The sequence below is a fragment of the Waltera intestinalis genome (genome assembly GCF_009695995.1).
Classification (GTDB): domain Bacteria; phylum Bacillota; class Clostridia; order Lachnospirales; family Lachnospiraceae; genus Acetatifactor; species Acetatifactor intestinalis.
This window is the reverse complement of record NZ_VUMU01000020.1, coordinates 1-54941: the sequence shown is the minus strand read 5'-3', so window position 1 is coordinate 54941 and position 54941 is coordinate 1. Positions and strand designations below refer to the sequence as shown.

Annotated in this window: 43 protein-coding genes; 40 read left to right on the top strand and 3 right to left on the bottom strand. The window is 48.6% G+C overall.

Features of this window, described 5'->3' with window-relative positions:
* The first annotated feature begins 927 nt into the window (after positions 1-927).
* The 6 genes from FYJ59_RS13090 to FYJ59_RS13065 all read left to right on the top strand — a co-directional run bounded on the left by FYJ59_RS13090 (position 928) and on the right by FYJ59_RS13065 (position 8109).
* Positions 928-1113: a hypothetical protein gene (locus tag FYJ59_RS13090; protein WP_154498579.1), complete on the top strand. Its 186-nt coding sequence runs from the start codon at positions 928-930 to the stop codon at positions 1111-1113.
* 59 nt (positions 1114-1172) lie between these two features.
* On the top strand, positions 1173-1616 hold the full coding sequence (locus FYJ59_RS13085; RefSeq protein ID WP_154498577.1) for a hypothetical protein: 444 nt from the start codon (positions 1173-1175) through the stop codon (positions 1614-1616).
* A gap of 264 nt (positions 1617-1880) precedes the next feature.
* Positions 1881-3323, top strand: coding sequence for an ATP-binding protein (locus tag FYJ59_RS13080; RefSeq protein ID WP_154498573.1), 1443 nt, complete (start codon positions 1881-1883; stop codon positions 3321-3323).
* Positions 3324-3560: 237 nt separating this feature from the next.
* Positions 3561-5165, top strand: a complete 1605-nt coding sequence (locus FYJ59_RS13075) for an ArnT family glycosyltransferase (RefSeq protein WP_205839550.1) — start codon at positions 3561-3563, stop codon at positions 5163-5165.
* Positions 5166-5209: 44 nt separating this feature from the next.
* Complete coding sequence (locus FYJ59_RS13070) at positions 5210-6541, top strand: sugar phosphate nucleotidyltransferase (protein WP_154498566.1); 1332 nt, start codon at positions 5210-5212, stop codon at positions 6539-6541.
* Positions 6538-8109 (top strand): ArnT family glycosyltransferase, encoded by a 1572-nt coding sequence (locus FYJ59_RS13065; protein WP_154498564.1) that lies wholly within the window; start codon positions 6538-6540, stop codon positions 8107-8109. The genes FYJ59_RS13070 and FYJ59_RS13065 overlap by 4 nt, the downstream gene beginning before the upstream one ends.
* Positions 8110-8121: 12 nt before the next feature.
* Here FYJ59_RS13065 and FYJ59_RS13060 read toward each other — a convergent pair whose 3' ends face one another.
* Entirely contained in the window at positions 8122-9510 is a 1389-nt protein-coding gene (locus tag FYJ59_RS13060) for an SGNH/GDSL hydrolase family protein (RefSeq protein ID WP_154498562.1), read from the bottom strand.
* A gap of 202 nt (positions 9511-9712) precedes the next feature.
* Between FYJ59_RS13060 and pseC the strand changes: the two genes are divergently transcribed.
* On the top strand, positions 9713-10912 hold the full coding sequence (pseC, locus tag FYJ59_RS13055) for a UDP-4-amino-4,6-dideoxy-N-acetyl-beta-L-altrosamine transaminase (RefSeq protein ID WP_154498560.1): 1200 nt from the start codon (positions 9713-9715) through the stop codon (positions 10910-10912).
* A 9-nt stretch (positions 10913-10921) separates the two neighbouring features.
* The gene (locus FYJ59_RS13050; RefSeq protein ID WP_154498548.1) at positions 10922-12277 is read left to right on the top strand and encodes a hypothetical protein; all 1356 of its coding nucleotides are present in this window, start codon (positions 10922-10924) and stop codon (positions 12275-12277) included.
* Between the two features lie 1004 nt (positions 12278-13281).
* Here FYJ59_RS13050 and FYJ59_RS13045 read toward each other — a convergent pair.
* A complete protein-coding gene (locus tag FYJ59_RS13045) occupies positions 13282-15096 on the bottom strand; it encodes a glycosyltransferase family protein (protein ID WP_154498544.1) in 1815 nt (604 codons plus the stop codon).
* 326 nt (positions 15097-15422) lie between these two features.
* Between FYJ59_RS13045 and FYJ59_RS13040 the strand changes: the two genes are divergently transcribed.
* The 14 genes from FYJ59_RS13040 to FYJ59_RS12975 all read left to right on the top strand — a co-directional run bounded on the left by FYJ59_RS13040 (position 15423) and on the right by FYJ59_RS12975 (position 33182).
* Positions 15423-16364 (top strand): glycosyltransferase family 2 protein, encoded by a 942-nt coding sequence (locus FYJ59_RS13040; RefSeq protein ID WP_022152877.1) that lies wholly within the window; start codon positions 15423-15425, stop codon positions 16362-16364.
* A gap of 1 nt (position 16365) precedes the next feature.
* Positions 16366-18141, top strand: a complete 1776-nt coding sequence (locus tag FYJ59_RS13035) for a DUF6020 family protein (protein WP_154498538.1) — start codon at positions 16366-16368, stop codon at positions 18139-18141.
* A gap of 26 nt (positions 18142-18167) precedes the next feature.
* Positions 18168-19298 (top strand): FAD-dependent oxidoreductase, encoded by a 1131-nt coding sequence (locus FYJ59_RS13030; RefSeq protein WP_154498536.1) that lies wholly within the window; start codon positions 18168-18170, stop codon positions 19296-19298.
* A 47-nt stretch (positions 19299-19345) separates the two neighbouring features.
* Positions 19346-20305, top strand: coding sequence for a glycosyltransferase (locus FYJ59_RS13025; RefSeq protein ID WP_154498532.1), 960 nt, complete (start codon positions 19346-19348; stop codon positions 20303-20305).
* Positions 20302-21027 (top strand): glycosyltransferase, encoded by a 726-nt coding sequence (locus FYJ59_RS13020; protein ID WP_154498529.1) that lies wholly within the window; start codon positions 20302-20304, stop codon positions 21025-21027. The genes FYJ59_RS13025 and FYJ59_RS13020 overlap by 4 nt, the downstream gene beginning before the upstream one ends.
* 19 nt (positions 21028-21046) lie before the next feature.
* On the top strand, positions 21047-22150 hold the full coding sequence (locus tag FYJ59_RS13015; protein WP_154498527.1) for a DegT/DnrJ/EryC1/StrS family aminotransferase: 1104 nt from the start codon (positions 21047-21049) through the stop codon (positions 22148-22150).
* Positions 22151-22160: 10 nt separating this feature from the next.
* Complete coding sequence (locus FYJ59_RS13010; protein ID WP_205839549.1) at positions 22161-22748, top strand: GNAT family N-acetyltransferase; 588 nt, start codon at positions 22161-22163, stop codon at positions 22746-22748.
* A 20-nt stretch (positions 22749-22768) separates the two neighbouring features.
* Entirely contained in the window at positions 22769-23710 is a 942-nt protein-coding gene (locus FYJ59_RS13005; protein WP_022152884.1) for a glycosyltransferase family 2 protein, read from the top strand.
* Between the two features lie 16 nt (positions 23711-23726).
* Positions 23727-25319, top strand: coding sequence for a hypothetical protein (locus FYJ59_RS13000; protein ID WP_154498523.1), 1593 nt, complete (start codon positions 23727-23729; stop codon positions 25317-25319).
* Positions 25246-26853 carry a glycosyltransferase family 39 protein gene (locus FYJ59_RS12995; protein ID WP_154498521.1) on the top strand — a complete coding sequence of 536 codons (1608 nt, stop codon included), beginning with the start codon at positions 25246-25248 and terminating at the stop codon, positions 26851-26853. The genes FYJ59_RS13000 and FYJ59_RS12995 overlap by 74 nt, the downstream gene beginning before the upstream one ends.
* Positions 26854-26892: 39 nt before the next feature.
* Positions 26893-28647, top strand: coding sequence for a glucosyltransferase domain-containing protein (locus FYJ59_RS12990; protein ID WP_154498519.1), 1755 nt, complete (start codon positions 26893-26895; stop codon positions 28645-28647).
* A 251-nt stretch (positions 28648-28898) separates the two neighbouring features.
* The gene (locus tag FYJ59_RS12985; protein ID WP_205839548.1) at positions 28899-29858 is read left to right on the top strand and encodes a glycosyltransferase 87 family protein; all 960 of its coding nucleotides are present in this window, start codon (positions 28899-28901) and stop codon (positions 29856-29858) included.
* 4 nt (positions 29859-29862) lie between these two features.
* Positions 29863-31638, top strand: a complete 1776-nt coding sequence (locus FYJ59_RS12980; RefSeq protein ID WP_154498512.1) for a DUF6044 family protein — start codon at positions 29863-29865, stop codon at positions 31636-31638.
* Positions 31635-33182: an ArnT family glycosyltransferase gene (locus tag FYJ59_RS12975; protein WP_154498508.1), complete on the top strand. Its 1548-nt coding sequence runs from the start codon at positions 31635-31637 to the stop codon at positions 33180-33182. Before FYJ59_RS12980 ends, FYJ59_RS12975 begins: the two co-directional genes overlap by 4 nt.
* Here the strand turns inward: FYJ59_RS12975 and FYJ59_RS12970 are convergent.
* Positions 33165-33815, bottom strand: a complete 651-nt coding sequence (locus FYJ59_RS12970) for a hypothetical protein (RefSeq protein ID WP_154498505.1) — start codon at positions 33813-33815, stop codon at positions 33165-33167. The genes FYJ59_RS12975 and FYJ59_RS12970 overlap by 18 nt on opposite strands.
* Positions 33816-33960: 145 nt before the next feature.
* Between FYJ59_RS12970 and FYJ59_RS12965 the strand changes: the two genes are divergently transcribed.
* The 18 genes from FYJ59_RS12965 (at position 33961) to FYJ59_RS12880 (ending at position 54813) form a co-directional block, all read left to right on the top strand.
* A complete protein-coding gene (locus FYJ59_RS12965; protein ID WP_154498502.1) occupies positions 33961-35046 on the top strand; it encodes a glycosyltransferase family 52 in 1086 nt (361 codons plus the stop codon).
* Positions 35047-35061: 15 nt separating this feature from the next.
* Positions 35062-36816, top strand: a complete 1755-nt coding sequence (locus FYJ59_RS12960) for an ABC transporter ATP-binding protein (protein ID WP_154498495.1) — start codon at positions 35062-35064, stop codon at positions 36814-36816.
* Positions 36813-37844, top strand: a complete 1032-nt coding sequence (locus FYJ59_RS12955; protein WP_118692427.1) for a glycosyltransferase family 2 protein — start codon at positions 36813-36815, stop codon at positions 37842-37844. Before FYJ59_RS12960 ends, FYJ59_RS12955 begins: the two co-directional genes overlap by 4 nt.
* A 39-nt stretch (positions 37845-37883) precedes the next feature.
* The gene (gene pseF / locus FYJ59_RS12950) at positions 37884-38576 is read left to right on the top strand and encodes a pseudaminic acid cytidylyltransferase (protein WP_154498490.1); all 693 of its coding nucleotides are present in this window, start codon (positions 37884-37886) and stop codon (positions 38574-38576) included.
* Between the two features lie 20 nt (positions 38577-38596).
* Positions 38597-40243, top strand: a complete 1647-nt coding sequence (locus FYJ59_RS12945) for an HAD-IIIC family phosphatase (RefSeq protein WP_154498483.1) — start codon at positions 38597-38599, stop codon at positions 40241-40243.
* Positions 40244-40303: 60 nt separating this feature from the next.
* Positions 40304-40522 (top strand): acyl carrier protein, encoded by a 219-nt coding sequence (locus FYJ59_RS12940; protein WP_154498478.1) that lies wholly within the window; start codon positions 40304-40306, stop codon positions 40520-40522.
* Positions 40519-41064 carry a GNAT family N-acetyltransferase gene (locus FYJ59_RS12935; protein ID WP_154498473.1) on the top strand — a complete coding sequence of 182 codons (546 nt, stop codon included), beginning with the start codon at positions 40519-40521 and terminating at the stop codon, positions 41062-41064. Before FYJ59_RS12940 ends, FYJ59_RS12935 begins: the two co-directional genes overlap by 4 nt.
* An 83-nt stretch (positions 41065-41147) precedes the next feature.
* Positions 41148-42209 (top strand): pseudaminic acid synthase, encoded by a 1062-nt coding sequence (gene pseI / locus FYJ59_RS12930; RefSeq protein WP_154498460.1) that lies wholly within the window; start codon positions 41148-41150, stop codon positions 42207-42209.
* Between the two features lie 4 nt (positions 42210-42213).
* On the top strand, positions 42214-43269 hold the full coding sequence (pseG, locus tag FYJ59_RS12925; protein WP_154498425.1) for a UDP-2,4-diacetamido-2,4,6-trideoxy-beta-L-altropyranose hydrolase: 1056 nt from the start codon (positions 42214-42216) through the stop codon (positions 43267-43269).
* Between the two features lie 15 nt (positions 43270-43284).
* Entirely contained in the window at positions 43285-44157 is an 873-nt protein-coding gene (locus FYJ59_RS12920; protein WP_148447299.1) for an SGNH/GDSL hydrolase family protein, read from the top strand.
* 7 nt (positions 44158-44164) lie between these two features.
* A complete protein-coding gene (locus tag FYJ59_RS12915) occupies positions 44165-45721 on the top strand; it encodes a glucosyltransferase domain-containing protein (RefSeq protein WP_154498398.1) in 1557 nt (518 codons plus the stop codon).
* A gap of 4 nt (positions 45722-45725) precedes the next feature.
* Entirely contained in the window at positions 45726-46694 is a 969-nt protein-coding gene (locus FYJ59_RS12910) for a glycosyltransferase family 2 protein (RefSeq protein ID WP_154498393.1), read from the top strand.
* A 36-nt stretch (positions 46695-46730) separates the two neighbouring features.
* A complete protein-coding gene (gene rffA / locus FYJ59_RS12905; protein WP_154498388.1) occupies positions 46731-47876 on the top strand; it encodes a dTDP-4-amino-4,6-dideoxygalactose transaminase in 1146 nt (381 codons plus the stop codon).
* Position 47877: 1 nt separating this feature from the next.
* The gene (locus FYJ59_RS12900; protein ID WP_154498385.1) at positions 47878-49257 is read left to right on the top strand and encodes a hypothetical protein; all 1380 of its coding nucleotides are present in this window, start codon (positions 47878-47880) and stop codon (positions 49255-49257) included.
* The gene (locus FYJ59_RS12895; protein ID WP_154498381.1) at positions 49257-51032 is read left to right on the top strand and encodes a DUF6044 family protein; all 1776 of its coding nucleotides are present in this window, start codon (positions 49257-49259) and stop codon (positions 51030-51032) included. Before FYJ59_RS12900 ends, FYJ59_RS12895 begins: the two co-directional genes overlap by 1 nt.
* Before the next feature lie 53 nt (positions 51033-51085).
* Positions 51086-52912 carry a hypothetical protein gene (locus FYJ59_RS12890; protein ID WP_154498378.1) on the top strand — a complete coding sequence of 609 codons (1827 nt, stop codon included), beginning with the start codon at positions 51086-51088 and terminating at the stop codon, positions 52910-52912.
* Positions 52913-52968: 56 nt separating this feature from the next.
* Complete coding sequence (locus FYJ59_RS12885) at positions 52969-54036, top strand: DUF6077 domain-containing protein (RefSeq protein WP_154498375.1); 1068 nt, start codon at positions 52969-52971, stop codon at positions 54034-54036.
* A 12-nt stretch (positions 54037-54048) separates the two neighbouring features.
* Positions 54049-54813 (top strand): hypothetical protein, encoded by a 765-nt coding sequence (locus FYJ59_RS12880; protein ID WP_154498372.1) that lies wholly within the window; start codon positions 54049-54051, stop codon positions 54811-54813.
* Positions 54814-54941: the final 128 nt, after the last annotated feature.

Sequence of the window (54941 nt, the reverse complement as noted above, 5' to 3'; positions counted from 1 at the left end):
CAAACGTGTATCCATATGGAATATCCTCCTCGGTTTAAAAAGTGTAAAAAGTTGTGAACTTTTTCAGCTTTTTCAATTATCTCAACCGAGAGGTGTTTACTCAAGATGCGAGTTATTTACCTGATACGATGATAGTATAGGTAGCCTGGTCATCTATACTATGCCATACAGAGTCGCAATCGGACTGCACCGCATACAGCAGTAATTCCGGAGAATATTGATCCAGATAGACCGGATTTTGCAGCTGATAATATTCAAGGTGCTTTTTAAAAGATTTTGAGGAAAGCGGATTTTTAGGGTATTTTTTATTGTACAGAGCATTCAAATGATCCGGATGCAAAGCATAAAAGACAGGAATGGGAATATTTTTTGGGATTGGTTCTGATAGGAGAGGTTTTATTCAGTCTGTTGTGGGAGGCAAAGAGCCGATACGTGTTCCCTTATATAGTGATTGCGCTGCCGGCTGCGGCCATGGGGTATTGGTATTTATGTAATTGTATAGGTAAATATCTCAAACCTCGCACTTGAATAAGTGCCTATGCTGTTTGGTATTTTCCTAATTCCACTTAAGAGCAGTGAAGCAGCAGAGGAAACGCAATAGCGTTTTATTCCGCATATCCGGAATGCAATCATTGTCATATAGATACCTGGATAGCTCGGGGAAGAGAGCCAGGCAGGCATTACGCAATGGTTTGACCGGATGTGGATTTTCATTGTGGAAATAGGTGTAGCCATCTATTTCTACGTAGGAAATAAAGTTAAACAGAAAAAGCAGAAGGAGACGATCGTTTCCTTCTTTTTTTCAATATAATTCTTGATGAGAGTATAGGTAGCCTGGTCATCTATACTCTGCCATACAGAGTCGCAATCGGACTTCACCGCATACTGCAGTAATTCCGGAGAATATTGATCCAGGTAGACCGGGTTTTGCAGCTGACAATAGAAATTACCCGGGAGCAATATGGCAGGATCATAGAAAAGGTAATACAGGGCTGCACGATCAGTGAAGTACCAGGAATAGAGGAATTGGTGAAGCTGGAGGATTCGAGAAAGAATGGGATGGCCATGCTGATGGACACGGATCAGTTTCTGAACCTGGTTGTCAGGTGGTAGAGGATTAGTAATAGGTGGCATGCTTCGAGGAAAGAAGTATGGGGATTATGGGAGACTATATGAATAATTTGATGTATGCAATGGAACATTCATATTCCGAGATGAAAATAGAAATAGATCAAATATTGAAGAAGAAAGATTATACAACTGAAGACGAGAACAGCATCTTTTATGCCGTAGGAAAGTGTCTTCATGCAATGTTAGATTATGCAGAACGTATCCGGAGTAATGATTTGGACAAGGATACACTGGATGCATTTAAATATGCTAATAATGGTTTAAAGCATGGGATAGAAGTAGAAACGATCACAAAGCCCACTGGCGGAATAACATTTCCCATTCATTTTCCGCTTGAAATACCGGTCAGAAGGATTATATGGAAAGTAAAGTGGGATGCGAGGAGCAAACGCCAGGAGGAAATGTATCTAAAGTATCTTGATGGTAAAGATGTTGTGAGCACATGTGGAGAGTTTATAGAGCGATTGAAGGAATATTCAATATAAAAAGCAAGAGACATTGCAACCGTCGGAATAACGTAATACTTAGTGCAAATAACGAACTCCATGATATAGTGGGAGTATGGATGGCGGATATTCTGCTGTATGGGATAAGCTTTTGCAAGAAAAGGTGTAAAGCGGTTGTAGAGGAACTCAAAAAGGAACTCAAATAATTTGAGTTCCTTTTTGAGTTCTTTGAATAAAATTTTAGATTCTTGCATAAACTTAAAAAAAGTAGTAGAATATTAAAAAAGAACAGGAGGAAGTAAAATGACAACAGAAGAATTATTGGAAAAATTAGAGTTAATTCAAAAAATGAAATGTGAAACCTCCACGTTAGAAATAAAAAGTGCAGAACAGGGATGCCCACAGCGGTTATACGATACGTTGTCCAGTTTTTCCAATCAGGATGATGGTGGAATCATTATCTTTGGTGTGGATGAAAAACAAGGATATAAAGAAGTAGGAGTATATGATCCACAGGATATACAAAAAAAAATAAATGAGCAGTGCTTGCAGATGGAGCCGACAGTAAGACCGTTGCTTACGGTTGTAGAAAAGGATGGTAATTTTTTTGTTTCTGCAGAAATCCCGAGTGCAGATATTACGGATCGTCCGGTTTTTTACCAGGGAAAAGGTCGGATGAAAGGGTCTTATACACGGGTTGGTGATAGCGATGAGCCTATGACGGAGTATGAAGTATACAGTTATGAGGCATACCGTAAGAAATATCAAGACGATATTAGAGTGATTGATAGAGTATCGTTTGCAGCATTGGATCAGGATTTACTTGCGACATATATAGAATTTCTTAAAAAAGGAAAACCACGTTTGGCAGCCATTCCAACTGACGAAATATATGAATTGATGAGCATAAAGCGAGACAATAGGATTACATTAAGTGCTGTAATGAATTTTTGCCCATATCCGCAGGCATATTTTCCACAATTATGCATTATTGCGACAGTGGTTCCCGGTACGGAGCTGGGAACGATTGGGGAACAGGAGGAAAGATTTCTGGACAATCAAAGAATAGAGGGAAATATATCTGATATGCTTGATGGAGCGATACAATTTGTGAGCAGGAATATGCGTACGAAGACCATCATAAATTCGCAGACAGGAAAACGTGAGGATCGGCCGGATTATCCGATTACTGCAGTCAGAGAAGCAATACTTAATGCACTGGTACATCGTGATTATAGTATTCACACGGAGGGAATGCCGATTCAGCTTATTATGTTTGAGGATAGAATGGAGATTCGGAATCCCGGTGGAATCTATGGACGAATTAAGATTGATCAGCTTGGAAAAGTACAGCCGGATACCAGAAATCCTGTAATTGCATCGGAACTGGAAGTATTGAAAATAACGGAGAATCGTTATTCCGGAATTCCCACGATTCGGAGAATGATGCAGGAATATGATCTGCAACAGCCGGAATTCATTGATGAAAGAGGAAGTTTTATTGTCAAATTATATAAGGATGTTATGGAACAAACTGCGGTTGAAATGGATAGAGTTGACAATAGAGAACTGTTGCTCTTCTGTAAGACACCCAGGACACGTAAAGAAATCAGTGATTATTTAGGACTGAACTCTGTGGCATATGCCATTCAGACCCGTGTGATGCCATTGGTTGATAAGGGGATTATTAAGATGAGCATTCCGGAAAAGCCCAAGAGCCCTAAACAGTTATTTTACTGTGATTAGAAAGTGATTTTCTGAAGAAACTCAAAAAAGTCTAAAAAATTTGAGTTCTTTAAAGGAACTCAAATAGGAACTCAAAAGGAACTCAAATTTTTGAGTTCTTTTTTAAGTTGTTATTTTCCTAAAACATTTGGATGCCTTGAAATCAGTTATCTGAAATGTTATATTGAATCATAACAAACGCTTAAAAAATAAAGAGAAAAGTTGTTATTATCCGGTAGGATGGGAGACATGCAGACCATGACAGAACAGAAAAAAAGGTATACGATCCTGGGCATATTTGTGGCAATGTTCCTTTTTGGAGCTTTTTTCCTGCGGGAGACAGGAGTTTATTTTGATGAAAATCAGGAAGAAAGAATTCTGTATATGAATATCTTGCAGTATGGTGAGACCTTACGGATCCCGAAGCTCACGAACTGGTTTCAATGGAAGGAAGAATATCATCCGATCTGCGTAGAAGCGGACAAGGATCATGGCAGTGCTCCGTATTATCTGTGCGCACCGTTATTAATGAAGCTGGATCAGCATCCGGATGCTGTCAGGCTGCAGAGTGAGGTATGGCATGCGTATACGTATGCGCTGTTTTTCCTGGGTGTGATTTATATGTACCGGTTGTTGTGGGAGCTGTTCCGGGACAGGAGGACGGCACTGCTGGGAACACTTATGCTGTTTCTGACACCGAGGATATTTGCGGATGGATTATACAACAATAAAGATTCCGTATTGATGTCCCTGATCATTGTGATGTTATTTTACGGAATCCGCTTTTTGGAGCGTAAGGATTTCAAAAATGCATGTCTGCTGGGAATCTGTGCCGGATTCTGCGGGAATCTGAAGATCAGCGGGATCTATGTTTTTGCAATGATTGGCGGCTTTTATCTGCTGATCCTGACGACAGAAAAAAAGTGGAGCGGGAAAACTTTTTTCGTGGGACTTACGGCAGCAGTTGTCGGTTTCCTGAGTTATTTGACATTAACTCCCGCTATCTGGGGACAGGGATTTCATTTGTGGGAATTTCTGATGTGGAACCTTTCAAACAGTACGGAATATTCCAGAATGGACGGTAAGGTATTGTTTGACGGAACATGGTATGTGCATTCCACGAATCCTCTGCCATGGTATTATCTGCCGAAACTGATCGCCCTGACGATTCCGGTCTATCTCAGTGTTCTGCTGTGGAGTAGTATCGGCATCTGGATCTATAAAGGCAGAAAGCATCAATGGAATTTCGCGGATCGTATCTATCCGCTGTTCGCACTGACCTCCGGGATTCCGGTGCTGGTAGCAATGCTGTGCGATCCGAATCTGTACAACGGGTGGCGGCATATGTATTTTATCTATGGACCGATGATCGTGATGATGGCTTATGCAGTGAGATACCTGTTGCAGCAACCGGAAATCCGTGCGAGAAGGATCGCAACTGCTATGCTGGTGGTGCTCATAGGATGTAACGGAGTGGGAATTGCACTGACGGGACAGAGCTCCAGCGCTTATACGAATATTTTGGCAGGTGGTGATGCCTGTGGACGGTACGAGATGGATTATTATGGTGTGACGGCGAAGAAGGTTCTCAAAAGCCTTGTGGACCGGTATGGTGAGATCTGCATCAGATCGGACGGATGTGGAGCCACGATTGTGAATTATTATGTGTTGCCGGCAGAATACCGGGAGAAGATTCGGCTGGTATCTTCACAGGAGGAGATACAGGCTGCCGTGGCCCAGGGGAAACTGGTACTCGGATGTGTGAATCCGAGTTATGATATCCTGCCGGAGGGAGAGGATGTCGTGTGGCTGGAAGATTGGAAGGCCTGGGGCAATACCTATATGAAGATTCGCAAATATTAAATAATGTGGTATGATGAGATAGTAAAAAGCAGAGAGGACAAGCTATGAATATTATACTTTTGTCAGGTGGCTCCGGGCAGCGTCTGTGGCCTTTGTCCAATGAGATAAGATCCAAACAGTTTATTAAGATATTTCATACAGCAGACGGCGGTCTGGAATCCATGGTACAGCGGGTATGCCGCCAGATACGGGAAGTAGACCCGGAGGCACAGGTGACGATCGCCACTTCCAAGTCCCAGGTGTCAGCTATTTACAGTCAGTTGGGGCAGGATGTAGGGGTCAGTGTGGAACCCTGCAGACGGGACACTTTTCCGGCGATCGTACTGTCCGTGGCATATCTGAAGGATGTGCTGGGGGTAGCGGAAGAGGAACCGATCGTGATCTGTCCGGTGGATCCTTATGTGGAGACGGCTTATTTTCAGGCGCTGCAGGCATTGTGCGATCGCGCGGGAGAGTCTGAGGCGAATCTTGTGCTCATGGGGATCGAACCCACGTATCCCAGCGAAAAATACGGTTATATCATACCGGAGACGGCGGACGATCTGAGCCGTGTAACGATGTTCCGGGAGAAACCGACGAAAGAAGCCGCAGAGGAATACATTGCAAAAGGTGCTCTGTGGAACGGCGGTGTGTTTGCTTTCCGGTTAGGCTATGTGCTGAAACGTGCCCATGAACTCATAGATTTTACGGATTATGAAGATTTGTTCCGGAAGTATGATACATTGCAGAAGATCAGCTTTGACTATGCCGTGGTGGAAAAAGAGCCTGCCATAGAAGTGATGCGTTTCGCAGGGACCTGGAAGGACCTGGGTACCTGGAATACGCTGACGGAGGCCATGGACAGTCAGTGTGTCGGACAGGGGGTTCTGAACGATACCTGTGAAAATGTGCATGTGGTGAATGAACTGAATGTACCGATTCTGTGCATGGGATTGAAAAATATGGTCGTGGCGGCCAGCCCGGAGGGAATCCTGGTATCGGATAAGGAGCAGTCGAGCTATATCAAACCTTACGTGAATCAATTTGTTCAGCGGGTAATGTTCGCCGAAAAATCCTGGGGGAGCTTCCGCGTTCTGGATGTGAAGGATCACAGCATGACGATCAAGGTAACATTGAATCCGGGACATGGGATGAATTATCACAGTCATGATTTCCGTGATGAAGTATGGACGGTCATTGCCGGAGAAGGCCGGGCGATTCTGGACGGTGTGGAACGGCCGGTGAAGCCGGGCGATGTCCTGACTATGCCAGCAGGCTGTAAGCATACGATCCTTGCGGATACGGAACTGCAGGTGATCGAAGTGCAGATCGGTGCAGAGATCAGTGTAGATGATAAGCACAAGTATGAATACCGGAAAGGAAACGTAATACAATGACAATGACTATGACTGCGAAGAAGAAAAAAATACTGTTCTGGTCCATTCTGGCGATGGCAATTATTCTGCGGTGTATCCGGTTTGGCTCAGTTCCGGACGGGGTTAATCAGGATGAAGCCATGGGAGCCGTGGATGCATGGGCACTATCAAAATACGGTACCGACCGCTATGGCACGTTTATGCCGGTCCATTTTGAAGCCTGGAAATACGGTCAGATGAGTGTTCTGCTATCCTATTGTATGGTCCCGTTTATCAAGGTGTTTGGTTTTAACACCATAACGGTGAGGCTGCCGATGCTGGTGGCTTCCTGTGGGGCGGTTGCACTGGTATATTTGATTACGGAAAATATGTTTGATGAGAAAACTGCCTTCATTGCGATGGCGCTGACGGCGGTGAATCCCTGGCAGTTCATGCAGAGCCGCTGGTCGTTGGACTGCAACCTGTTCCCACATGTATTCTTATTGGCATTTTATCTGCTGTTGCTGGGACTGGAGAAAAGACGGTATTTGTATTTATCCATGCTCTTTTTCGGCCTGACATTTTATTGTTATGGAATAGCGGCGTACTCCGTCACGGCATTTTTGTTTGTGCTTTTTATATGGTGTCTGTGGAAAAAGCAGCTGAAATTCCGGGAGGGGCTGCTGTGTGCGGTAATATTTACGCTGGTGGCTTTGCCGGAGGTGATCGTGCTGGCGATCAATGCGTTGCATTATGGTAAAAGCATTGAAATGCCCTTTTTCACCATGCAATTTTTCCCGGATAGTATCAGAAGTGCAGACATACTGTTTTTGAATTTTTCCTTTGCACAGCTGGGCAGGAATGCCTGGGCATTATTCAGCAGGGTGTTCCTGCAGCTGCCGGACATTTTCTTTAATTCGATTCCGGCGTTCGGACCCTTATATCATGTGTCGACACCGTTTGTATTGATCGGGATCATCGTATTTACGATCCGCCTTTTTAAGGAGAAACAGATCGAAAAACAGACGCAGATGCTGGCTCTGTGGGGATTCCTCATTACCGGGATCTGGGTGGGCCTGATCACCTTTGAAGTGAACATTAACCGTGTGAACATTATCTTCTACCCGGTGATCCTGCTGTGTGCTTACGGCATTTCACTGGTAGTGGATAAATTCGGAAAGCTTTTCCCGGTCATTGTAGCTGCGTATGCAGTCAGCAGTGTGCTGTTTTTCACAACGTATTTTACAGAGTATGCGGAAGAGAGCAGATACTATTACAACAGGGATTTCTTAGATGCCGTAGCCGAAGCTGACAGCATGGAAGAATATGACAGTTTGTATATTACGGGTAATCTTGGCTGGCAGTTTAACCAGTTAGCTACGGAGATCCTGACCCAGTATGCCTGCAGAATAGATGCCCGGTACTATCAGAGCGAGGACTACGCACAGCGTTATCACTACATTTATCCTGAGAAATCCGGAGCGGAACTGGCGGAGTTCGTTGGGGATGGCCTGATGGTACTCCACGAGGACGAACTGCAGTATCTGCAATTCCCCTATGAAGTGATCGACACGGTGGGAAGCTATTCACTGGTAACAGCAAAGTTCTGAGAAGGACAGGGATTATCTCCAGGCCCTAGTCACCTCCACACCGAACAGGAAGCGTCCTTCCTCGTTGGGATGAATGGAATCCACCAGGTATTCTGCGGCATTATTTTCATTCCACTGCAGAGCATCATTGATATTCAGAAAATCAACATTTTCAGCCGCGGCGGTTTCTTCAGCCGCGGCAATATAGTCTTCTAATACATTTTCTTCGTCACCGGTGCGTGCCATTCCCTTTTCAAAAGACAGAATATAGTTGGAGGATATGACTATGATCCGGGCATCCGGATAGGATTCCCGCAGAGCCCGGATGCCGGTGCGGAGGCCGTTTTGGTAATCATCGATGGGAAATCCCCCAAAATAATCATTTAAGCCGTAATTGATGAGGAAACAGAGTTTTTTATCACCGGAGAGTTCTTCCGTATTATGGTCTAAAAAGTCCTGTACGACATTCGGGAAGGACTTATCGTCATCGCTATTCCGGGTAGCGGAGGAACCGCCGATTGCCAGATTATGCACGGTGGCACCGGTCAGAGCGTGGACGACTCCGGGGATGGAAGCAAAATCATGATAATTTCCCATGACACTGTCGCCGAAAAATACAAGCTCGCAGTCGGTCAGATCAGGATGATCGGCCGGAGAATCTACGGCATCCTGCACCAGTGTGCAAAAATGATCCAGGCTGTTATAGCTTTCTGTGCTCCGGTATTGCAGAGAGCCGCTCAGCACCAGAAGCATTACGGAACGTGCAGCTTCGGCAGTTAATTCCGTGGGAGTGTCATAGGCATCCGGGTTCGAGATCAGCCATTCTTCCTGGTCGGGGAAGCAGAGGGTCACGTTCTCTCTGGCGGACAGAGGGGAGACCAGTACCCGGAACACATTGCAGTAAGTGTCCAGATCTCCATTGGCATGTGCCTGCCAGTATTCCAGGGAAGGTGCAGAGAAAATGACCGTGAATTCGGCACCGGCGTAGGTATCCACATAGGCCAGCAGGTCTTCGTCCAGGGAGGCAGAGAACCGGGCATCGCTGTGCAGGCTGCTGTTCCACAGGGAGAGCGGATTCAGCACGAGGAAGACATGAGTTACCTCATTTCCGGAGGAGAAGGCCGTTTCCAGATAATCGGACAGGTCGGAGAAGGATGCGATCCGGTGGGAACCGCATACCGCGTCGTATCCCATATAGGTGGGATAGATGTCTTCGGGGAAAGCTTCCGGCGCGGACATGGACAAAAATACGCCCTGATAGGATTCCTGTTGTAATCTGCCAAAGTCGGAGGAACGCTTCCCGGGCTCGTATATTTTCATATAAAGTATTCCCGCAGCGAGCGCAACGAGTATCAGCATCACCATAATGATGGCAGTAAAGAGCTTCCATGGATTTTTTTTCTTGGTTGTATTTGAACGCATAAGATAGGGGATCCTTTCTGTAAATCGCCGGGTGGCCGTAGAGGCAGGCGGATCCGGCTGGCTTCATTATACCCCAGCAGGCGGGGCAATGCCAACACCATTGTTGTTTTTCTCATGATGATATGATAAAATTAGTAAATTAGCTGACGAATTGAGAAGTTATGACCATAGATACAGTAAAAATCAGACGGGAGGATTTGGAATGGAAGAATTAGCTATTTTTGGAGGAAAACCTGTACGAGAGAATAAAATTTTCTACGGACGGCAATATATTGACCAGGCAGATGTGGATGCGGTGGCAGCAGTCATGACCAGCGACTACATTACCTGCGGACCTAAGGTGAAGGAGCTGGAGCAGCATCTGTGTGAACTGACCCATGCAAAATACGCAGTGGTGGTATGTAACGGTACCGCCGCACTGCATCTGGCGGCGCTGGCAGCAGGCTTCGGTGAGGGAGATGAGGTTATCGTAAGCTCGATCACTTTTGCTGCATCCTCCAACTGTGTATTATATGCGGGAGCGAAGCCTGTTTTCGCAGATATTGATCCGGAGACCTACAATATCGATCCGGCGTCCATCCGCAAGCTGATCACACCCAGGACGAAAGCAATCGTTGCGGTAGATTTCACCGGTCAGGCAGTGGAGTTGGATGAGATCCGGGAGATCTGTAAGGAGCACGATCTGATCCTGATCGAGGATGCCGCGCATGCCATCGGCACGAAATATAAGGGCCAGCCTGTGGGAAGCCTGGCAGATATGACCTGCTTCAGCTTCCATCCGGTCAAGACGGTGACCGGCGGAGAAGGCGGCGCCATCACGACCAATGATGAGAAGCTGTATCGTCATCTGATGCGGCTGCGTACCCACGGCATTACGAGGGACCCGGAAGAAATGGTACATCCCACCGATGCGCTGTGGTACAACGAGCAGGTAGAGCTGGGCTTCAATTATCGTATGACGGATTTCCAGGCGGCACTGCTATTGAGCCAGCTGAAGAAGCTCCCTGCATTTGAACAGCGTAGAAAAGAAATCCGTAAGCGTTATAATGAAGCGTTCGCCAAAATGCCGGAACTGATCCTGCAGAAGGAGATCCCGGAGTCTGACACGACCTGGCATCTGTATGTGCTGCATCTGAATCTGGAGAACCTGAACTGCGACAGAAGGCAGTTTTTCGATGCTCTGTATGCGGAAAATACCTGCCCTCAGGTGCATTACCTGCCGGTCTACTGGCATTCCTATTATGAGAAGCTGGGATATCAGAAGGGACTGTGCCCCAATGCGGAGAAGTATTACAACGAGGTGATGAGTATTCCTCTGTATTACGGATTGACGGATGATGATGTGGAAGATGTGATCCATGCAGTGAAAAAGGTGGTAGCTTATTACACGAAGCTGAAATAAGATCCGGCAATGGGCGGAGCCGTGCCGGATCATGGGAAATGCCCGGAGCTGTGCCGGATCATGGGAAATAGCGGAGTGAATCAGAAAGTGGCAGGAAACGGTATTTTGAAAGAAAATAAGAAAAATTGGATAGAAATTTCGGTGTTTGCTGCACTGGTAGCCATCGCATCGGCAGTTACGTTCTGGCTGTTTTACCGGCAGTGTGTGGAAAGCATGCTGGGAACGGGACTGTATCATTCCGATATGAAGGCATATATTCTGGAGATGCAGGGACTGGACAGCGGTTACAGCTTCCCTTACCCGGTTTTGTTCAAGCTGGCGGCGACGATCCATCTGGTGACCGCTTCCTTTACCGGCGGAGCGGAGCTGGCTATGGCACTGGCCACGATGCTGTTAAACAGCGGAGCAATGATCGCTCTGAAGGTGATGCTGGACAAGCATGTGGGAGCAAAGCTGCAGGAAGCTATGCCCGGAAAACCTTGGCTTCCGGGGATCCTCACAGGAACGGCAGCGGTATCTCTGTTTTTTGTGTCGATGGTGTATCCGCCGACAGGGATTTATCTCCCCGGTATCAAATACAAATATCTCGGGGTATTTACGCCGAATCCCTTCCACAATGCCACCTATATGGCGGCACGGCCGTTCGCAATTCTTGCATTTTTTAAGTACGGTGAATTGCTGCCGGTGTATGAGCAGCCAAATGCGGTCAGAGAGCATAAGAGAGATTATATTCTGTTTGCATTATATCTGCTGCTGGCGACCATGACGAAACCCAGTTTTACCATAGTGCTGGTCGGAGCTGCGGGGATTTTGATGCTGTGGAGAATGTTCCGCAGCAGATTCCGGAATTTTGTCCCCACGGTGTGGCTGGGAGTATGTTTTATTCCGACTTTTATGGATCTGCTCTACCAGTACCGGGGAGTGTTCGTACCGCAGGAGGGACAGGAAGGCGGCATCGGATTTACTTTTGGCCATGTATGGGCGCAGTATTGTGGCAATCTGCCCCTGGCTATCGGCCTGGCCATCGGATTCCCGATCCTGGTACTTCTGCTGAACTACAAGGAACTGCACAAGGACAGCATCTACCGTTTCTCCTGGCAGGTGTATGTGATGAGCTTCCTTATGGCATTCTTCCTGTATGAAAAAGGATTCCGGGAGATGGATTTCAATTTCTCCTGGGGCTACATGTACGGAATCTTCTTCGCATTTGTGGGAGCACTGCTGGTACTGCTCCGCGCGACAGCGAATGCCGACACCCGGAAGAGAAGGATTGTCGTAGCAGTACAGTGGATGGCTTACCTGTGGCACCTCGTATGCGGAGTGTATTATTTTTGGGGATTTTTACAGGGAGCGATGTATTATTGATGTGAGTTGAGAGTTAGTGAAACAGTTATTCTAAAATCCACGCAGAAAGGACTGCCCACCCCGTGGGCAGTCCTTTCTGCTGGAAACCTCCCGCCATAGCGTGGGCACAGGAGACAAGAGCAAGCTAGTCTGTGCCCTTCTTGCGCCATAGTGTGGGCACAGGAGATAGGATCAAGCTAGTCTGTACCCTTCTTGCGCCATAGTGTGGGCACAGGAGACAAGAGCAAGCTAGTCTGTGCCCTTCTTCCGCCTCAGCGTGGGCACAGGAGACAAGAGCAAGCTAGTCTGTGCCCTTCTTGCGCCATAGTGTGGGCACAGGAGATAGGAGCAAGCTAGTCTGTGCCCTTCTTGCGCCATAGTGTGGGCACAGGAGACAAGAGCAAGCTAGTCTGTGCCCTTCTTGCGCCATAGTGTGGGCACAGGAGATAGGATCAAGCTAGTCTGTACCCTTCTTCCGCCTCAGCGTGAATATTTTATGGGTATGAGAAGTTTGTTTTGTTGCTGATGCCCACGCTGTGGAAAACTTGAGGGTATGAGAAGCTTGTTTTGTTGCAGATACCCAAATCGTGAAAACCTGAAAGTATAACAAGGGATTTATATATTCTAAAATGTCCGACGCGGGTGTTCTGCGTTTTGGGTCTATACAGAAAAAATGAGTTGTGAGATACTAAATTTGCTACAAATAAGGAAGTTTGCGATACGCGGGGCGTAATCATCAATTATGTTCAATTAAGCCCCGGTGGTTTGCGATACGCGGGGCGTAATCATCAAATTTAGTCAATTAAGCCCCGGAAGTTTGCGATACGCGGGGTTTAATCATCAAATTTTGTGTGTAACGCCCCATACCTTGGTTTAAGGGCACAGAGAAGCTTGATCCTGTCTCCTGTGCCCACGCTGTGGCGGAAAAAAGGATACAGAAGCTGTTGGCAGTTTTCCTATGCGCGGCTCATTGCTCGCGTAAACTCTCAAGTTAGTAAGTTAAGTATAATACTGCATGGAAAATGTTAATGAAATCTCGACCGTACCCAATCCCGTATCCGGCAGATCCCGGTATAGACTCCGGCCCCGCAGTAGGGCATCAGCAACAGGCTGTAAGAGAAGATATACCGCGAATTGGCTTCCCAGAAGGTGTGGAACAGAAAACCTCCCAGTACGGCAATGAGGCCAACGTAGACGTAGAGCCGATCCGTACCATGACAATCCGCACCAAGCCGATCCGCACCAAGTCGATCCGCACCAAGTCGATCCGCGCCATGTCGATCCGCACCGTGCCGATCCGCATCAAGCTGATCCGCCATGTGGTCCGCAGTGCACCCTGCGGTATGCCCCGCCGTTTGGTCAGCCATGTGCCCGACAACTTTAGACTTCCGACGGTTCTTAAGACTGCCAATACAGAACACCAACACGCCTAGATACAGAACATTCTGCCATGCATTGCACCATTCGATATATCCCCCACTGAGAGAACCTTCATAGACTTCCTTAAAAAATGCACTCCGCCCTCCATAGGTAGCCAGGGTAGCCTGTCGGCTGGCATAGGTGCCATCCGCCCACTGGGATAAATGTTTGTGAAGATAGAAGTCCGCTGTGTAGCCGGGATGTTCCCGAAAATAGGTCAGGCGTTCGTCGATCGCCAGACGGCTGATCTCGTTGGCGAGTGCAGTATCCATACCGGCGGTGTCGTAAGTATCGATATTGAAGCCGTTATACCAGCCGCAGCCGCGGGAAGCTTCCTGCATTCCCATGGCGAGATAGGACATGGCGGTGACCCCGGAGCTTAACGTGTTCCCCGCCTTTTTCTCATAACATTTCTGTACCAGCGGCAGAATCCCCACAGAAGTAACAGCAAGACATACCGCTATACCGAGCAGGCACAAGCGGGAACGAAAGCTTCGTCCAAAACGCAACGCTTCGAAGAGCAGCACAAGCAGTACCGCGATGATCGGGATCAGTGAATTCTTGCGCAGCATCACAGACAGTGTGAGGAACAGGATGCTGCCGAAGCCGGTGAAAATTATCCGGGAGGAGCCGCCCGGGGAGACGTTGTCCCGATAGGAGCCGTCCGGAGAGACGCTCCCCAGCAACCGCAACAGCAGATAGCATCCCACCGACAATGCAACGAAGGAAGGAATCTCGCCGTAGACGAAGGAGCTGTACATGATCATGGGCAGGTTACAGCATACCAAGACGAGATAACAGCAGGAGATCTTCTTGTAATTCTCCGGCCACAGATATTGCAGCGACAGATATTGGAACCAGATCGCCCCACACAACAGACAGACATAGACCAGCTTGATAAAGTGCCAGGCCGGTACGGACAGGCCGGTGAGATTCCAGATCCGGAGCAACAGCTCCAAAAAAGCCATCAGCCCGATCTGCTGTGGATAATAAGACAGATAAGAAACGGTGGGGTGGATAATATCAGTATTTCCCAGGATCCACTCCGCAGCCGCATTGTATACAGACAGAGCATCCGCCGCGGGAACCGTGCGTCCGAAGAGGATCAGCAGGATACCAAGCACAAACACGAAGGTCAAAGTAAAAACGAGTAGTCCGCGACGGAATTTCTCTCCTATTTTTTCATACAGAGACAGACATCCGCAAAACAGTAATCCGAAGCCTGTCAGCTCCAACAGATTCCACAGGGGATTGTCCGGACGCAGCAGGACCTGCTGGGTCTCCATATTGTCGGCATAACAGGTCGTGAGAAAGCTGCCGGCGAACAGCAGCATGGAAAGCAACAGTGTCAGAAGCATGACAATGTTAAGCCCCAGGCGGTAAATGATATTGCAACAAGATCTGTTCTGAGATCCACTCATGGAAACAATTCCTCCGTAACCACAACAAATTTCAATTATGCAAGCATATTGGCTCACTTGCGCTCATTGCATTATAAGCTCACGAATTCGTGCTATCGCACTTTACATCCTGCTTCGCAGGATATTCGTTCGCTAATGAGCCCAGAAAAACAAATGTCTGCTTCGCAGCCACTTGTTCTTCCTTGAGGCTCATTATATCATAGCTTTTGCCCGCCCCCAAGAAAAATACGCGGGAAAAAGCAAAAATAGTGGCTGTAATGGAACAAGCGTGGTACAATAAACTTTGTATAAGCACTTTTAACACGCAGAGATAAGAGGAATGGAAAATGGATAAAATTGCAGTACTGATCCCCTGCTACAATGAAGAGAAGACGATCGCCAAGGTGGTATCCGATGTGAAAAAGTTCCTGCCGGAGGCGGTGACTTATGTATATGACAATAATTCCACCGATCGTACCGTGGAACTGGCAACGGAAGCGGGAGCGATCATACGTCATGAATATGCCCAGGGAAAGGGAAACGTGATCCGCAGAATGTTTCGTGAGATCGATGCGGAATGTTATCTTATGATCGACGGAGACGACACGTATCCTTTGGATTGTGCCCGGGAGATGGTAGCAAAGGTTTTGGAGCATCAGGCGGATATGGTGGTGGGAGACCGTCTGTCGTCTACTTATTTTACGGAAAATAAGCGGCCGTTTCATAATTTCGGCAACAGTCTGATGCGTGCGGGGATCAACGGCCTGTTTCATTCCGATATCAAGGACATCATGACCGGTTATCGCGCGTTCAGTTATGAATTCGTGAAGACATTCCCGGTATTCTCCAAAGGATTTGAGATCGAGACGGAGATGACGATCCATGCGGTGAACTATAACATGCAGGTAGAGAATGTGGTGGTGGAATATCGTGACCGTCCCCAGGGCAGCGAGTCCAAGCTGAATACTTACAGTGACGGTTTCCGCGTGATCCGCAAGATGCTGCAGCTGTATAAAAACTATAAACCCATGCATTTCTTCGGCATGCTGGCATTTTTGCTGGCAGCGGTGTCGGTGATATTGTTTGTTCCGGTGTTTTTGGAGTATCTGAACACGGGACTGGTGCCGAGATTCCCGACGCTGATCGCCTGCGGATTCATTCTGCTGGCGGGGATCCAGTCGTTTTTCTCCGGTATGATGCTGGAAGTTATGGCGGCCAAGGACCGGAAGGATTTCGAGTATCGTCTGAACCGTGTGCATGGGGAACATCAGGAACGTAAAGGATTATAATATGCAGGAGAAGAGAATACTTCCCAGACGCAGAGGCGGTGTGCTGCTTTGCGTTCTGGGATGTCTGTTTGTATTTTTCGTAAAAACAGAAAAAGATCTGGCGGCTGCGGGCAATATCCTGTGGACGGCCGGATATGTGGGAAACACTCTGCTGTGGACCGTGCTTTTGGGGTGCCTACTGGGTGTGATCGGAACGTTTGTGGTCTATCGCGCGGCAGAGAGGCCGGCACCTGAGGGTGCCGGTAAAGACAATACCGGTAAAGACAATGCCGTGTTCTTCAGATCTGCCGCGTGGATACAGAACGGCTCCGGGGCACAGGTGTTTTTCGGAAGCCTGTTTTTGTTATGTCTTGCATGGCTTCCGGTATATCTGGCATATTACCCGGGAATCTGTGCTTATGATGCACCGGTACAGACCGGACAGATCGTGGAGCATTATTATTTTGATCATCATCCGATCGTGCACACGTTGCTTTTACAGGGGATGCTGTGGCTGGGAACGCAGCTGTTCGGGAGTATGAATGCCGGAATGGCACTGTACACTGCGCTGCAGATGCTGCTGCTGGCGGGCAGCATGTCCTACGGTGTGCTGGTATTGCACAGACGGCAGGTGGCGGCAGGCTGGCAGATCGTGATGCTGCTGCTTGGAATGTTTTTCCCGTTCCACTGGTATATGAGTGTCAGCATGACAAAAGATACGGTATTCAGTGCTTTTTTACTGCTGCAGCTGATCAGTCTGACGGATCTGTTGCTGGAGGACCGCAGGGAATGGCGTCCCGGAGTCCGGGATCTGCTGTTTTTTATCGGAACAGTGGGAATGATACTGTTTCGCAATAACGGAAAATATGCTATGATTGTACTATTAGCATTTCTTTTTTTGGCAGTATGCTTTGGAAAAAGAGCGAGGAAGCTCTGGGGGAGACTGTTTACGGTAAGTGTGGCAGCTTTCTGTATAGGGCTTTTTGTGCTGTCCGCAGTGTTCTCCGCAACGCACGCGGAACAGGGAGACAGGAGAGAGATGCTGAGTATGCCGATCCAGCAGATGGCCCGCTGCATGATCTACCACGGAGGAGTGGGAGTACTTCCTGAGGATGACGGTACCATGTCGGAACAGGATCGGGCACTGGTGAATGATTTTATATTGGATGAGGCTTACAGGGATTATGATCCCGGCATCGCGGATCCGGTAAAGCGACATACCAACACGTATGTGGTGCGTTATCGCTCGGGAGATTTCCTGCGGACCTATTTTCATCTGCTGAAATTTTATCCCGGAGATATGATCAATGCCGCACTGGCAGTGGATGCAGGATTTTTATCTCCCTTTGATGTCACCCATGCGACGGTGAATGAAGTGCAGGGGAGAGAGGGCCTCGGATATATACAGACACGATGGGAAGAAGATACGCTGAACAACAGAGGGATCTACAAAGACAGCAAATGGCCGGGACTGTATGACCGCCTGGAGACATGGGCGGATGGGAACGGTTATCTGAAGCTTCCGGTACTGAAATATCTGTTCGTGCCGGGCAGTTATCTGTGGCTGTATCTGGCACTGGCGGCGATACTTGTGATCGTGGACAGAAAGCGATACTGTCTGCCACTGGCGGTGATCGCCGGATATTATGGGACGATGCTGTTAGGCCCCACGGTGCAGATGAGATATGTCTATCCGGTGATGCTGGCACTGCCGTATCTGGTGGCGCTGATGTGCGGAACCGGCCGAAAGACGGAAAATGAGAAAACAGAGACAGAGATAAATCAGAGACAGAGATAAATCAGAGACAGAGATAGGATAGCAGAATGGACAAACTGATCATAGGAGCAGGGCTGTATGGATTGTATGCGGCGCTGTATTGTGCAAAAAGAGGGCAGCAGGTAGAGGTGCTGGAGATGGAAGAGGCTCCTTTTACCAGAGCCACATATATCAATCAGGCCCGGGTACACATGGGATATCACTACCCGAGGTCTCTGTCTACGGCCATGAAATCCGCCGGATATTTCAAGCGTTTTACAGAGGACTATTCCTTCTGTCTTCATACTGCGTTTCAACAGATTTATGCCACTTCCGCTCATTTTTCCTGGACGGATGCGGCGGAATTTTTGAAGTTCTGCCGGGATGGCGGGATCCCCTGTAAGGCGCTTCCTGTGGAAGAATATTTCCGGCCGGGGCTGTGCGACGGAGCTTTTCTCACCGAGGAGTATACCTACGATGCCCATATTCTGCGGGATCATCTGATGGAGGAGATCGCGAAATATCCGGGAGTGAAGCTGCACTTCGGGCGGCAGATCACAGAGATCGTAAAACAATCGGACTGCTATGAGATCACCGCACTGCATGAGGGCCATAGAGAGGTATACCGGGCACCGTTCGTGCTGAATGCCACTTACGCTTCCGTGAATCAGGTGCTGGAGAAGGTAAAGGGAGTCACGGCAGAACCCTTCGGACTGAAGTATGAATTATGCGAGATCATCCTGTGCAAGCCGGGGGACAAGCTCAGGGACATTGGATTTACGGTAATGGATGGACCGTTTTTTTCCATTATGCCTTTCGGCAGGACGGGATATCATTCCCTGACTTCGGTGACTTTTACACCGCATAAGACAAGCTACGATGCTACGCCGCAGTTCTCCTGTGTGGGAGTGGACGGCAATATCTGCAGAGGCGGCTGGCTGGGGAATTGCAACGATTGTCCCGGCAGACCGGAGAGTGCCTGGGAGTATATGTCTACGCTGGCGAGAAAGTATCTGCGGGAAGAGTACACATTCAGCTATGAGAGATCACTGTTCTCCATGAAGCCGATCCTGAAGGCTTCGGAGATCGATGATTCGAGACCTACTGTGATCCGGGCATTATCCGAAAGTCCCACCTTCATCAGCGTCTTATCCGGCAAGATCAACACGGTATATGACCTGGATCCTTTTTTAGATTAGTATAACCATTCCGAGTGGTCATAAATAATAGATATAGGGGAAACGTTATGGAGAGAACCGCAATCCTGAATAAAGAGAAAAATTTTGTATCCTGCGTGCTGTATCTGCACAACGACGGTGCGCATATCCGTGATTTTCTGAATACGGTCTGTGGCACTATGGAAGAACATTTTGAAAAATATGAGATCGTCTGTGTGAATGACTGCTGCATGGACAATACCATTGAGGAGATCCATCAATTTCTGGAAGAAAGCAGTGGAAATCATGTGGTGAGCATGATCAATTTAAGCTTTTATCAGGGAGTCGAGATGGCCATGAATGCCGGAAGAGACCTGGCAGTAGGAGACTTCCTGTTCGAATTCGACAGATGCCTGCCGGATTTTGAGCCGTCACTGATCATGGATGTTTATTACAGAGCGCTGGAAGGCTATGATGTGGTGGCAGCCGCTCCGAGGAGAGATGTGGCACTGACCTCGAGGCTGTTCTATGCAGTATATAATCTGGGAAGCCGCAATACCCACAAGCTGCGTCAGGAGAGATTCCGTATCATATCCCGCCGCGCAGTGAACCGTGTGAATCAGATGAATGCGTACATTCCTTACCGCAAGGCGATGTATATGAATTGCGGACTAAGGGCGGATACGCTGGTCTATGAGAATAAAAAGAAGGCAGGCGGCGCCAGGAACCGGGAGGAGCGCAGTACCCGCAGCAGCCTGGCACTGGATACGCTGATCATTTTCACCAATGTCCTGGAGAAGTTCTCTATGCTGGTGAGTGTGATCCTGTTTTCTGTGATGATGATCATGTTTGCCTGGATCGTGTATTCGATCTTCAGCACGGTACGTCCCGTGGAAGGCTGGATGAGTCTCATGACGCTGATATCGTTTGGATTTTTCATGATGTCCGTCATGCTGACACTGATCTTCAAATATCTGTCCGTGATCCTGAATATGAGTTTTAAGAGACAGCGCTATGTGATAGAAGGAGTGGAAAAACTGACAAAATGATGTTTACGATTATTTTTCCGGTATTAAATGAACGTCTGCGCTTAGAGAACGGTGTGACCCGCACGGTGGAATATCTGCAAAGCATTGCTTTTGAAGACTATGAGATCATTATCGTGGATAACGGTTCCGAGGATGAGACACCGCAGATCGCAGAAAAGCTGTGTAAAAAATATGATAAAGTAAGATATGAGAGGATCAATGTCCGCGGTGTGGGCGCCGCATTCCGCAGAGGTGTGGAAGTAAGCCACGGCGATGTGGTAGGCTATATGGACATCGACCTTTCCACCAATATCAGGCATCTGGGAGAGGCGATTCATCTCTTCGAGACGCAGCCCGAGATCCAATATATCAACGGCAGCCGTTTTGCCAGAGAATCCGATACCAGGGGCAGAAAATGGTACCGCAGGATCACGTCGCAGGGACTTTTGATTCTTTTAAAGCTGTTCTTACGGATGAAATCCACAGATGCCATCTGCGGATTCACGTTTGTCCGCAGAGAGACGGCACTTTCACTGATCGAGGGCTGCAGTCGGGATAACGGATGGTTCTACATGATCGAATTCCTGCTCCGGGCGGAGAAAAGAGGCGTGACCATACTGGATTATCCGGTGGAGTGGCAGGAAGACTATAATACTACCGTTAAGGTATTCAAGACGATCTGTAATTATCTGGTACAGATCGCAAGGTTATTCAACGAGTTTTATATCAAAAAGCACATATAAGCGAAAGAAGGACGACAGAATGGCACATATTAAGAGAATCGATCTGACGAGAGATGTAGAGGCACATGCGGATGCCTACAGAGAGGCTATTGAGAAGGTATGCAGGGAGACCGCCTTTTCCGGCGGAAAATATGCGGATACGTTTGACAAAGAGTTTGCCGCTTATGTGGGAAGCCGATATGCCAGTGGTGTGAACAACGGTACTTCTGCCTTACATCTGGCCATGCTGGCTCTGGGAGTGGGACCGGGAGATGAAGTCATCGTACCGGCGAATACCTACATTGCCACGGCATGGGGCGTCAGCTATACGGGAGCCACGCCGGTGTTCGCAGATTGTACGCCGGATACCTGGGAGATCGATCCTTCCGTGCTGGAGGCGAAGATCACAGAGAGGACGAAGGGGATCATCGGTGTCCATCTCTACGGTCAGCCTTTCGATTATGCAGGCGTGCGCGAGATCGCAGACCGTCACGGTCTGTTCGTGGTGGAGGATTGTGCACAGGCCCATGGGGCACAGTTTGAGGGGAAAAATGTGGGAACCCTGGGAGACCTGGCATGCTTCAGCTTCTATCCGGGCAAAAATCTCTATGCTTTCGGAGAAGGCGGAAGTGTCACCTGTGAGAAGGAAGAGTACTATAAGCATATTGACCGCCTGAAAAATCAGGGCTGCGATGTGCGTTATTATCATGATGAGATTGGTTATAATTATCGACTGGAGGGACTGCAGGGTGCGGTATTGAGCGTAAGCCTGAAATACCTGCCGGAGTGGACGAAGAGACGTCAGGAGATCGGACACCGCTATATCCGGGAGATCACCAATCCTCTGATCACCATGCAGCGTCATCCGGAGAACACCACACCGGTGTTCCACCTGTTCGTCATCACGGTGCCGGATCATGAGGACTTTATCCGCTATATGGCAGATCATGATGTGGAGTGCAACATGCACTATCCGGTTCCCTGTCATTTGCAGAAGGCATATGAGGATCTGGGATATCAGCCGGGAGACTGCCCCAATGCGGAATATCTGGCAGCACACTGTGTGACACTGCCTCTGTTCCCCGAGATGCGGGAGGATGAGATCCGGAGAGTCATCGAACTGTGCAATGCTTACAGACAGTAAGGAGATCACAATGCAGACCGTAACAGCAGAAAATAAAACATCGGAAAATAAAACATCGAAAGCAATTTCTGAGAACTATCGGGATACGCAGGCCGGGATCTATCTGCGCCTCATGACCCATGAGGATACGGACCGGATCGTGGCATGGCGTAACAGCGATGCCGTGCGCAAAAATTTTATCTATCAGGAGCTTTTTACCAGACAGTCCCATGAGCACTGGATCCGGACACATGTGGAGACCGGAGATGTGGTGCAGATGATCATCTGTGATCTGGAAGGGGATACTCCCCTCGGATCTGTGTATATCCGGGATATTGACAGACATCACAATAAAGCGGAGTATGGAATCTTCATCGGAGAAGAGAGCGCCCGAGGCCGCGGGATCGGCACAGCGGCGGCGAAGCTGATGTTACGGTACTGTTTTGAGCAGGAAAAGTTGCACCGGGTCTACCTGCGGGCATTGTCGGAGAACCTGCAGGCCATCCGAAGCTATGAAAAGGCAGGATTCGTCAGAGAAGGACTGTTAAGAGACGATGTGTGTATTGACGGTGTGTACCGGGATATTGTCTGGATGGCAGCCGTGAATCCGGCAGATTAAGAAGGAGCAAGCAACAAAAAATGGACAGAATAAAAAAAGTAAGTTTTGTGATCCCCTGCTACCGTTCGGAGCATACGCTGCCCCATGTAGTTACGGAGATCCGTGAAAAAATGCAGGAACTGACACAGTATACGTATGATATTTTTCTGGTGAATGATGCATCACCGGACAATACCATGGAAACGATCCGGGATCTGTGTGAAAAATACGATAATATCAAGGGCATCGGATTCGCCAGGAATTTCGGACAGCATGCGGCACTGATGGCGGGACTTAGACATTCCGACGGAGATTATGTGGTGTGCCTGGATGATGACGGACAGACCCCTGCCGATGAAGTGGATAAGCTGCTAAATAAGCTGGAGGAAGGCTTTGATGCTGTCTATGCCAGTTATGAACACAAGCAGCACTCCGCATTCCGGAATCTGGGCAGCAAGGTCAATGAGCTGATGACGCGTATGATGTTAAACAAGCCCGCGAATCTGTATATTTCCAGCTATTTTGCGGTGAAGAGATTCGTGGTGGAGGATATGATCCGCTATGAGAATTCGTATCCTTATGTCATCGGACTGGTGCTCCGTGCCACGAAAAACATTACCAACGTGCCGGTGTGTCACAGAGAGCGGGAAGAGGGCAATTCCGGTTATACGCTCAAGAAGCTGCTGGGATTATGGTTCAACGGATTTACGGCATTTTCCGTGAAACCGCTGCGGATCGCCACTTCTCTCGGTGTGGGCTTCGCAGGACTGGGTTTTCTCTATGGAATCTATACGATCATCAAGAGGCTGGTGAATCCCAATGTCCCTATGGGATTCAGCGCATTGATGGCGGCACTGGTATTTTTCGGCGGCATGATCATGATCATGCTGGGACTGATCGGAGAATATGTGGGACGTATCTACATCAGCATGAATAATTCTCCCCAGTATGTGATCCGTGAGAAGATCCATCTGGAGGAATAGGGAGAGAAATATTTTTATGAAGAAAGAGCAATTTACGGACTGGTGGAAACAGGATAAAAGATATCTGACGCTGGTGAAGGCGGTACTGATGGCACTGCTTCCCGTGGTGTGCTGTCTGGTGCGGACGGCGGCAGAGGGGAGGAGCATCGGCCAGGTGTATCTGCCTTCTTCGGAATGGAACGATGAACTGTTTTATTTTAAACAGGTGGAAAGCATTGTGAAATACGGATTTCCCAGAGGATATTTCGGATTTAACGAAAGTCATGCACTGCAGCTGTCTTTCGCAGCCTGGAGTCCCGTGCTGGTATTTCCCTGGATCCTGTGGGGACTGGTGTTCGGCTGGAATCTGCTGTCACCGGTGATCTGTAATATCGTACTGCTGACGATCACCATGTTCGTGTTCGTATGGCTGGTGAAACCCACCTGGAAACAGCTGGGCATCCTGACGGTGCTTTTCAGCCTGTACACACTGTTCACCAGATACATGCTGTCCGGTATGCCGGAGGTCATCTGCTTTGGCATGCTGATCCTGTTCTACGGACTGGCTTTTTCCTATCTGAATAAGGAGACAAAGGGCAAGCTGATTGCCATGTTTATTGTCTCGGTATTGTTGACCCTGATGCGGCCGTACATGCTTTTGTTTTTGCTGCTGGCCTGCTTTTTCCGGATCCGTAGAAGCCGTAAGAGCGGATGGATCGTTTCCGTTTCCGTGGTGGCTGTCACGGGAGTGGTGTATGTGCTGATCAAGCACTATCTGGGCGCGGAATATTTTACCCCGCTTTTCTATACAGACTGGATCACGACGTTTTTCACCGACGGCATTGGTGCCGGCTTCCGGAATTTCTTCGGAACGCTGCACTGGAAGGGCCTGGAATTCTACAGGCATTGTGTGTCGGGTGCGAAGAGCGGTCTGGCTTCCGGAGCCTTTTTTGACGGTTATCTGTTGCTGCTTGCCATTCTGCTGGTGCAGAGTTTTCTGGATCTCAGAGCATACCGCAGGGAGAAACAGGCCGGGCTGCGTAACCAGCTGATCATAGAAGTGCATTTCGCCTTCAGTCTGATCGCGATGCTGTTTGCCCATCTGCTGATGTATAAAATGGTGGAAGGAAGCAAACATTTCCTGACTTTTATTGCGGCGGGAATTTTCATCGTGAGTATGCTCCAGACCAGATACTATAAGAAAGCGGTGCTTTTGGGAGCGGCTTTCCTGTATCTGTACAGTTACAAGGCAGTGGAGCCTTATGATTATCAAGTACCGTATGTCACGGAGGACCGGGAAGCACAGGTGGAATACTGGAGACAGATCTTCGCAGAGAAGCTGGTCATGAATACCGATCAGGTACCGAATTACGATAATGTGGTGATCTGGACCTTCGGGGACGATACACCGGAGGGCAACCAAAATCTGAAATGGCAGCTTCTGTATGGGGCACCGGAAGGATTTGGTATCAGCTGCTGTGAGAAAGAATATCTTCTGGAGCATCTGACGGAGCTTCAGAGCAGATATCTGGCTACGGTAAGCGGCGGAGAGATCGATGAGCAGTGCCGCGAACAAGAGTATGAAGAACTGGGAAGAGATGCGGATATGGTGCTGTATCGCAGGTATTAAAGTCAGGGAATATAAGAAGATAGGAAGCGGAAGGACAGAAGGTTCCATGGAGACATGCAGCAGGAAAACAGATAATTTTATACGGACAAAAGGATGGCTGCTGCTGTGGCATGCGCTTCCGGTGATCGCACTGCTCCTCTGGGGAGCTTTCGGCATCCGGAATAACCTCTGGTATGATGAAGCGTATTCAGCGTCGATGGTATCTCTGCCCTGGAAACGGCTGATCTATATTACGGCGACGGATGATCATTCGCCGTTCTATTATGTCATCCTGAAGCTGTTTTATCATCTGTGCGGCGGTGGAACGCATTTCTGGTCACTGAAGCTTTTGTCTGTACTTTTTATGACCGGATATATGCTGCTGGGAAAATATTACGTGGAGAAGCTGTTCGATCGGAAGATTTCGGTATATTTTATGACATTTTCCCTGCTGATGCCTATTTTCAGTGTGCAGGCGGGAAATGTGCGGATGTATGCCATGGCATTGTTTTTCCTGACACTGGCGGGACTTGCGGCTTATGATATTTATCGGGAAGCAACCCGGAGAAAATGGATCGTGTTCTGTGTGGCGAGCATATGCACGGTGTACTGTCATACGTTTGCATTGATACAGACTTTTTTATTTTATATGCTTTTCCTGGCGGCGATCCTGATCTGCCGCAGAAAGGATCTGGTAAAGGGATTTTTCATCTCCGGATTCACAGTGGCGATCGTGTTCTCCCCCTGGCTGGCGGTGACCTGCAGACAGTTCATCCTGCGGATGCGTTATGATGACGGTTCTACCGCAGAACTGGCGACCCTGAATTCTGTGATGGATTATTTCAAGGAATGGTTTTCCGCGGTGGAGACACCCATCGGCATTGTGGTGCTGTTGGGAACGGCACTGTGCCTGATATTGAGTTATGGTGCCGTGGACTGGGTACGTCAGCATCATAATGCAGCTCCGGCCATTGCGGCAGCGGCGTTTGCTCTCACCGGGATCGTAGGAGGGGCGATCTCTGCTACCGTCAATAATTGTTTCATGGGGCGCTATGCATTCCCGGGCATGGGTTTCGTCATGCTGTGGTACGCGGTGGGATTTGCACAGATCCTGGAGAGCAGTGGCACAAACGGGAGAAAATGGTGGGCCGGTGGCATCCTCGGTACGGCCTGTCTGTGTTTCCTGATCCAGTACAGCTCGGAGATCCGTCTGGAGTATGACGGAGGCCTGGAGATTTATGAGAATTTTGCGGAGACACAGATGACGGACAACGATGCGGTCATCGGACCTTATACGCATACGATTTTCCTGAATGTATATCATCCGGAGCTGCATTATTATATCATCGGCTATAAATTATACAGTCTTCCTTTCGTCAATACGGATGCACTCACGGATTACAGCCAGTTGGATTCCTACGAGAATCTCTGGTATATCTGTTTTCAGGGTGGGACACCCAATGAACTGGAAGACGAATATGACTACGAAGAAGCGCTGGAATTCCATTATATGTATTATGATTTTGTGATTTATCGATTGGAGCGAAGACGATAGAGCAGCGATAAGATCAGGAACAGGGGCAGACAAAAAGGAATGGAGAAATACAGAGAAACGAAAACAACAGCAGACTGGAACGGGATGATTCATAAGCTTTGCAAGAACCGGCTGTATATGGGAATCCTGCTGCTTACAGCAGTATGTGCTTACGGCTATAAGGTGACAAATGTTACCATCGGCATCGATGACACCCCATCTTTATACTATTTCGAAGAGGGACTGATCGCCATTGTGGGGCGGTGGGTATTGTTTCTGCTGAATAAAGTGATAACTCTGGCGGAATTTGTTCCGTTTGTAACGGATTTTGCAGCGGTAATTCTTCTCATAGCGGCAGCAATCGTGTGGTCGGCATTGTTCTATTCGGTGTTCGGTGAGAAGATCCCGGTGACGGGATATGCCTTTTTCGCGGCAGTATTTGTATCCTGCCCGTTGATCAGCGAAGTATTTACGTATTTTCTCCACAATGGGATAGCCATCGGATATCTGAGCTGCGCAGTCAGTCTGTGCTTTATGAGGGAGTGGCAGAACAGTATGCGGAAGCCGCGCAAGGGATCCGGTCTTTGGGAGAAGCCGGACTGCCGGACTGTGACGAAGCTTGCGGCAGCGGCGGTATTTTTATGGATTGCCATGGGCTGTTATGAATCCTTTATGATCCTGTGGCTGGCGGGACTTCTGCTGTTGCTGCTGTCAGAGAGAATCTGTCTGGGAACGGAGCGCACAGCCCGGACCGGGGAGAGGGGAGTCTTTGGTACACTGGCAGGAGGGGCTTTGGCGGCTCTGGCTGCAGTGCTCCTGAGAAGCTTGATGATCGTAGTGCTTACAAAGGCATTTCATCTGGAATATCTGCAGGGTGAAGCAGTACAGCGTTCCGTGACGGAGATGTTAGGCTGGATGGTGCAGCCCGGAGCCTTCGGTGAGCTGATCATGATCCTGAAACGTACTTTTGTATTGTACGGTGTGTTTGCTTATGCTTATCTGCCAATCCGGATTTTTGTGTTATCGGCGGTCGTAATTACAGTGGTTACCCTGGTGCGGGTGATCCGCGGCAGAGATCTGTGGGCACTGATCCTCCTGCCGGTGACTTATCTGGCGGCATTTTCGCTGTTATTTATCGAAGGAAAGGCAACACTGTACCGTTCGGCACAGTTTTTGCCCATTTTCTGCGGTTACGGAGCACTGTTATTTGCCTATATCATCTATGAACTTACGGGAAGTCCCGGACGTGGTGTGCACCGCAGACTCTGTCTGGGGACGCGTGGTATCGCGGTGGCAGTGCTGGCGGTGATCACCTGGAACCAGTGCATGGATATGACGAAATGGTTCTATATCGACAGGCAGAAATACGATGCGGCGGTGAAGACGGTCGATCAGATCGCACTGGATCTGGAACGGGATTTCGATACATCGAAGCCGGTGATCTTCACGGGGAATTATGAAATTCCCTACAGCATCATCAAGGATGCCTATGTAAGCTACGGCGATAGCAGATATTATAAGATGAAACGACTTACGGATCTCATCGATCCGGATCTGCTGGATAAATACAATCGTGGTTCTAAAGGTGTGTGGGTGGCGCAGACACCGGCATTGTCGGTCATTGACTGGGGACGTTATGCCTTTGATTCCGATGCGGAGCTGGTGAGATTTTTTGAAATGCACGGACACCGGTTGGTGGCCTGCGGGGATATCGACAGATATGCGGAGGCGGAAGAAGAGTCACTGAATCTGCCGGAATATCCACAGGATGGATATATCGTAGATAAAGGTGAGTACATTATTGTACATTTCTAAAAATACAAGAATGAGAGGAAGATATGACAAAAGCAGAAGAAAAAATAATGAATATAATAACGAAATACAGGGGAATTATGTTTTTCCTGATTATAAGTGTACTGGGTGCCTGGATTCGATTTCAGGGCAGAACACTGATATCTGGAGATATGTCTTTTTACCTGTTGCCCTGGTATGATCAAATGACGGAGCAGGGTTTTTTTACTCTGAAGAATCAAGTCGGTGAATACAATATTTTATATCAGGAACTGATGGCTCTGATGACCTATATTCCCTGGAAACCAATGTATATGATCAAGGTCCTGTCTATTGCTTTTGATTATCTCTTGGCATTTGCAGTAGCGGATTTTGCCTGCAAGATCAAGCGAGAAAAACGGGATTCTGCAATATTCCAGGCGGTGTATGCAATTGTGCTTTTGCTGCCCCCAGTAGTGCTGAATTCCGCCTATTGGGGTCAATGTGATTCTATTTTTTCTTTTTTTGCAGTGCTTTCATTGATCAATCTTTATGAAGAAAAATATAATAGATCTTTTATTTATCTGGGAATTGCCTTTGCTTTTAAACTGCAGACTATTTTTATATTCCCGTTTTATGTTTGTCTGTATTTTTATAAAAAGAAATTTAGTATTTCAAAATTTCTTTTGGCAATTTTTGTCTTTTGGCTGACAGGTTTACCGGTATATCTTCTAGGACGAAATCTGTTGGATGCTTTTGGAATATATTTGTGGCAGACCGACCAGCACAGAGCGATGTATTTCCATATTCCGAGTGTGTGGATGTTCGTTGGTGGAGATTGTGACCGTCTGGAGAGTTATGCGGTTGCAATGACGATGATGATTTTGGGAATCGGTCTGTACCTTGTTATGAGCGGAAAGAAAAAACTGGACAACAGAGAAGATTTCTTTGGATTTGCGTGTTGGATTCATTGGACTTGTACGCTGTATTTGCCCAATATGCATGAAAGATACAATTATTTGCTTGATATTATGTGGATCATGTTGGTGGCAGTCAATAAAAAATACTTACCGTATGCGGTTGCCTCAATACTTATGAGTACAGTAAGCTATGGCTTTTATCTGTATGATAATGGCGATATTACCCCGCTTTTTTCAGGAATGATGTTGGCATTGTGGTGTCTGTTTACATATAGAGAACTTATGAATGGAAAAACAGGAAATAAGATGTGTGAAGCAGAAAAAATGCAGGAGTAAAACAGTGAATAAGTTACACAAAAAGGTATTTACGATTTTAAAACAAACAGATGTGCTGATACAACATCTGGATCATTGTACTTTGTGGTGGATCGGTATTCTGATTACAGTTGTATTTTTTCTGCCATATTTTGCCCTGGGAGACGGATGTATCTTTGAGATCAACGATCAGCTGGATGAAAGTATCATGAACTATATGCTTCCGGCGCGGCATCTGTGGGATGGCAGCACAATATATCCCGAGATGTTAAACGGAGTTAATGCCAGCGGCATGCAGCCGTCAGCAGTTCTTTTCTTGCCACTGTATCGCCTGATTTCTGCAAGAACGGCGTTCCTTACACAGTATATCATCTGTTTCCTATTGGCATTTTCGGGGATGTATCTGTTGGTGAAAGAGATTACGGACAGCAGTATTCTCGCGATGATTGCGGGCGGCAGTTTCTGTGTACTGCCGTTATATCCGGTCTATGGCCTGTCAGAATTCGGTATTCCACTGATACTATACGGAGCACTGTGTCTGTGGAAACAAAAAAATGTGATCTGGGGATTACTGATCACGGTAGTATTCGGTCTGACCAGCCATCTGGTATATATAGGATATGTGGTACTGGGATTCTGGGTGATCGCACTTGTTTATGCACTTGCAAAAAAGAAAAAGAATCAGTGGTTCACGATTGGATTTGCAGTACTTTTTGTGATATATGTATTGGTAAACCGGGCATTGATCCGGGAGATTCTGTTCGGAACCGGCAGCTATGTCAGCCATCGGGAGGAAATGGTGTCTTCCGCTATGCCATTTTGGAAAACTTTCTTGGATGTATTTCAAAACAGTGCGCAGCATGCACCGTCATTACATAAGTATTTGATTTTACCGATCATACTATTTCTGATCTTGGGAGCTTTTTGCAAAAAGGATGTGACGGATAGAAAGATTTATAAGGCAGCCGTGGCGAACTTTTTGCTATTGATTGCGATTGCCCTGTTTTATGCATTCTGCCACGCAACACTTGTCTCAAATTTCAAAAACAGTGTATCCGGATTTTTACGTTATTTTCAGATACATCGTTTTTACTGGCTATATCCGGCGGGATGGTATCTGGAATTTGCGCTGGCGGCAGCAGTGCTTTGGAGGATGAAGCTTCCGGGCATAGGAAATCCTGTTTTATTGGGAAAACTGGCAGTGATCTGTTTCTGTCTGTTGCCGACACTACAGCTTTTAAAAGTAAATTCCGGCATGTATCTGAATGTGAACCAGATCAATAACGGCTCAGGTGTCACGGGATATATTTCCTGGGAGAGCTGGTTTGCAGAGGATCTGATGCAGGAAATAGACGATGCTATCGGCCGGGACAAGAGTACTTACCGTGTGGCACATTTGGGGATCAGTCCGGCTCCGTCCCTGATGCATGGTTTTTATACGGTGGATGGATATTCCAATAATTATCCTCTGGAATATAAGCACCGCTTTCGAGAAGTTATTGCAGCAGAGCTGGAGAAAAATGAGGAAGTACGGGTATACTTTGACCTGTGGGGAAACCGGTGTTATCTATTCAACAATATTACCGGTAATTATATGCAACTGAAAAAGGGCAATACCCTGGTGTATGAAGGACTGGAGTTCGATATGGATGCATTACGGGAACTGGGATGTGAATACCTGTTTTCCGGTGCCGAGATCGGTGATGCCGAACGCATGGGTCTGGAACTCGTGGGCTATTATGAAACGGACGACTCTTATTGGGGAATCTGGGTGTATTGCGTAGTGAAGGAAGCAGAATGAAAGAAAAAACATTTATGAAAAAGTATGGAATGCTGCTGATGATCTTAGGAGTGGCAGCAGTGACAAGATTGGCAGGCTTAGGAAAAATACCGGAGGGTATCCTTCCGGATGAGGCATGTGCTGCGTATAATGCATGGACACTTATGACAGAAGGAATGGATAACAGAGGGTATGGCTTTCCGGTGTATTTTATTGCGTGGGGAAGCGGAATGAATACGTTGTATTCGTATCTGTCTATTCCGTTCCTGTGGCTGTTTGGCGCTACGACTATGGTATATCGTATACCGCAGGCGCTCTTTGGTATTTTGGGAGTGCTGGCAGCATATGTGTTGGGAAGAGAACTGCTGAATGAAAAATTCGGACTTCTGTTTTCTTTTCTGCTGGCGATCAATCCCTGGAATATCATGATCAACCGGTTCGCACTGGAGTCAAACCTGGCACCCGCGATGTTTCTGATCTCACTTACCCTGCTTGTACTGGGGATCAGGAAAAACTCCGGGTATCTTCCGGCTGCGGCTGCATTTTTTGGATTGACGCTCTACAGTTATGCTCAAAGCTGGATCGTGGTGCCGTTGTTTCTGCTGCTATTTCTGCTGTTTTATCGGAAAAGCATTCCTTATGGAAAACATCTGTGGGTTTCAATTCTGGTATTAGCTGTCATAGCAAGTCCGTTATTGTATTTTGTAGGTGTGAATCTGAATCTTTTGCCGGAGATTAAAACCCGATTTTTCTCTATCCCCAGATTACTTGCGTTCCGGGGAGAAGAGATCAACATTGCCCATATGATAGACAGTGCAAAAATGGTGTGCAAGATGCTGTTGAGACAATATGATGGTGCCGCTCATACAGCCTGCGCAAAGACAGGGGCATATTACTTTTTCACAGCACCGTTCTGGATGCTTGGGATCGTCCTGCAGCTGACCGGCATAGTTCGCAGTCGGAGGCTTGAGAAAAAGCCTTTGGAGTATGTTATGCTGTTCTGGCTGGGCAGTGCAGCGGTTATGTGTGTGCTGAATGAAATAGTTACGGTAATACATACCAATCTCATTCATATTCCCATTATTTTTTATGGGGCATATGGCATTTACAAGGTATGCAGTTATTTAAAAAGCAAAGTATTTTCCGGTATATGTATGGGAATGCTGTTGTTTTCCTTTGGAATATTTGCGGTCTGGTATGTGAAAGACAGTGAGGAATATGCCTCCTATTTTGTCGGAAGAGAGGCAGAAGAAGCAATTGAAATGGCGAGATCGGTAAGTGAGAATGGAGAATTTACAATCGTAGAACCGGGCACGATTAATTTTGCGACCATTCTCTGGGAGAAAAAAATACCTGTTACAGACTATCTGAATTCCGTAGTATATACAGGGGTTCCCGGATGGGAAAATCCGGAGAGCTTTACCGGTTACCGGTATGTGCAGACCCTGGATGAGGCTGTGGAAGATGGCGTGTATCTGATCGCCATCAAATATGAAGAGGAAATGATGCATAGAAATTATCAGATCATTACAGTGAATGCCGATTACTCACTGGCGATCCGGTAAACGCAAAATAATGACACTCAGGGCAATACCAAGGAGCAACAGCCAGGAGATACCGACAATGCCCTTATAAAAAGAATAAGATTGAATATAGTACATCTGGCATAAAAGACGGCTGTTTTGTTCTTTTCCGTCCAGACGATAATCGGACACGCTATCCAGATAATAGTGTGCATTATCTGTGCATAACATGCGGAATGCCGAAGAAGGGGCGTCGGATAGATTCTCGATGCGGACAGTAAAGGTGCTTCCTGCGCAGTGTGTCTGATCGAGACAGAAGTTTACATAACGGTCCGCCGGCAGAGAGGTCAGGTTCAGAACCTGTTCCATGATGACGGCATCATCCCGGAAAACGGAGACTTTGACCTGGGTGTCCTGCCATACATCATCCGTATAGGAAAAAGCAAGATCGATACTTTCGAGGGTGGATCTATCCCAGGCAATATCCTCTTCTATCGTAGCACCGGGTAAAATTTCCAAGGTTGTGTCCGGGTAAGATACGGTGAGGGAATCAATGGCGATCACGGGAGAGATTTCTTTTTTCAGAACGATGACGATACCGCACACGAGGATCAGCCAGATAGCAGCGAGGAGTATTTTTTTATAGAATGGATGAGTTATCAAAAAGTTTTTCATGGGAATCTCCTAAGTAAGGCTAAGTAAGTTTGCTATATTATAGCATACAAATCTTAAATTTTGTTAAGAAAATACAGGTTTCTGTTTCGATGTTTGAAAAATATGATAAAATAGAAAAATAAAATACCTTGAATTGGAAAATAGGATGAAAGACAGAATTTATATATGTCACACTTACTATCATGCATATGTGACGTTTTTAAAAGAGTTAAAAATACGGGCAGAGGCAGATCCTGCGAGGAAAGCGGGAACTGCTACTTTAGTGCTGTCCAAAATGTCCAACAATTTCGAAAATCTGAAGGCCCGGGTGGAGAGCACGGGCCTGTTTGAGGAAGTCCTGGAGTTCGATGAGAAGAGAGAGGACTTTTTCCCGGAGCTGGCAAAATACCGCCTGGATACCGGGAATTTCCTGGGGAATCTGAAGAACCGTATCCGTTTTACGCGGGAATATGCCAGACTGGAGGCACCTTACGTACCGGTGAACCTGAAGGAATACAAGGATATTTATGTCTATTGTGATTCCGACCCCATCGGGTATTATCTGAATCAGAATCATATCCGCTATCATGCAGTGGAGGATGGTCTGAACTGTCTGAAGAATTTCGATGCCGCCCGGTATGACAACAGAGGCCATTTTAAGCTCAAGGCCTTTTTATCCATGTATCTGAATCTGATCTTTGTACAGAACGGTTACGGCAAATATTGTATCGATATGGAAGTCAATGACATATCTGCCATCCGTTATCCCTGCCCCAGATATATCGAAGTACCGAGAAAACCGCTCGAGGACCGGTTGACGGAAGAGGACAAGCAGCTGCTCCTGCAGGCTTTTGTCAGAAATAAAGAGGAACTGGAATATCAGATCGCGGAGAGCAGCAGGGTGGGGGACAAGATCCTGATCCTCACGGATCCTCTGTGTACGCTGGATGTCAGAGAACGGATTTTCCGTGACATTATCAAAATGTATGAGAAAGAAGGCACCATCTTCCTGAAACCGCATCCCAGGGATCTGCTGGATTACCGTAAGCTGTTTGCGGAGTATCCGCAGTTTGATGCATCCATGCCCATGGAAATGCTGAATTTCTTCCCGGGACTGCGTTTCAAAAAGGTGGTCACGGTATTTACGGAAGTAAAGGGACTCCCCTTTGCGGAGGAAGCGGTACGTCTGGGGGCTGATTTCATGGATGCTTATGAGGATCCGCTGATCCACAGACAGAACGAACAGATTTAAGTTTGGAGAGAATCGATGATACAGATAATCAAGAAATTACGAGTCCTGTTAGATCAAAAACAGAAAAGAACCATGGTGGGATTGATCTTTCTTATGGTGATCAGCGCCTTTTTGCAGACCGCCGGCGTGGGAATGCTGGTGGAGGTCATGCAGATCGTCATTGACCCCGAAGCGGTTCAGCACAGCCGGGTGGCGGAAGCCTGCTATGAGATCCTGGGAGTGGAAAGCTACCGGACTTTCTCCATCATTGTCATGGTACTTCTGATCCTGGTATTCGTAGTGAAGAATCTGTTTACTTATTTCCAGCAGAAGCTGACATTATCTTTCGTATACACGAACCAGTTCCGGACCTCGGAGCGCATGATGCGCAACTATCTGCGCCGCGGGTATGAATTTTATCTGAATGCGGATACAGCAGTGGTGCAGCGAAGCATCACTTCGGATGTAAACAATATGTATGCCCTGATCCTGGCACTTTTACAGCTGTTGTCCGATACGGTGGTATCGTTGTTCGTCATCAGCTACTGCTTTATCTCCAGTGGTACCATGACGATCCTGATGGCGGTGGTACTGCTGCTTCTGATGTGGCTGATCAAGCGGGTCCTGAAGCCGATCATGTACAAGGCAGGCAAGGATAATCAGGATTATTACAGCAGTCTGTTCAAATGGATCTCCCAGACGGTACAGGGAATTAAGGAAGTGAAGATCTCCGGCAAGGAGCAGTATTTCGTATCCGAGTATCGCAAGTGCGGTAAGGGATATGTGGATGCCGTACAGCGTTACAGTCTGTATAATCAGGTGCCGAAGCTGCTGATCGAGACAGCCTGTGTAGCTACAATGGTGGGCTACATGATCTTCCTCGTGGCGACCGGAGTATCCACGGAAAATATGCTGACGGTATTCGGAACTTTGGCAGCAGCGGCACTGGTACTACTGCCCTGTGTCAACCGTATCAATAATCAGATCAATTCCATCGCCTATTTTGAACCCTTCTTCATGGGAGTCAGCGATAATCTGCAGGACGAGATCAACGGACAGAATATTGACATGTCCTTTGCTACCGATGAGGATGAGAAGCTGGATGTGAAAGAAAGCATCCAGATGAAGGACATTACTTATGCATATCCCAACACAGAGCGTCTGATCTTCGATCATGCAGATCTGAAGATCCCGGTGGGAGCTTCCGTAGGTATCGTGGGAACCTCCGGCGCCGGCAAAAGCACGGTGGTGGATATTCTGCTGGGACTGCTGGAGCCCAGTACAGGACATATCTATGCGGACAGCGTGGATGTGAAGGACCCCGGCAATTACCGGAAATGGCTGAAAAACATCGGCTATATTCCCCAGATGATCTTCATGCTGGATGATACCATCCGTAAAAATGTGGCTTTCGGTGTGCCGGAAGATAAGATCGATGAAGAGAGACTGTGGGAAGTCTTAAAAGAGGCCCAGCTGGATGAATTTATCAAGACTCTGCCGGAAGGCTTAGAGACCGGTATCGGCGAGCGGGGTATCCGTCTCTCCGGAGGACAGAGACAGCGTATCGGTATTGCCAGAGCGCTGTACAATGATCCCGAGGTGCTGATCCTGGATGAGGCAACTTCCGCACTGGACAATGATACGGAGGCAGCCATCATGGAATCCATCAACAGGCTGCACGGCCGCAAGACGCTGATCATCATTGCACACAGATTGCAGACCATTGAGAAATGTGACATTGTCTACCGGGTAGAAGACGGCAGGGCAAAAGTGGAGCGCGGAACGGTATGAGTAAAAAGCTGAGTATCATCGTACCCGTCTATAATATGGCGGCAGAGGGAAAACTGAATTACTGTCTGGACAGCCTGGTGGGACAGACCATCCGGGGACTGTATGATTATGAGATCCTCTGTGTGGATGATGCTTCCACCGATGATTCTCTGGAGATTCTGCTGGATTATGAAAAAAGATATCCCGAACTGGTGCGTATCCTTCCGAACCGTGTGAATCTCAGACAGGGCGGTGCGAAGAACGAAGCATTGAAGGTGGCGGAGGGAGAATGGATCGGCTTCATCGACAGCGATGACTGGGTATCTCCCGATTATTACGAGAAGCTGTTAAAAAAGGCGGAAGAGACCGGGGCGGATGTGGTCGGCTGTGATTACAGTCTGGTGGATCATCATACCTTTGAGGTCGGAAAAGTGATCGTCAACAATACACCGGATCAGACCGGGGAACTGACGGAGGAACAGCATAAAAGTCTGTTTATCCGGCCCGGCAGTATGGTGTTGAAGATTTATAAGCACAGTGTGATCCGGGAGAACCGGCTGGATTTTCCGGCACATATTTTTTATGAGGATAATTGCGCGGGACCTTTGTGGAGTCTGTATTTCCGGCATTTTGCGAGAGTGGAGGAGCCGCTTTACTATTATTATCAGCACGCGGTATCCACAGTGCATCATATCACGGAAGAAAAATGCAGGGACCGCATGAAGGCGGCGGAGCTTTTATATACCGAGTGCAGAGACAGGGGGTTCCTTGCGGAATACCGGCAGGAGATCGAATACCGTTTCACGGAGCTGTATTATGCGATCACGTTATTCTCTTATATGAGTGGTGTGAAGAAGCCGAAGATTTCTTTTATCAGGGAATTACGTCAGGGTATGGAAAAATATTTTCCGGAGTTTGACCAAAATAAATATTATCTGCAGCATACCGGAACAGAGGAACAGAAGCTGATCGCCATGCAGAAAAAGAGTGATCTGCGGTTCTATCTGTACTACAGACTGCGGCAGTTCGTATGGAAATTACGGGCCTGATGGGAAGGCACCGGTCATGAGAAAGATGAGGTTAGGAAAATGAGCAGATTAGCCATTATCACAGCCAGGGGAGGCAGCAAGCGGATCCCGAAAAAAAATATCAGGGAATTTTGCGGGAAACCGATCCTGGCATATTCTATCGAAGCGGCACTGGCCAGCGGATTGTTTGACCATGTCATGGTGTCCACGGATGATGAGGAGATCGCACAGATTGCGGAAAAATACGGTGCGGAGGTTCCTTTTTTCCGGAGTGAAGCGACCTCCGGAGACTTTGCTACCACCAATGACGTGCTGGCAGAGGTGCTGGCAGAGTATGAGAAGCGGGGGATGCATTTTGACATTGCCTGCTGTATCTATCCTACGGCCCCTTTTGTGACGGCGCAGAAGTTGACCAATGCCGTGGAGCAGCTGGAAGCAAGTGATGCGGATACCCTGATCCCTGTGGTCAGCTTTTCCTATCCGCCCCAGAGAGCCATGGTGGTGGAACAGGGACGGCTGGTATTCAAATATCCGGAATATCTGGACAGCAGATCCCAGGATCTGCAGCCCCATTATCATGATGTGGGTCAGTTTTATGTATTCCGCACGGAACGTTTTGCCGTGAATCAGAAACTCATGGTGGGAAATATCCTGCCGCTTGTCGTGTCGGAACTGGAGGTACAGGATATTGACAACCTCACCGACTGGAAGATCGCAGAGATGAAATACCGTCTGATGACGGAGGAGAAATAATTCCGAAAGGATCAGAGATTATGACAACAGGAAGACTGGCAGTGCTGTCCAATGTGAATATGAATATGGTGATCCGCATGCTTCAGAAAAACGCACAGGTCTACGAAGCGGAGGGCTATGGCAACGAACTGGGGACTTTGCTGAATCCTCAGTCTTCTTATCATGCTTATCATGCGGAGATCACGTTTCTGATCATGGATCTGGCAGAACTGCTGGAGCATGATCTGGATCCGGTCACCGCAGAACAAAAGATCGGAAACTGGTTCCGGACACTGGAGGGATGCCTGCCGCAAGAAGGAGTCTTCTATGTGTCGGATGCTTATCTGTGGGCGGTGGAGCTTGCCGTGCTGGCGGATACCGGGAGAAAGTCACAGCTGGAAGGCATCTGGGAACGGGAGCTTAGGAATCTGCAGCAGAAGCATGCCAATGTGAGGAGCTTCCCTTACCGTGCGCTGGCAGAGCATTTCGGAGAAGAGAAAGCCTTTTCTCCCAAAATGTGGTATATGGGAAAAGTACTCTGGGGGATGGAGATGCAGTCGGCACTGGCGGAGCAGATCCTCTACCGGGCCGGACTGGAATACCGCACGCCGAAAAAGGTGCTGGTGCTGGATCTGGACAATACGCTGTGGGGAGGTCTGGCGGGAGAGACAGATCATACCCCGGTGGTGTTATCGGAAGATCACAGTGGACTGGCCTATAAAAATCTGCAGCGCGTACTGAAGATCATGCAGAGTCAGGGTGTGCTCCTGACCATTGCGTCCAAGAATAACGAAGCGGATGCCATGGAGATCCTGGAGCATCATCCCCATATGGTGCTTCGCCCGGAGGATTTCGCTGCGCAGCGGATCAACTGGGATCCGAAACCGGACAATATCCGGAAAATAGCGGAAGAATTGAACCTGGGGACCGATTCTTTTGTCTTTTTCGATGACAGTGAAGCGGAGCGGGAGATGGTACGGCAGATGCTTCCGGAAGTGGAAGTGCCGGAGTTCCCTGCGAGAGCGGAAGATCTGGCGCCTGCCATGGTGAAAATATATGAAACATATTTTGCTGCAGCGGTGATCACCGGAGAGGACCGGGAGAAGACTGCACAATACCGGGCCAATGCCGGCAGAAAACAAATGGAAGACCGGGCGGGCAGCTTTGAGGAGTATGTGAAAAAGCTGGAGATCTGTCTGCTGCCGGTGGATCCGAAGGAACATCTGGACCGGCTGACACAGCTTTTGAACAAGACGAATCAGTTCAATCTGACGACGAGACGTTATACCTTAGAACAGATGCGACAGATCACAGAGGATACGAAGAAACGGGTATTCCTGTATCAGGTGACGGACGTGTTCGGAGATAACGGCATTGTGGCAGCAGCGATCGTGGATACGGCGGGAGAATTGCCGGAGATCACGGATTTCGTTATGAGCTGCCGTGTCATGGGCCGCAATATCGAAAATGCGGTGATCGACCGCATCGAACAGCAGATGCAGGAAGAGGGATATACCGTTCTGCGGGGCAGATATGTGCCCACGGCGAAAAACAAGCCGGTGGAGACCATGTATGACAGACTGGGCTACCGGAAAACGGACAGCACACCGGAAGGCACCTGTTATGAGATCGTGCTGGCCGAGAGACCGGAGAGGGCCTACTGGTTAAAGGAAAACCTGTATGATTGAGCGCCGGATGTCTGATGCCAGGCTGCGGCAAATAGGAAGAAAGAGAATGAGGTTAATCTTATGAAAGAGAAGATCATAAAGCTGATTGAAGAGGTATTAAAGGTTCCGGCGGGAACCATCACTGAGGATACCATGATCGAAGATGTGGAGCAGTGGGATTCTCTGGCACATGTCATGATCATCGGACAGCTGGAGGAGCTTGGTGTCAGCATACCGCTGGAAGAAGCCATCGAATTAAAAGGAATGCGTGAACTCCTGGAAAAGGCAGGCTGCGAATGAGTGTTACATTAAGAAAGATCACCGAAGAAGATCTGGAACAGATCATGCGCTGGCGCATGGATCCGGAGATCACCCGGTATATGAATACCGATCCGAAGCTTACACTGGAAGGACAGAAGAAATGGTTCGCCAAAGTGCAGCAGGATCCGGATGTGAGCTACTGGATCATACAGATCGATGGGACACCGGCCGGTGTCATCAATTATACGGGACTTACGGATCCGGCGGGAGACCTGGGATGGGCCTATTATGTGGGGGAGAAGAAGCTTCGCAGTATTCAGGCGGCCCTGGCCCTGGAGATGAGTATGTATGATCACGCATTTCTGGATCTTGGGAAAAATGCGGTATACAGTGATGTGTTTACCCTGAATCAGGGGGTGATCCAGCTCCACAAGATCTGCGGTTGTGAGGTCGTGGAGGAGAAGAAAGCCTGTGTGGAGAAAAATGGAACGGCTTACGACGTGACGTTCATGCGCATGACGGCGGATCACTGGAAAGAGATCCGGGACAACAAAAAATACGAACATATTGTATTTCCATAAAATTTCTATACGCAGATTTGTGCCTGCACAAGAGGCTATAACAGCTGAAGAGTTGCAGGTTACGGAAAGGCAAGGGTACCATTATGAACAAAGAAATCATGATCGGAAATCGCAGGATCAGTGAGGATGCGCCCACTTTTGTGATCGCGGAGATGTCTGCAAATCACTTAATGGATTTTGACAGAGCGGTGGCAATCATGCAGGCGGCGAAGGACGCCGGCGCGGATGCCATTAAGATACAGACTTATACACCGGACACCATCACACTGGATTGTGACGATCCCTGTTTCCAGATCACCCAGGGTACCATCTGGGACGGAACGACACTGCATAAATTATACGAGACGGCCTATACGCCCTGGGAGTGGCAGCCTAAACTGAAAAAAATCGCAGAGGAGATGGGACTGATCTTTTTCTCCTCTCCGTTTGATCTGACCAGCATTGATTTCCTGGAGGAGATGGATGTGCCGGTATATAAGGTGGCCTCTTTTGAGATCAACGATATTCCTTTTATACGTAAGATCGCACGCACCGGCAAACCGATCATCATGTCCACGGGAATTGCTTATCTGGCGGATATCGAACTGGCATTGCGCACCTGTAAGGAAGAAGGCAATGAGAACGTGATCCTGTTGAAGTGTACATCCGCTTATCCGGCCCCTTACGAGGATATCAATCTGAAGACCATTCCTTCCATGAAGGAAGTATTTGACTGTGTGGTGGGACTGTCGGACCATACCATGGGATGTGCGGTGGCGGGAGCCGGAGTGGCCCTGGGTGCCAAGGTAGTCGAGAAACATCTGACGCTGCGCAGGGCGGATGGCGGTGCAGATGCGGCATTCTCCATGGAGCCGGAAGAATTCAAGGAGATGGTGGATCACATCCGCATGATCGAGAAGGCAGTAGGAAAGGTGACCTATGATCTGACACCGAAGCAGAAGAAGAGTAGAGAGCATTCCCGTTCCCTGTTCGTGGCAAAAGATATGAAAGCGGGAGATGTCTTCACCCCGGAGAATTTACGCTCCGTAAGACCATCCTGCGGACTGCATACCAAATATTATGAAGAACTGTTGGGCAAACGTATTACCAGAGATGCAAAACTGGGAACGCCCATGAGCTGGGATCTGGTCGATTTTTCGGAGTGATGCTATGTATTATTTTCGGGCAGACGGCAGTGCGAAAACCGGCGCGGGACATCTGATGCGCTGTCTGACGGTGGCACTGGAATTACAAAAATTAACAGAACATCCGGAGCAGGTGTGCTTTCTGTGTGCGGATGAGGCTTCCGCAGAATTGCTGCGGAGTAACCATATGCCGGTGAAAGTGCTGGGGACGGATCCCGAAGATCTGGAAGGAGAACTTCCGGTACTGGAGAGACTGGCGGGAGATACGAAACAGATATTTCTCGTAGACAGTTACCGGGTGACGGATGCTTATCTGCAAGGACTGCGCAGACTCGGCAGGGTCTTTTTGCTGGACGATATGCAGCAGCATGCCTATCCTGTGGATGGGGTGATCAATTATAATCTGTTCGCTTCCGAGGAAAAATACCGGGAATTGTACGGCGACACAGTCCCGCAGTATCTCGGGGCACCCTATGTGCCGGTAAGACAGCAGTTCTGTGATGCTTCCGGGAGTTATGCGGTGGCAGAACAGGTGACGGATGTACTGATCACGACCGGCGGCGGAGATATAGATAATATTTCGGGAGAGATCCTGCGTCAGCTGGCGGAATATGATCTGAACGGCTGCGCGGTCCGATACCATCTGGTGGTGGGAAGGTTCAACCCCAACCGGGAGAAGCTGGAACAGTATGCCTCCGTGCATGAAAATGTAAGATTGCACTGTGATGTGCGGGATATGGCGGCACTGATGGCACAGTGCCAGCTGGCGGTGACCGCCGGCGGAACGACGATTTATGAACTGGCGGTGCTGGGAGTTCCTTTTGTATGCTTTTCCTATGCGGAGAATCAGGAAGCACTGACAGAGTGGCTGGGAACACAGCAGATCGCAGGCTATGCGGGAGCATGGCACCGGGCTGCCGGGGAGACACTGGAGCGCATTGGAGCGTGGTGTCTAAAGGCACAGCAGGATCCCGGACTGCGTCGGCAATGCTATGAAACAGAGCGGGGACTGATCGACGGCCTCGGAGCTGCAAGGATCGCACAGATATTGATAACGGCAGGAAAATTAGGAATAAAGTAAGGAATAAAGTAAGGAATGGAGAAGAACGGGATCAAAGCAGGCAACAGAAAAGAAAAAATTGCATACAGCATTGTGGCGATCGCGTTGTTCCTGATCCTGTTATGGACTTTTTTCCCGGGGGACCGCGAGTATCAGAGAATCCCCTATGATGTGGTATTTCTGGGAGACAGTGTGTACGGACTGTGCCGGGATGAGACCTCCATTGCCGCCAAACTGCAGGAGAAGACAGGCCTGAAGTGTTATAACGGAGGACTGGGCGGAACGGTTCTGGGAAGAGCGGATGCGGAGAGAAGACTGGGATATACCAAGGATTCTCTGTCTGCGGCAGGACTGGTGAGATCTTTTGCGGTAAAGGATTTCGGTGTGCAGAAGACGATACGGATCCGGGAAGCTGCAACAGATTATTTTGAAGATACGCTGGGTGACCTGGGGCAGATCGATTTTGATACGGTACAGATTTTGTTTATCGGATCCGGATTGAATGATTATCACGCGGGGAATCCCATTGAGTCCGTGACGGATCCGTATGATGAATATACGTATTGCGGAGCGATCCGCAGTATTGTAAAGGAACTGCGGGAGGCTTATCCGGATCTGCGGATCATATTTATCACGCCGCCGTATACCTGGTATACGGTACCGGAGGTAACCTGTGAAGAGTACGATCTGGGAGGCGGCGTACTGGAAGATTATGTCAATGCGGAGATTGGGATCTGTGAAGCATTGGATGTGGAAGTGATCGATATTTATCATGACTATTATCCTCATGACAACTGGGACGATCTGTATCTCTATACGAATGACGGATTGCATCCCAACGAAGCGGGGCGGGAGAAGATTGCCCAGACACTGGCGGACTACCTGAATCAGACGTTAGACGAGGAGTGACAGACGGATGAAGACACCGTGGGAACTTTTGAAAGAGAGCAAGACAAAAATAAAGACAACCTGGAGGATCGCGTTCGTATCGGCGCTGGTGCTGGGATTACTGATCCATCTTCCGGTGATGCTGTCGGATATTCCGAACCATGACGGACTGAGCAGCATGTATTTTGACCAGAATATGATCACTTCCGGCCGCTGGTTTTTAACTGTTGCCTGTGGATTTTCTTCTTATTTTACCATACCCTGGGTGATCGGACTGATCGGACTGATATGGCTGGCACTTACGGCGGCGGTACTTACGGAAGTGCTGGAACTGACGGATCCGGTGACCATTACTGTGGTGAGCGGTCTGCTGGTATCTTTTCCGGCGCTGGCGTCTACTTTTGCCTATGTGTTTACCATGGATGGTTACATGCTGGCGCTGTTCCTGGCAGTGCTGGCGGTTCTGTTTACTGCGAAGTATCCCAGAGGCTATCTGGCCGGTGCAGTGTGTCTGGCATTCAGTATGGGAATCTATCAGGCGTACCTGCCTTTTACGATCCTGCTGTGTGTATATAAGCTCCTGCTCTATTTCATGGAGGAAAAAGGCTGGAAAGAAAAGGCGAAATATATATGCCGCTATCTGGGGATGGGAATTGCCGGCGGAGTATTGTATTATGTGATCCTGCAGATCCTGTTGAAGCTGCAGGGCAAGGTGCTGGATACTTATCAGGGGATCAATTCCATGGAGCAGATGGGATCCGGCATGGGAATTCTGGCAACCATAAAGGGAATGTACGTGGATTTCCTGGCATTTACGATTCACGGCAATGTTCTTGTGAACAATATTTTTTCACTGGTGGCCTGCATTATTTTAGTGGCAACGGTGGTATTTCTAGTGATCCGCAGTATGATTCGGAGAAAATGGTGGAAGAATCCGGCATTTTTCGTTATAATAGTTCTGTTGGGCATCAGCATACCGCTTCTGACCAATGTGATATTGCTCATTTCTCCGAACCTGACCTATCATTTGCTGATGCGATACCAGTGGGTATTGTATCTGATCCTTATGACGGCGTTCGCGGACCGGTATACCGCTGAGGAGAGTCGTACGGACGTGGTATTGCAATGGGCAGCATTGTGTGCGGCGGTGGTATTGGTGTTTGATTATGGAATTTCCGATAATATCGGATATTCCAATCTGGAGAAAAAGTACGAGAAGACGTATGCGTATTGTGTACGCCTGCTGGACCGGATCGAGCAGACTCCCGGATATTATCAGGGGATTCCCATTGCATTGGTGGGAGTCATCGGCTATGATGAATTTCCTACAACGGATATCACGGGGAAGGTTACGGACGGTATGATCGGACTCAGCGGAGATTACCTCATCTATAAGGGAGCGGATTATCAGGCATTTATGCAGAATTATCTGGGGGCAACCCTGAATTTCCTGGATCCCGATACGGTGGGTGAGATCTACATGACACAGGAATACATTGACATGGATACATTCCCTGGACCGAATGCTACGAAAGTGGTGGATGGGATCCTCTATGTCAAGACAGAGAACTGCGGAAGGGATTAAGAAGATGTCTTTATTGTCAATTGTCTTACCGGCATATAACGAAGAACAAAATATTGCGAATACCGCGAAGGTACTGGGCGAATTGCTGGACCGACACGGGATAGATTATGAACTGGTGTTTATCAGCGACGGTTCCAAGGACGGCACGTTTGACCGGATCAAAGAAGAGGCAGCGAAGAATCCGAGAGTGCGGGGAGCGGAATTCTCCCGGAATTTCGGTAAGGAGGCCGGTATTTTTGCCGGACTGGAGCTGACCACGGGAGATGCCGTGATCGTAATGGATTGTGACCTGCAGCATCCGCCCGAGGTGATCCCTCAGATGTGGGAAAAATGGCAGCAGGGTGCCGAGATCGTGGAGGGCATCAAGTCTGACAGAGGGCGTGAGAGCCTGGGATATAAGCTGTCCGCAGGCTTGTTTTATAAGATCATGAGCAAGCTGATCAAAATGGATATGAATGCTTCCTCCGATTTTAAACTGCTGGACAGAAAGGTGGTCCGGGTTCTGCTGGAATTGCCGGAGCGCAATACCTTTTTCCGGGCACTGACCTTCTGGGCCGGATTTCAGACAGAGACCGTGGAATACGAAGTGCAGGAGAGACAGTACGGACAGAGTAAATGGTCCTTCTGGAGCCTGATGAAGTATGCCATCACCAATGCGACGTCCTTCAGTACCCTGCCGTTACAACTGGTGACGATCATGGGAATGATATCTATATTTTTCAGCGTGGTACTGGCGATCCAGACACTGGTACGATATATCATGGGGACAGCTGTGGAAGGCTTCACCACCGTGATCCTGTTGATCCTGATCATCGGAGGATTCCTGATGCTGAGCCTGGGGATCATCGGACATTACATTGCCAGAATTTATGAAGAAGTCAAGGGAAGACCCAAATATATTATCAGTCATGTAACGGAAAATGTACCGGGTACAGCGGTGGGAAGCTGGAAGCGGGAGTGCAGGGAGAATTAGAACATAACCAAAGCATATCAGAAAAGAGGATGCATTATGATAGATATTAAATTCAATGTACCGCCTTATGTGGACAAAGCAGCAGATTACATTCAGGAATGTGTTAAAAATCAGAAGATCTGCGGAGACGGTGAGTATACGAAAAAATGTAACGCCTGGATCGAGGAGAGAACAGGAACCGGCAAATGTCTGCTGACCACTTCCTGTACGCATGCGACGGAGCTGGCAGCGCTTTTGTGTGATATCAGACCCGGAGACGAGGTGATCATGCCTTCTTATACGTTTGTGTCCACTGCGGATGCGTTCGTGCTCCGCGGAGCGATCCCGGTATTTGTGGATATCCGTCCGGATACCATGAACATTGATGAGACATTGATCGAGGATGCGATCACCGAGAAGACCAGAGCCATCGTACCGGTACATTATGCCGGAGTGGCGTGTGAGATGGATACCATCATGGATATTGCAAGGAGACACAATCTGAAGGTGGTAGAGGATGCCGCACAGGGCATTATGGCCACTTATAAGGGAAAAGCACTGGGAACCATCGGTGATTTTGGTGCTTACAGCTTCCATGAGACGAAGAACTACAGCATGGGAGAGGGCGGTGCTCTTCTGATCCGTGATCGAAAGGATGTGGAAGAAGCGGAGATCATCCGTGAAAAAGGAACCAACCGCAGCAAATTCTTCCGCGGTCAGATCGACAAATATACCTGGGTGAATTACGGATCCTCCTACCTGCCCAGTGATATGAATGCTGCCTATCTCTATGCACAGCTGGAGATCGCAGATGAGATCAATGAGGCCAGACTGGCCTGCTGGAACCGCTATTATGAGCAGTTGAAGCCGCTGAAGGATGCCGGGAAGATCGACCTGCCTACCGTACCGGAAGGCTGTGTACACAATGCCCATATGTTCTATATCAAGGCAAGAGACCTGGAGCAGAGGACACGGTTTATCAGCTATATGAAGGAGAACGGCGTGCTGGTCGTATTCCATTATATTCCGCTGCATACCGCTCCCGCAGGGCAGAAATTCGGACGCTTCCATGGGGAGGACCGTTATACCACCAGAGAGAGCGAACGTCTGGCCAGACTTCCCATGTATTACGGACTGACGCTGGATCAGGTAGACTACATCTGTGGTCTGATAAAAGATTTCTTTGAGTTAGAGGAGCAGTAGAATGCAGAAAGCACGCAGGGCGCTTGCGCAGATCGCAGGCAGATTTCTGTTCATAGGGATTTCGGTACAGATCGTACTGGGGATCTGTTGGATGATCAGAGCTTTTGGCATTTTCCCGGAGTTCGGGGACAGTTATCTGTGGCTGAAGGCGGCGGATACTCTTGTATGTGATGATTATATGGGGATCGGATACCCTCTTTTTCTGATGCTCGCAAAAGGGATAGAATCCATAAGTTCTATCCCTTATCCTTTTTTTGTGTACACGGTGCAGATCTTGTTCGCATTTTACAGTGGCGTCGTATTTTTAAGATCCTGTGGCATGACGAAGAAAGTGTGGCTGGTGTGGGGAAGTCTCGGACTTCTGACTTGCCCGTTTGCCCTGCAGTGTCATGTGGCGGTGCTGCCGAATTCTCTGGGATTTTCTTTCTTGCTGCTGGAATTGTCGGTGCTTATGGGGATCCTGCGTCAGAATGCGGATGGCGATCCAGTAAAATTCCCTCTCCGACAGATGTTTACGGCCGGAGTCTGGTGGGCGCTTGGCACAGTGTTTGTCGTGGAGAACCTGTGGCTTGGACTGGTGCCGCTTGCGGTGGTATGGGTTCTGCATCTGATCCGCGGCAGACAGCTGGGAAAACAGAGAGTGTTGGGAGAACTGGTGCTGCTGGCAGCAGTCGCGGGGATTTTATTCACGACGGTATCTCTGTGGCAGACACCCGGCAGTTATGGTAAGGCGGAGAATACGGTGAGTGCGGCAATGATGCGCAGATTTACCTGGTCCCATATGCGGGTGGAAAGAGAATACGACACCTGGCCGGAGGAATTGCGCAGTCTGTACAGCTGGGAGGAAATACAGCAGTCCGGACGGTATGCGGGAACAATGCCGACGGATCTGCAGAAAAAGGCGGAAGAGGCACTTGGCGTCAGCGGGGCACAGCAGCTGTTCCGTAAGTACGCTGCTTATCATCTCAAGGCTTATTTTTCCGATAATATACACCAGATCGCATGGGACATGGCGGGATATGTCATGCCGCCCGTGATGCTGCAGCTGTTGCTGGACGGCCGGGGGTATGATTCTTTTTCTGCCAGAAATGTGGATCTTATGATGACCGGAGCCCTGCAGCTGACCAATTTCCTGCTGAAATACAGCAGTGTGTGGTTCCTGCTGGGGAGTATTGCGGCACTGCTCGGCGCACTGGCCGGGAAAAAGCGTATCCGGTGGGAGGTCGTGTGTATGTGTGGCATAACGGCGCTTGGCATGGCAGTATGGTACACCATGCAGGATGCGGGATGCTGGGATTATAAAAACGGACTGCTCCCCGGAATGTTATGGCTGGTGGGGATGATCTCGGTGGCATATCATTGTCTGACACAGGAGGAATAATGACAGAACGCAGGAAAATGAAAAAACCGGAAAATGTCTGGTTCCTTTTGGGAGCACTGGCGGTGCTGGCAATGGGAATCCCTTATCTGATACTGGGGAAAGATGCTATATTTGTGTATCACGATCAGCTGGATGGAGAAGTGATCGCTTATCTGCTACAGGCGAGACACCTGTGGGACGGCAGTGGTATTTTGCCGGAATTTATGAACGGCGCGGCGCGGACCGCTCTTACCATGCCGGCACCGGCCTGCCTATTGTTATACCGTCTGCTGCCTGCGGAGACGGCGCTTGCCTGCATGCAGGTGGCCGGGAGCTTTGTCGGATATGTCGGAATGTTCCTCCTGCTTTGGTGGGCAGCGGAAGATTCCGAAATATTAAGCGGGAGAAAAGGAACGGTAGGTTTCCTGGCGATGACGGTAGGTTGTATGTATGCCTATCTGCCCTTTTTGCCGGTGTACGGATTGTCGCAATACGGACTGCCGATGCTCCTGTATTGTGTACTGCGGCTGCGGGAACGGGACAGATCTATTAGCGACCGGCTGCTGTATTATGCCTATGTAGTATTTTTCGGTGTAAATTCTTCGCTGGTACTGTCCGGATTTGCGGTACTGGGGATCTGGGCCGTATGGGAGATCATTGCGGCACTGCGCAGAAAGTATTCGGCAGCACAGGGGATTGCATGGATTTTATTGCTTCTCACTTATCTGTTGGAGAACGGTGCTCTGTTTTTGCAGATCTTCGGCGTGGGAGAGAGCACGGTTTCACATAAGGCGGAGTATGCGCTGACCGCGGTATCTTTTTGGGAACAATGGAAGACGAACCTGTTACAGGGCGGACAACACAGTGTGGATTACCACGGGTGGATCCTGCTCATAGCGGTATTTACGGTGATCGCCGTGATCCGAAGAAGGGCCGGTGACAGTAAAAGAATTTTCCGCTCGCTGGCAATCTCCTGCGGATGTATTGTATTTATAGCAACGGCGGCCGCACTGTGGGACAGCGGGATCGGTGTGAGCCTGCGCTCCGGCTGGGGAGCGTTGAAGGGATTTCAGGCCAACCGGGTTTTGTGGCTGAGCCCCTGCCTGTGGTATTTTGCTCTGGGATGCTGCCTTTTGCTGCTGCTGCGGCAGCTCTGCGAGAAACGGTGCGTGAGGAATGTGATCCTGTTCACAGTTACAATGATTCTCACCGTGACGACTGCGGGACAGATTCTCTTTCAGAGCAATCTGAAACCGAATCTGCAAAAGACAGTGAACCGGGAGTACGGAGCCATGAGCTTCCGGGATTATTATGCCATAGATGTACTGGATCAGGTGCAGGAATATATTTATGACAATTTCGGGGAGCGGCCGGAAGATTACAGAGTGGTCAGCTTAGGGATCGATCCGGCGGCGGCATTATATCATGGATTTTACTGCCTGGACGGATATTCCAATAATTATTCCCTGGAATATAAACACTGTTTCCGGGAGATCATAGCGCCGGAGCTTGCCAAGAGCGAGTACCTCGAGGATAATTTTGACCACTGGGGGAACCGCTGTTATCTGTTCAGCGCGGAATGCCCCGGATATTATACGATTCAAAAGGGTGGATTCTATTTTCAGAACTATGAGATCGACACGGAACGCCTGAGAGAACTGGGAGGCACTTATCTGCTGTCGGCAGCGTATATCGATCATAGCGAGAATACGGGACTGGAACCGGTGAGAGAGGAAGCGTTTGAGACAGAGGACAGTTATTACCGCATCTATCTCTATCGGATCATGGAAAAATAGTCCGGCGACAAAATGGATTCGCGATTCCTCCGACGAAAGGAATCGTCTGTGGAATGGAGATTAGTATGATGGAAAGCAGCAGATGGAAAAAAATCCTGCCGGAGCTTCTGGCAGTTATCTTATGTCTGGGGATCATGTGCGTGGGCATCAGTCTGAAAGAGGGCTACCACATGGATGAACTTTTAAGCTTTGAGCTGGCCAATGCCAGATACAATCCCTGGATCGTACCCACACAGCCGGAGGGACGACTGGCGAAGTTCGTGAGGGAGGAAATTCAGGGAGACAGTTTCCCGGAGACGGTGTCCAATCTGACGGACACGGTAAAGGATGTGCTTCAGAACCGGGGGAACAGTAAGCTTCTGTCGTATAAAGCGGATGTCTATGAGGAACCGGTATGGATCTCGGCGGAGCAGTTCCGGGATTATGTGACCGTGGACGGTGACGATGCCTTTGATTATCTGTCGGTTTATTTTAATGTGAAAGATGACAATCATCCGCCGGTACATTTTATGCTGCTGCATACCATGAGTTCCCTGTTCGGTGGGACGCTGTCACCGTGGCTGGGATGTTTCATCAACCTGGTCTGCCTGGGCATCACGTTGTGGCTGTTACTGCGACTGGGCAGACAGCTTGCGGATATTTTTTCCATGCGGGAAAGGGGCAGACAGCTGGGAATTCTGGCAGTGCTGCTATATGGACTCAGCACCGGAGCACTGGCAACGGTACTGCTGATCCGGATGTACGGACTGTTGTCCTGTCTGTGTGTGGGACTGCTTTCTGTGCATGTGGAGAAGTGGAAGGATCATGGATTCGACCGGAAAAATAAAGGCCTGATCGCTGTTACGGTACTGGGATTTTTAACACAGTATTTTTTCCTGTTTTATTGTATCCTTCTGGCGGCGGTTACGGCGGCCGGACTGTTGTGCGGTAAGAGAACGAGAGAACTGTGGATCTATATCCGTTCGATGATCCTGGCGGCAGTGATCGGCCTTGCGCTGTTTCCTTTTGCGGTAGCGGATGTATTTTCCAGTGGAAGAGGCACCGAGGCGCTGGATAATCTGGCTTCCGGGTTCTCCGGTTACGGGGCGAGACTTCTAAGCTTTGCGAAAATTGTGGCAGACCGGACGGTGGGTGGGCCGTTACTTGCTGCGGCATGTCTCGCAGGAGTGGTTCTGGCGGTGACCGCAGGCTGGCGCAAATATCAGGAATATCGTAGGGACGTGGCTGAGAAGGCAGGACAGAATGTGGGACCGAATGCGGGACCGAACGCGGGAATCCTGAGTCTGCTGATCGTACCGGTGATCGGTTATTTTCTGCTGGCATCCAGAATGTCACCTTATCTTGTGGACCGTTATGTGATGCCGTTGTTTCCGTTGGCTGCGTTATTATTGGCACTGTTATTGTGTTACCTGGGCAAAAAGCTTTCGGAGGTATGCGGATGGACAGAACGGGCAACGGGAATCTGTCTGATCGTATGGATCATGGCGGTGCAGGGACTGCGGCTGGCCGGCTATGATGGGGAATATCTCTATCGGGGATACGGACAGCAGGAACAATTGGCGGAGGAATATGCGCTTCTTCCCTGTATCTGTGTCTATGCGGGAGTCGGGTATTATGAGAATCTTCCGGAATTCATGCATTATGACAGCACTCTGTTAGTGACGGCAGAGGAACTGGCAGATCGTAAGGATGTAGCGTCGGTACAGTCCCTGGACCGGGTTGCGGTACTGATCAAACCCGGAGTGGAAGAGAGCTCAGTGATCTCCGTAATGCAGGAAAAATACGGCCTGGAACCGGAGGAAGCATTGCTTTCCGAAGGGGTACACGGCGATAAGATCTATTTGTTTGTAAAAACATCTGAAAACGTAAAAAGAGAGTAAAGCTTGGAAATGAGAAATATGTTCATGACGTTTTGAGCCTGAATGAAGCGAAAGGAATGAATATAAAAATGATCGTAGTTCGTCTGATATGGCTGGCGGTACTGACGCTGGCACTTCCCATATGGGTGGGCCACTGTTTCGCAGCTGTGGATAAACCTCATAAAAATGCAGTATTCCTGTGGATAAGCGGACAGATGTTACTCTGGGCCGGATTTCAGGTGATCTGCGTTCCGGTGATCCTTTTGGAGGGGCGATTTCGGCATGTTATGATCGGATATTCGGTATACCTTCTGGTATTACTTGTGCTGGCAACGGTATTTTGGTTCCGGAATCCCCGGGGACTGCGTCCGGTGCGGCAGGAGAAGACAGCGAAGTCAGAGAAGACAGAGGTTCTGCTCTGGGTGATTTTTGCTGTGCTATTATTGATACAGCTGGTGCTGGCGGTCGTGATGGTATATGGGGACGGCGATGATGCTTATTATGTGGCAATCTCCACGGCGGCACAGGAATCCGGGAAAATGTACCAGAAGATTCCTTATACCGGCATGAATACCGAACTGGATGTGCGGCACGGACTGGCACCTTTTCCCATCTGGATTGCATGGCTGGCGCGGATGACCGGGATCTCCACGGTAGTGGTGGCCAAAACATTGCTGCCGGTGGTGCTGATCTCTATGACATATGGCGTATTTTATCTGCTGGGAAGCAGGATCCTGTTTTCCGGGCAATCGGTTCCGTTATTTCTGATCTGCACGGAAGTGCTGGTAATGTTCGGCGATTATTCTTTTTATACCGTGGAGAATTTCATGATCGCAAGAAGCAGACAGGGAAAGGCGGCTTTGGGAAGTATTTTGATCCCGATGATCTTCTTCCTGCTACTTTGGCTGTTCCGCAGACTGCAGGAGGAGAAAAAGATCACAGTCGGATTCTGGATGCTGTTGGGAGCGGTGATGATTTCCTGTTGTCTGGCAAGTACCATGGGAGCGTTGCTGGCCTGTATGCTGATGGGAGTGGCCGGGATCTGCGGAGCTGTCTGCTATAAGAGATTTCGGTTATTGCTGCCCCTCGCCGCCTGTTGCATTCCCTGTGTGATCTATGCGGGAATGTATCTGCTGCTGGGATAAGGGAGGATGGAAATGGAAGCGTTGAAGCTGTTTCAGGAATATATGGGAACGGGACTGATCATGATCTGGTTCCTGGTGAGCCTGTTATATCTGTGGGTGACAGAGAAGAGAAAACATATCCGCATCCTGTTTGTCTATGTACCATTGGTATTGTTGTTGATCTTCTTCAATCCGTTGGTTGCGAAGATCATATCCGGACTGGCGGATGGAGAAATTTATTACCGGATTCTGTGGCTTCTGCCGGTGACACCGGTCGTTGCGTTCACTGCGGTCAGTCTCTGTGGAAAGCTGAGGGGATATCTGAAATATGTGGGGATAACGGCCGCACTGATCCTGTTTATGCTGTCCGGAAGCCTGATCTACCGCAATCCCTATTTTCAAAAAGCAGAGAATGTCTATCATGTACCCCAGAGTGTAGTGGATATCTGTGATGCCATTGAAGTCCCGGGCCGGGAGGTCATGGCAGTGTTCCCCGGGGAGCTTTTACAGTATGTCCGCCAGTACAGCAATCTGGTGTGTATGCCTTATGGCCGTAATATTGTCGTAAGCAAGTGGACGGTACAGAACGATCTCTACGATGTCATGGAGCAGGAGACCATAGACACCGGCGAACTGGCGACACTGGCCCGCGAAGAGCAATGTGCGTATATTATCCTGCCGGAGACGAAGATACTGGTCGGGAAAATGGAAGACCTGGAATATGAAGAGTTCGGGAGAATGCACGGATACGTCATCTATAAAGATGCTACCGTGGATCTGTATTACTTTATGAAATAAATTGAGAGTTACGAGCCATGCAAAGTCAAAACGAAAACAGCGATCTGGGAGCTTGCTCACAAGTCGCTGTTTTTGTTTTTGACTTTATACGGCGACAGCCGTCAATGAAATAAATGTGGAGCGCCCTT

Bases quoted from the DNA above. Each gene is read 5' to 3' on its own strand.
- FYJ59_RS13040 (WP_022152877.1), top strand. From the start codon at position 15,423: ATGGATAAAATTGCAGTACTGATCCCCTGCTACAATGAAGAGAAGACG.
- FYJ59_RS12885 (WP_154498375.1), top strand. From the start codon at position 52,969: ATGAATATAAAAATGATCGTAGTTCGTCTGATATGGCTGGCGGTACTG.
- FYJ59_RS13060 (WP_154498562.1), bottom strand. From the start codon at position 9,510: ATGCGTTCAAATACAACCAAGAAAAAAAATCCATGGAAGCTCTTTACT.
- FYJ59_RS12900 (WP_154498385.1), top strand. From the start codon at position 47,878: ATGCAGAAAGCACGCAGGGCGCTTGCGCAGATCGCAGGCAGATTTCTG.
- FYJ59_RS12920 (WP_148447299.1), top strand. From the start codon at position 43,285: ATGGAGAAGAACGGGATCAAAGCAGGCAACAGAAAAGAAAAAATTGCA.
- FYJ59_RS13025 (WP_154498532.1), top strand. From the start codon at position 19,346: ATGGAGAGAACCGCAATCCTGAATAAAGAGAAAAATTTTGTATCCTGC.
- pseC (WP_154498560.1), top strand. From the start codon at position 9,713: ATGGAAGAATTAGCTATTTTTGGAGGAAAACCTGTACGAGAGAATAAA.
- FYJ59_RS12945 (WP_154498483.1), top strand. From the start codon at position 38,597: ATGACAACAGGAAGACTGGCAGTGCTGTCCAATGTGAATATGAATATG.
- FYJ59_RS12890 (WP_154498378.1), top strand. From the start codon at position 51,086: ATGGAGATTAGTATGATGGAAAGCAGCAGATGGAAAAAAATCCTGCCG.
- FYJ59_RS12970 (WP_154498505.1), bottom strand. From the start codon at position 33,815: ATGAAAAACTTTTTGATAACTCATCCATTCTATAAAAAAATACTCCTC.
- rffA (WP_154498388.1), top strand. From the start codon at position 46,731: ATGATAGATATTAAATTCAATGTACCGCCTTATGTGGACAAAGCAGCA.
- FYJ59_RS12990 (WP_154498519.1), top strand. From the start codon at position 26,893: ATGGAGAAATACAGAGAAACGAAAACAACAGCAGACTGGAACGGGATG.
- FYJ59_RS12985 (WP_205839548.1), top strand. From the start codon at position 28,899: ATGGCTCTGATGACCTATATTCCCTGGAAACCAATGTATATGATCAAG.
- FYJ59_RS12915 (WP_154498398.1), top strand. From the start codon at position 44,165: ATGAAGACACCGTGGGAACTTTTGAAAGAGAGCAAGACAAAAATAAAG.
- FYJ59_RS13050 (WP_154498548.1), top strand. From the start codon at position 10,922: ATGGGCGGAGCCGTGCCGGATCATGGGAAATGCCCGGAGCTGTGCCGG.
- FYJ59_RS12895 (WP_154498381.1), top strand. From the start codon at position 49,257: ATGACAGAACGCAGGAAAATGAAAAAACCGGAAAATGTCTGGTTCCTT.
- FYJ59_RS13010 (WP_205839549.1), top strand. From the start codon at position 22,161: ATGCAGACCGTAACAGCAGAAAATAAAACATCGGAAAATAAAACATCG.
- FYJ59_RS12965 (WP_154498502.1), top strand. From the start codon at position 33,961: ATGAAAGACAGAATTTATATATGTCACACTTACTATCATGCATATGTG.
- FYJ59_RS13045 (WP_154498544.1), bottom strand. From the start codon at position 15,096: ATGAGTGGATCTCAGAACAGATCTTGTTGCAATATCATTTACCGCCTG.
- FYJ59_RS12935 (WP_154498473.1), top strand. From the start codon at position 40,519: ATGAGTGTTACATTAAGAAAGATCACCGAAGAAGATCTGGAACAGATC.
- FYJ59_RS13020 (WP_154498529.1), top strand. From the start codon at position 20,302: ATGATGTTTACGATTATTTTTCCGGTATTAAATGAACGTCTGCGCTTA.
- FYJ59_RS13000 (WP_154498523.1), top strand. From the start codon at position 23,727: ATGAAGAAAGAGCAATTTACGGACTGGTGGAAACAGGATAAAAGATAT.
- FYJ59_RS12910 (WP_154498393.1), top strand. From the start codon at position 45,726: ATGTCTTTATTGTCAATTGTCTTACCGGCATATAACGAAGAACAAAAT.
- FYJ59_RS13075 (WP_205839550.1), top strand. From the start codon at position 3,561: ATGACAGAACAGAAAAAAAGGTATACGATCCTGGGCATATTTGTGGCA.
- FYJ59_RS13030 (WP_154498536.1), top strand. From the start codon at position 18,168: ATGGACAAACTGATCATAGGAGCAGGGCTGTATGGATTGTATGCGGCG.
- FYJ59_RS13085 (WP_154498577.1), top strand. From the start codon at position 1,173: ATGAATAATTTGATGTATGCAATGGAACATTCATATTCCGAGATGAAA.
- FYJ59_RS12960 (WP_154498495.1), top strand. From the start codon at position 35,062: ATGATACAGATAATCAAGAAATTACGAGTCCTGTTAGATCAAAAACAG.
- FYJ59_RS12940 (WP_154498478.1), top strand. From the start codon at position 40,304: ATGAAAGAGAAGATCATAAAGCTGATTGAAGAGGTATTAAAGGTTCCG.
- pseG (WP_154498425.1), top strand. From the start codon at position 42,214: ATGTATTATTTTCGGGCAGACGGCAGTGCGAAAACCGGCGCGGGACAT.
- FYJ59_RS13065 (WP_154498564.1), top strand. From the start codon at position 6,538: ATGACAATGACTATGACTGCGAAGAAGAAAAAAATACTGTTCTGGTCC.
- FYJ59_RS12995 (WP_154498521.1), top strand. From the start codon at position 25,246: ATGAGCAGTGCCGCGAACAAGAGTATGAAGAACTGGGAAGAGATGCGG.
- FYJ59_RS13080 (WP_154498573.1), top strand. From the start codon at position 1,881: ATGACAACAGAAGAATTATTGGAAAAATTAGAGTTAATTCAAAAAATG.
- FYJ59_RS12880 (WP_154498372.1), top strand. From the start codon at position 54,049: ATGGAAGCGTTGAAGCTGTTTCAGGAATATATGGGAACGGGACTGATC.
- pseF (WP_154498490.1), top strand. From the start codon at position 37,884: ATGAGCAGATTAGCCATTATCACAGCCAGGGGAGGCAGCAAGCGGATC.
- FYJ59_RS13015 (WP_154498527.1), top strand. From the start codon at position 21,047: ATGGCACATATTAAGAGAATCGATCTGACGAGAGATGTAGAGGCACAT.
- FYJ59_RS13035 (WP_154498538.1), top strand. From the start codon at position 16,366: ATGCAGGAGAAGAGAATACTTCCCAGACGCAGAGGCGGTGTGCTGCTT.
- FYJ59_RS13070 (WP_154498566.1), top strand. From the start codon at position 5,210: ATGAATATTATACTTTTGTCAGGTGGCTCCGGGCAGCGTCTGTGGCCT.
- FYJ59_RS12975 (WP_154498508.1), top strand. From the start codon at position 31,635: ATGAAAGAAAAAACATTTATGAAAAAGTATGGAATGCTGCTGATGATC.
- FYJ59_RS13005 (WP_022152884.1), top strand. From the start codon at position 22,769: ATGGACAGAATAAAAAAAGTAAGTTTTGTGATCCCCTGCTACCGTTCG.
- pseI (WP_154498460.1), top strand. From the start codon at position 41,148: ATGAACAAAGAAATCATGATCGGAAATCGCAGGATCAGTGAGGATGCG.
- FYJ59_RS12955 (WP_118692427.1), top strand. From the start codon at position 36,813: ATGAGTAAAAAGCTGAGTATCATCGTACCCGTCTATAATATGGCGGCA.